Origin of the sequence: Collinsella aerofaciens, from assembly GCF_964243765.1 — a bacterium.
Classification (GTDB): domain Bacteria; phylum Actinomycetota; class Coriobacteriia; order Coriobacteriales; family Coriobacteriaceae; genus Collinsella; species Collinsella aerofaciens_BU.
Genome location: NZ_CAXTGI010000003.1, coordinates 172,272 through 221,022, shown reverse-complemented (window position 1 = coordinate 221,022; position 48,751 = coordinate 172,272). Strand labels below are relative to the sequence as shown.

The following is a 48,751-nucleotide window of genomic DNA, read 5'->3' as shown; positions in this document are numbered from 1 at the left end:
ACCGTCACCAACGACGTGCTGTACAAGGAGGGCCTGGACCTTCTCGTCGTGCCCTCCGCCGAGCTCTCCCGCGGCCGTGGCGGCCCGCGCTGCATGAGCATGCCCTTCTGGCGCGAGGACCTCTAAGGTTTTCAGTTTCCGGTGCGGTTTCCCTACAGCCGCACCGGTTTTCTCCCGTCAAACGGGCAACACTAATACTTACGTAATTCATTTCTTCGAAAGGAAACGAACCATGGGTGTTAACCTCTCCGGCCGTAGCTTCCTCAAGCTTCTCGACCTCACCACCGAGGAGATCGAGTACCTGCTCAAGCTCTCCAAGAACTTCAAGGACATGAAGCGCGCTGGCGTTCCGCACCGTTATCTCGAGGGCAAGAACATCGTTCTGCTCTTCCAGAAGACCTCCACTCGTACCCGCTGCGCCTTCGAGGTTGGCGGCATGGATCTGGGCATGGGCGTCACCTACCTCGATCCGGGTTCGTCGCAGATGGGCAAGAAGGAGTCCATCGAGGACACCGCCCGCGTTCTCGGCCGCATGTATGACGGCATCGAGTTCCGTGGCTTTGCCCAGGACGACGTCGAGGAGCTTGCCGCTAAGTCCGGCGTGCCCGTGTGGAACGGTCTGACCACCGAGTGGCACCCCACCCAGATGCTCGCCGACATCCTGACCGTCCAGGAGAACTTCAACTACGACATCAAGGGCAAGACCCTCGTCTTCATGGGCGACTGCAAGAACAACGTCGCTCGCTCCCTCATGGTCGTCTGCTCCAAGCTCGGCATGAACTTTGTGGCCTGCGGCCCCGAGGAGTGCATGCCCGCTGACGACGTCATCGAGGCCTGCAAGCCCATCGCCGAGGCCAACGGCTGCACCATCAAGCTGACCACCGACGTCAAGGACGGCGTCACCGGTGCCGACGTTCTCTACACCGACGTGTGGGTCTCCATGGGCGAGCCCGACGAGGTCTGGGCCGAGCGCATCGCTCAGCTCACTCCGTATCGCGTTACCTCCGAGGTCATGGCTATGGCCAACCCGGGTGCCATCTTCCTGCACTGCCTGCCCAGCTTCCACGACACCAACACCACGATTGGCGCCGAGAAGTGCGAGCAGTTCGGCATCACCGAGCAGGAGGTCACCGACGAGGTCTTCGAGAGCCCCGCTTCCAAGGTCTTCGACGAGGCCGAGAACCGCATGCACACCATCAAGGCTGTCATGTACGCTACGCTCAAGTAAGAGCATCTAGCATCTCGCTCGGGGTGCATTGCTGCGCACCCCGAGCGCTTTTGTCTGGTAAAAATCTCGCACTGAGCGACATGCACGGCACGGAAGAGCCGCTTAGGGCGAGATCAGTAAATGATTTATGAAGGGGGGATGAGAACTATGACTGAGACCGCTAAGAAAAAGCGCGGTATGCCTTCATCGTTCACCATTCTTCTTGCTCTGCTGGCAATCGTCGCGGTTGTTACCGTTATCGTCTCCGGTACGTCCGGTGGCGCGGTTACCGCTGCCCGCTTGAGCGATTTCTGCACCGCCCCGGTCAAGGGCTTCGCTGACGCTCTGCCCGTCTGCCTCTTCGTTATGATCCTCGGCGGCTTCCTCGGCATGATGACCGAGACCGGCGCCCTGGACAACGGCATTGCTGTTCTGGTGCAGAAGCTTAAGGGCAATGAGATCATGCTCATTCCCGTGCTGATGTTCATCTTCTCCCTCGGTGGTACCACCTATGGTATGTGCGAGGAGACCGTTCCCTTCTACGCCCTGCTCGCCGCCACCATGATGGCTGCTGGCTTCGACCCCATGGTCGGCGCTGCCACCGTCCTGCTCGGCGCTGGCTGCGGCTGCCTCGGCTCCACGGTTAACCCGTTTGCCGTCGGTGCTGCCGTTGACGCTCTGACTGGCGTTGGCATTGAGGTCAACCAGTCCATCATCATCGGCCTCGGTGCCGTCCTGTGGATTGTTACCACTGTTATGTCCATCCTCTTCGTCATGAGCTATGCCAAGAAGGTCAAGGCTGACAAGGGTTCCACCATCCTTTCGATGCAGGAGCTCAAGGACGCCGAAGAGGCTCACGGCAAGGCTGCTTCCGAGGTTCACAAGGAGGTCAAGCTCACCGGTCGTCAGAAGGGTGTTCTGATCGCCTTTGCCTTCACCTTCGTCGTCATGATCGTCGGCTTCATCCCGCTGGCCGACCTTAACGAGGGCGTCGCCAACTTCTTCGATGCTGGCGCTGTCTATGACGCCGACGGTAACGCCATCGTTCAGGGCTGGTCTGCCCTGATCACCGGCCTGCCCATTGGTCAGTGGTACTTCGACGAGGCTTCCACCTGGTTCTTCCTCATGGCTGTCCTGATCGGTATTATCGGCGGCCTGTCCGAGAAGCAGATCGTCAACACCTTCATCACCGGCGCTGCCGACATGATGTCCGTTGTCCTCGTCATCGCCCTCGCCCGTGGTATCTCCGTCCTCATGGCTAGCACCGGCCTCGACGTCTACGTCCTCGACGCTGCCGCCAATGCTCTGGCTGGCCTGTCCGGCGTGATCTTCGCTCCCATGAGCTTCCTGGTCTACTTCGGCCTGTCCTTCCTGATCCCCTCGACCTCCGGTATGGCTACTGTCTCCATGCCCATCATGGGACCGCTGGCTGTTAAGCTCGGCTTCTCGCCCGAGGTCATGGTCATGATCTTCTCCGCCGCCATCGGCGTCGTGAACCTGTTCACCCCGACCTCCGGCGCCATCATGGGCGGTCTTGCTCTGGCCAAGATCGAGTGGACGACCTGGCTCAAGTTTGCTCTTAAGCTCATCGTCGCTCTCTCCGTCGTCTGCGCCATCATCCTGACCGTCGCTTGCGTGATGCTCTAAGTACCCCTTGGGTACCCCACGGAAACCATGACGATCCTGTAAAGGATCACCTGGTCATCGTCTGTCCGGTGGGGTAACCCCACCGGTAGACTCCTACCTTTAGCCTCCTCCCGTTCCGTGCGCGGGAGGGGGCGCTCTTGTGTTCCGGCGTTTTGCCAAACGCCGGAACCCCTCGACGCTGCAAGCCCGCCAGAGCGGCAATCTGACGTTCAATCGTCGGGCATGGCCAAAAGGCCTATGCCCTCCTCTTTCACGTCACCTTGCTCGCTCTGGTGGGCTTTCGCTGACTTATGCTCAACCTGCGGCGCTGCCATTGTTGGCGCAGGGGGCGGCTTGCTCGCTCTGGTGCCTGTTCGCTGTCCGTTCTCTGCCCGCGACGTTTCTGCTGTTGGTGCAAAGGGGTCAGGTTACTTTGCGCCAAAAGGGGAAGTTGCGGTGGAATAGTTCCCGTTTGGCCGTCTTGAGGGGTTAAACAGGAGCTATTTCACCGCAACTTATCGATGGCGTGTTTGGTTGGTGCCTGTTGATGGCCTGGGCATCGGGGAGGGCAGGCTCCGTTATAATCGCGTAGGAACTTAATTTACGAAACGGGACGGGAGCCATACATGCGCCAGGGTTTCGACAACGCGAAGTATATCGAGCTGCAGGCCGCTCATATTAAGGAGCGCATCTCGCAGTTTGGTGGCAAGCTCTATTTGGAGTTTGGCGGTAAGCTGTTCGATGACTATCATGCGAGCCGAGTGCTGCCGGGTTTTGAACCGGACAGCAAGTTCCGCATGCTCAAGAGCATCGCCGACGATGTCGAGGTTATCATCGCGATCAACGCGAACCACATCGAGAAAAACAAGGCTCGTGGTGACCTTGGCATTACCTATGACGAGGATGTGCTGCGCCTGGTTGACCTGTTCCGCGGCAACGGCTTTGCCGTCGCGGCTGTGGTTATCACCCAGTACGCCGGCCAGCCTGCTGCCGATGTGTTCCGCAACCGCTTGAACGCGCTCGGTATTCCCGCCAAGCTGCACTATCCCATCGAGGGGTATCCGCACGATGTCGATCTGATCGTGTCCGACGATGGCTACGGCAAGAACGAGTTTGTCGAGACCACGCGTCCGCTCGTTGTCGTGACGGCACCCGGCCCCGGCTCGGGCAAGCTCGCCACTTGCCTCTCGCAGCTGTATCACGAGCATAAGCACGGTACCGCCGCCGGCTATGCCAAGTTTGAGACCTTCCCGGTCTGGAATCTTCCTCTGACGCATCCGGTCAATATTGCCTACGAGGCCGCCACGGCTGACCTCGACGACGCCAATATCATCGATTCGTTCCACCTTGAGGCCTACAACAAGACCACGGTCAACTACAACCGCGACGTCGAGGCCTTCCCGGTAGTCCGTGCCCTGATGGAAAAGATCCTGGGCAAGAGCCCCTACCAGAGCCCTACGGACATGGGCGTCAATATGGTCGGCTTTGCCATCACCGATGACGATGCCTGCCGCGACGCTTCCAAGATGGAGATCGTCCGCCGCTACTTTACCGCGGTCGAAAATGTGCGCCGTACCGGCGTGGGCGATGAGCAAGTCGACCGTCTCAAGATTATTATGAAGAAAGCCGGCATCGATAAGAACTACTCACCGGCGCGCTCGGCGGCCCTCACCAGGGAGCAGCTGACGGGTGGTCCCGTGGGTGCCATGGTCATGCCCGATGGCTCCGTGGTGACCGGTAAGACCTCCACGCGCCTGGGCGCCGCAAGTTCGCTCATTATGAACGCCCTCAAGCATGTCTCGGGCGTCGACCTTGAGCTCGAGGTCATTAGCGATGAGGCGATCGAGCCCATCAGCAAGCTCAAGACGCATTTCCTGGGAAGTAAAAACCCGCGCCTCCACACCGACGAGACGCTTATGGCGCTGTCGATCACCTCGGCCACGAGTGAGACGGCCGCTCGCGTCCTTTTGGGCCTGGAGCAGTTGCGCGGTTGCGATGCCTTCTTTAGCGTGATCATCTCGCCGACGGACGAGACGGTACTGCGCAAACTGGGTATCAACGTGTGCTGCGAGCCCAAGTTTGAGCGCCGCGGTTTCTTCCATCGCTAAGTTTGAAGCACCGCGGTAATTGCATTGCATTTTGGCCGTATCGGGTTAGCGCCCGGTACGGCTTTTTGATCAATAAAGCGCCTATTTCGGCGAAAAATAGCCGTTTACCTGCCTAGAAACAATTTGAGCGGTATACAATAACCATAACTGTTTCATCCTTAGCGGGATGCCGCATGATGGATATTACCTGCCATCGTGAGGTGTGTCGGTCGCGCACGGCGCGTTAGATGCTCGTGCTCGGTTTGAGGAGGCTGCTATGGCGGGCAAGGGTCGTGCGAGTGTCAACGATATGAAGCGTGTCGAGGTGCTGGTGTTGATGGAGATCGCCCAGCAAACCGAAGACAATGGCGGGCCGTATGGTTTCTCGCGCAAAACGCTTGCCGAGCGCGTGGGGGTTTCGCCGTATCGTGCCCGCGCCGCAATCGATCGCTTGGATTCCGAAGGCATGATTGATGTCGTCTCGCGTTATAGCGACGACGGCGGTCAGCTTGCAAATGGCATTTGCCTCACCGAACGTGGCGAGTGGTATCTTGAGGGCGTCCGTACCGGCATGCTCGTTCAGGAAATGCTTGAGGACGAGGTTGCTGATCGATAGCAGCATGTAACCCTTGCCATAGCGACGCCGCCTGGGAAACCGGGCGGCGTTTTGTTTCAAGATTGAGAAATGCAATCGCACGCGAGAAAAAATGCGAACGGTCCGCGGCGCGAGTATTACAATGAAGACCCGTAAGATGTGGATAAACAACTTCTACGGGAAGCGCAGGTAACTCAATATGACCAAGCATGTGTTCGTAACCGGCGGCGTGGTTTCGTCCCTGGGCAAGGGTATCACCGCGGCCTCGCTGGGCCGTCTGCTCAAGTCGCGTGGCTACAAAGTAACGATGCAGAAGGCCGACCCGTATCTGAACGTCGACCCCGGTACCATGAGCCCGTTCCAGCATGGTGAGGTCTTCGTTACCGAGGATGGTTACGAGTCCGACCTGGACTTGGGTCATTACGAGCGCTTTATTGATGAGAACCTGACCCGTGATTCCAACTTTACGACTGGTGCCATCTATAAGAGCCTGATCGCCCGTGAACGTCGCGGTGACTTTTTGGGCGGCACCGTGCAGGTGATTCCGCACGTCACGAACGCCATTAAGGATAAGTTCCGTCGTATTGAGGAGCAGACCGGCTCCGATGTGGTCATCACTGAGTTGGGTGGCACCATCGGCGACATTGAATCGCAGCCGTTTGTCGAGGCCATTCGCCAGTACCGCAAGGAGGCCGGCCCCGAGAACGTCTGCTACATCCACGTGTCGCTCGTTCCCTATATCGCCGCCGCCCACGAGGTCAAGACCAAGCCGACGCAACACTCCGTCAAGGAGCTCCGCAGCTTTGGTATCCAGCCCGATATTATCGTTCTGCGTTCCGACCACCATATCGACGATGCCATCCGCGGCAAGATCGCAAGCTTCTGCGACGTCGACACCGACTGCGTCTTTACCAATGAGGACTGCGCGAGCATCTACGACGTTCCGCAGCTACTCGCCGAGCAGGACTTTGACCTGCGCATTTGCGAGCGTCTGGGTCTCGATCCGCGTGAGCGCGACATGAGTGAGTGGAACGAGTTCCTGCGCAAGCAGAACCATGCCAACCAGCACGCCGACAAGGTGAAGATCGCCGTCGTGGGCAAGTATACGCAGCTGCCCGATGCCTACCTGTCGGTTATCGAGGCCCTGCACCACGCGGGCGTGTTCTACGATCGCCACGTTGACGTGCAGCTGGTCGATGGCGAGAGCCTCGACGAGCAGAACGTCTCCGAGGTTCTGGGCGACGCCTCGGGCATCCTGGTCCCCGGCGGCTTTGGCAAGCGCGCCCTGGAGGGCAAGATCCTCGCGGCCGAGTTCGCCCGCGAGCACAAAATTCCGTATCTGGGCATTTGCCTGGGTATGCAGGTGGCCGTGTGCGAATTTGCCCGCAACGTCGTCGGCCTTGCCGGCGCCAGCTCCTCTGAGTTCGATCCGGACGGCCCGTTTAGCGTCATCGATCTGATGAGCTCGCAGGAGGATGTGACCGAGAAGGGCGGCACCATGCGCCTGGGCGCCTATCCGTGCAAGCTCGCCGCCGATACCCTTGCTCGCGAGGCATATGGCGAGGAACTCGTCTACGAGCGTCACCGTCACCGCTTTGAGTTCAACAACGCCTTCCGCGACCAGCTTGAGGACGCCGGTTTGGTTATCTCGGGTCTGTCGCCCGACGAGCGCCTGGTCGAGATGGTCGAGCTGCCGCGCGACGTGCATCCGTGGTATGTGGCAACCCAGGCTCACCCCGAGTTCAAGAGCCGTCCGACTAATCCGCAGCCGCTGTTCCGAGAGTTCGTGCGTGCCTCGATCGGTCAGCACGAGGGTGTCGATCGCCTGCAGGTGACGCCCATGAACCTCGCTACGGACTAAGGGTGCCGGCGAATAAGGAACATACCGAAGCTACTCCCTCGTCGCTCGCCGTGGCGGCGGGGGAGTATCTCGATTACCTCGCGGTCGAGCGGGGCTTGGCGCGCAACACGATTGCGGCCTACCGTCGTGACATGACGACGTACTGCGCCTATCTGGAGCGGGCGGGTATTGTGTCTTTTGAAGAGGTGACCCGTCAGATCGTGGAGGGCTTTGTCGCCGATCGCCGCGACGGAGGCTATTCCGACGCCTCGGTGGAGCGTGCGCTTGCTGCCGTGAAGGGCCTGCATGCCTTTTTGGTGCGCGATGGGGCCGTGGCCCAAAACCCGACAGCGGCGTTGCGCCTTCCTAAAAAGGCTGAGCGTTTGCCGGACTATCTATCGGTGGAGGATGTCTCGGCACTGCTCGATCAAGACTTTCCCGAGGGCGAGATGGGACTGCGCGACCATGCCATCTTGGAAGTGCTCTACGGATGCGGTTTGCGTGTGAGTGAGCTGGTTGGGCTCGATGTGGGCGATATCCATATTGACGATGGCTTTGTGCTCGTTCGCGGTAAGGGCTCAAAGGAACGCCTGTCCCCACTGGTGGGAAGCGCGGCGCGAGCTCTGACGCTCTATGTAACTGAGGGACGTTCTCGCTTGGCGGCCCATGCCCGCGGAACCGAGACCTCGGCGGTCTTTTTAAATAAGAACGGACGTCGCCTGTCGCGCCAGGCCGTGCATGCGATATGCGAGCGGTATGGGCGTCAGGTGGGGCTGGTGGGGCTCCATCCCCATACCTTGCGCCACTCCTTTGCCACCCACATGCTCGCGGGCGGTGCCGACCTGCGTGTGCTGCAGGAGATCTTGGGACATGCCGATATATCGACCACGCAGGTCTACACGCATGTCGATCGTACGCAACTGACCGAGGTCTATCTGGCGGCGCACCCGCTGGCACATCGTTAACACATCGCTGGCCTGCATATCTATAGGTATTTGGGGACGGGCCCCAGATTGCCGCGGCGTGCTTTTGCGCGCGCATGGGCAATCTGGGGCCCGTCCCATTTTTTGCCACTTGTCGTCGCGGTGGTGGGCCGCATGTGCCTTGGGTGGGGGAGTTTGGGGGCGATGTGAACGGCATGTAAAGGGACGCAAAAATCGCCTCAAGGTCAACTTGAAGGTTGAGGTTGAAAGGCGGGGTGCCACAGGTGGCATCCCGCCGTTGCTGTAAACACAACATATTGTGTTTTCGAACATATGATTGGGGGGTGTTTTGCAATATATGGTGGGTGGAGTGGTGGGGCGGGGTGGGGGAAGGGGTGGGGAAAGGTGTTGAAAAATGGGGCGGTTCCCCATATTATTAATGACGTCGACAGGCGGGGTGGTTCCCCGCGTACGTGCCATCTGAGTAACCGAGGGGAGGGCGCACATGGGAATGACTGGTGCATACGAGCGCAATCTCGATGCAAAAGGTCGTCTGTCCCTGCCTGCACCCCTTCGCGAGGAGCTTGGAGAGCACGTTCGCGTGTTCAAAGCCCTGGATGTCGATGCTCTGTACGTGTTCTCTGCCGAGGCCTTCGATAAGTGGGTCGAAGGACTCTTCGCGGGTCGTGAGGGCCACGAGGGTTTTAACCCGCGTGACATTAATGACCAGAAGCTCATGAGGGCGATCAACAAGCGCACCACGTCGATGGACGTGGACAGCGCCGGTCGTATCGGTCTTTCCGAGTCTCTCCGCAAGCAGGCGAACCTCGACCGCGAGGTCACGGTTGTGGGCAACTACGACCACCTTGAGGTTTGGGATCGCGCCGCGGCCGATGAGGACGATGACGATGAGGCCCTGCTGGACCTCTTCTTCTCGTAAGGGCAAGGCACGGGTAACGGATGGAGCGTGGGATCTTGACACAAGAATATCGGCATGAACCTGTCATGCTCGGCGAAGTGCTTGAGTCGCTGCGGCTAAAGAGCGGCTCCGTTGTCTGCGATTGCACCCTTGGCGGTGCCGGCCATTCGGTAAAGATGGCCGCGCAGGTGGGGGAGACGGGCCTTTTGCTCGGCGTCGATCAGGACGACATGGCCCTCGAGGCCGCTGGCGCCCGTCTGGACCGCGAGGTTCCCGGCGTTCCGCACCAGCTGCTGAAGGGCAACTTCGGCGACTTGGACGAGCTGCTTTGCTCGGCCGAGGTGCCCGGGGTCGATGGCTTCCTGTTCGATTTGGGCGTTTCGTCACCGCAACTCGATATCCCTGGCAGGGGCTTTTCGTATAACGAGGACGCCCCATTGGACATGCGGATGGATCCGGGTAATAACACCTTAAACGCAGCTGAGGTCATCAACACCTATAACGAACACGACCTCGCCCGGATTCTACGCGTCTACGGCGAAGAGAAGTTCGCCTCGCAGATCGCGCGCGAGATCGTGCGCCGCCGCGAGCAAGAACCGATCGAAACCACCGGCCAATTTGTCGAGATCATCAAGGCGGGTATCCCGGCTGCCGCTCGTCGGCATGGCGGACACCCGGCCAAGAAAAGTTTCCAGGCCATTCGCATCGAGGTCAATCACGAGCTCGATGTGCTCGAACGAGGGCTTGATGCCGCCACCAGGTGGCTCAATCCGGGCGGACGTATCTGCGTCATCTCGTATCACTCGCTTGAGGATCGTATCGTAAAGAATCACTTTAAGGAGATGAGCCAGGGGTGCACGTGTCCGCCGGAGATTCCGGTGTGCGTGTGCGGCAACGTGCCGATACTCAAGGTCATCACCCGCAAACCCTTGGTTGCCCAGCCTGATGAGGTTGAGCGCAACCCTCGGGCGAGATCAGCCAAAATCCGCGTGGCGCAGCGTCTGTAGGCGCGACCGCGCGATATTGGACCTCCCGCTCGCACCATAAACGAAGCTTAAACACACTACCAACGTACTCGGGATGGGAGGCGGCATATCATGGGCTACAACACTTCAAGCGCAGCACTCGCCTATGATATGAACGCCATGCCCGCCTATCGTGAGACGCCGCAGGCCCCCGTTGCTCCCCGTGAGCAGCGCACGCCGCGCTTTGATGTCTACACGGGCGCGGGCCGTCAGGCAAACCAGGCGGTAAGCCCGGTTTTCATGAGCGTTCTTAAAACGTTTTGCATCATTGCGGCCATCTTCATGACGATCGGCGTCGCCCGCGTGGCGCTCGCCGGCGTTACGGCCCAGGTGCTCAACAGCAACGCCGAGCTTACCAACACGCTCGAAAAAGCGACCGATGAGAGCTCCGACCTGGAGGTCATGCATTCGGTCTATGGCGCCGACACGCGCATTCGCGACCTTGCGGGCGCTTATGGCATGGTGGAGCCCAGCGAGAGCGTTACACTTGACTTTTCGCAGGATGCAGCCGCGGGCGCCAACGCGACCGCGACCGCTCAGTAGCAAGACGGTAGCTGAGTATGACAAATGACTATCGCCGCGGTTCCGATGGGGGCCGCGGTTCTGGACGTCCCTCGTCGCGGGGACGTTCTGGTTATCAAGGAACGGGTCGGCAATCTTACAACGCCGGGCAGTCCCGTGGCAACGACCCGGCGTCGCGACTTCGCGGCTCGGGCGGCCCTCAAGTGCATGACACCAGGTCGCGCAAGAGTTCGTCGACCGAATGGCTCACAGGCACGCCTCTGCCTCGCCGCAAAGCCGTCATGGGCTTCATTGGGCTTGGCTTGGGCTTGGGCGTCTTTCGCCTTGCCGACTATCAAATTGTCGAAGCCGATAAACTGCGCGGGCGTGCCGATGCGCGCCGCCTGCTTGCGCAGACCCTCTATGCCAAACGTGGCACCATCTACGACCGCAACGGTAACGTGCTGGCGTCGTCGGTCGAATGTCGCAACATCGCCGTGAACCCCCAGCTTGTCGAGGATGTTGACAAGACGGTGTCGGCGCTGGTCAAGGCAACTGGAATCGATAAAAAGACCTGCCGCAAGCTCGTTGAGTCCGATGGAACCTGGGTGTATATCAAGCGCCAGGTGGACGAAGACGACGCTGCGGCGCTGGAGAAGAAGAACCTGCCCGGCGTGCTTTTTGAGCAGGCCATGAAGCGCGTATATCCATACGGCAATCTGGCATCGCAGGTGCTGGGTGTAGTGAATGTAGACAACGACGGCTTGACGGGTCTCGAAAAGCAATACAACAAGCTTCTGACCGGCACGAACGGTTCTCTCGTACGCGAGCGCGCGAGGGACGGCAGCTATATCGCGGGCGGTGCCTATAAAAAGGTGGCTGCGGTCGACGGCGTTGATATCGTGACGACGCTCGACGTCAATATCCAGCGTGCGGCCGAGGATGCCCTGGCAGAGGCTGTCGAGAAGACAAAGGCCAAGAACGGCTCGGCGCTGGTCACCGATCCTACGACAGGCGAGATCTTGGCAGCCTGCTCGTATCCGACCTACGACCAGACCAATTTGGAAAACGCCAAGACCGAGGATATGAACTTGCGCCTGGTCACCGATGCCTACGAGCCCGGCTCAGTCTTTAAGACGCTTGTGGCGGGCGCCGGCTTCGACTTGGGCGTCGTGCGATCGAGTACGTCGTTTGAGGTGCCGGCGAGCATCAAGGTGGGCGACGATACCGTCACCGATGCCGACAAGCGCGACTACGCCATGACCATGGATGTACGCGAGATGATGCGCCGTTCGTCCAACGTGGGTTTTGTCCTGGTGGGGCGCAAGATCGGTGCCGACGACTTTGCCGCCTATGTGGACAAGTGGGGCATCGGTCACAGCTCGGGTGTCGATTTTCCGGGCGAGAGCCTGGGCATCGTCAAGGAGCGTGACCAGTATGACGGCGCCACGCTGGGCTCGATGAGCTTTGGACAGGCGCTGTCTGTCTCGCCGATTGAGATCGCACGTGCCGTGGGCGGCATCGCCAACGGCGGCGTGATGATGACCCCGCACTTCTATAAGTCCAGCAAGGGCGACGAGAAGGACTGGGGCGAGGGCGAGCGCGCGATTTCGGAGGACGCCGCATCCCAGGTGACATCGTGCATGCAGACGGTCGTGTCGGAGGGAACGGGCGTTGGCGGCGCTGTTGACGGCTATGACGTGGCGGGTAAGACCGGTACGGCCGAACGTGCCGACGAGAACGGCGGCTACCTCAAGGAGAACTACATGTCGTCCTTTATGGGCTTTGCACCGGCACAATCGCCCAAGGTGCTGTGCTATATCACGCTCGACGGAACGCCGAGCGGCTCAGATGCCGCTGCGGTGCCGTTCCAGTCCATTATGGCCAACGCGCTCGACGTGCTGGGTATCCCACACACGAAGTAGGGGGTTACAATCTTTGGGGCGTGGTTTGTTGTCCCATATGAGGGGTGTTCACATGCCCTGCACCACGCATGCGCGGCGCTGGGATACAATACGCCGATAGCATTATTTAGGTTTACAGGGGAGCTGCAATGATAGAGATCGCCGTCAACAACCTCGCGGCCGCAACAGGGGCCCGAACCGTGACGGGAGAAGTCGATCGGGTATGCCGCGGGTGCGTTATCGACTCGCGCCAGGTCGAGGAAGGGACGATTTTCGTCGCCTTTCCCGGTGAAAACGTCGACGGCAATGATTTTGCTTCCCGTGCCGTCCAGTCGGGTGCCGGCGCCGTCGTGATGACGCGTGAGCCCGAGACCGAGCTGGTCTCGCTGGCGCAGGACAAGGGCTGTGCCATCTTGCTGACCGATGATCCCGAGGAGTTTCTGCTGCGTTTGGCGCACGCGTATCGCCTGGAGCTTGGCTGTCTGGTCGTTGGCATTACCGGTTCCATCGGCAAGACGACGACCAAGGACGTTCTCGCCGCTGTGCTCGCCAAGCGCTATCGTGTCTGGGCCACCAAGGGCAATTTCAATAACCTGATCGGCATGCCGCTCACGGTGCTTTCCGCTCCGGCCGATACCGAGGTCCTGGTGCTCGAGATGGGCATGAACCATTTCCACGAGATCGAGCGCCTGTCTCTGTCTGCCAATCCCAACCTTGCCATCGTGAGCAAGATCGGCACCTCTCATATCGGCATTTTGGGCAGCCGCGAGAACATCGCCCGCGCTAAGGCCGAGATTGTCCAGGGCATGTGCGCCGCCGGCGACTATTTGCCGCTGCTGGTTTTGGGCGGCGAGGACGATTTTACGCCGTTCATTCGCGATGCGTTCGCCCAGCCTGCTGGTATCGACGTGATGCTGGCCGGTGTCTCGGACGATGATGAGGTCCGCGCCCGCGACGTTCGCGTTGATGACGAGGGCCGTCCGGTCTTTACGCTCGATTTTGGCCAGGGCGAGACAATCGATACCATGCTTGCCATCCCCGGCGTGCAGTCCGTTCCTAATGCCGTTAAGGCCGCCGCGGTTGCCTATCGCCTGGGCGTGACGCCCGAGCAGATCGATGCTGCCTTTAGGGGTCTTACGATCACCGGGCACCGCCAGGAGATCAAGCGCGCCAAGAGCGGTGCACGCATCATCGACGATTCCTATAACGCCAGCGCCGAATCGATGGCAGCCGGCCTCGATCTGCTGTGCTCGCTTTCGTGCACGGGGTCTCGCATGGCGATCCTGGGCGAGATGGGCGAGATGGGCGATGAGGCTCCTCGCATGCATGAGCTCGTGGGCGCCTATGCCGCCGCCAAGAAGCTCGACATGCTGGCGTGCGTGGGTGGTGAGCTGGCCCAGCTTATGGCCGATGCCGCGCGCATGATGGGCATGGACGAGGACCGCATCCAGGTGTTCTCCGATTATCAGCAGGTGCTCGACCGCATGGGCGGCGCGCTTGAAAAACATGATGTTGTACTGGTCAAGGGTTCCCGCTTTGTTGAGCTCGACCGCTTTGTGGAAGGTGTGTGCTAGCCCATGTTCGGCAATCCCTCGTATCCAACGTATCAGGCTTTTTTGGGGCTTGGCATCGCCGCAGCCATTGCGCTGCTGCTCATGCCGTGGTGGATCAAGCTGCTCAAGGTCGAGGGTATCGGCCAGCAGGTTCGTGCCGACGGCCCCAAGCGTCATTTGGTTAAGCAGGGAACGCCCACCATGGGTGGCGTTGTCATCCTCGTCGCGATCTCGCTGACCTGCCTGCTGATGGGCAAGCTCACCACCGAGCTCGTACTCGTGCTGCTCGCCACGCTGGCGACCGGCGTGCTGGGCCTGATCGACGACCTGACCTCCGTTACGCATGGGCGCTCGCTCGGTCTGACGCCCCATGCCAAGATGATCGGCCTAACCATTATCTGTGTCACCTTTACGGTACTTGCCGTCAACTGGTGCGGCGTCGCCCCCGAGATTCGTTTTCCCGGTGGGTTGACGATTGACCTTGGCGTGCTTTCGACTACCATCTGCGGCTATTCGTTCCCGTGGCTCTATATTGTCTTTTGCTGGCTGATGATTGCCGGTCTTTCTAATGCCGTGAACTTGACCGATGGCCTTGACGGTCTTGCTGGCGGCACCTCCATGATCGCCATGCTCGCCATGGCTGCCATGGCGTTTTTGCACGGAGACGTGAACCTGTCCATCTTCTGCACCGCGTGTGCCGGTGCCTGCCTGGGCTTTCTGTGGTTCAACTGCTATCCGGCGAGCATCTTTATGGGTGATACCGGCTCGCTTGCTCTGGGTGCCGCGTTTGCCTGTACGTCCATCATGACTAACACCGAGGTCGTCTCCCTCATCATCGGTGGCCTGTTTATCGTTGAGACCCTGTCGGTCATGATTCAGGTTGTCTACTTCCACTTTACGCACAAGCGCGTCTTCCTTATGGCGCCCATCCATCATCATTTCGAAAAGAAGGGTTGGGCCGAGACCAAGGTCGTCATCCGTTTTTGGATTATCGCTGCGGCCTTTGGTGCCGTTGGCCTTGCCCTGTTCTTCCAGTTGGGATAGTGGTCTTTCATGCCTCTTGCTGATGTCTTTAGCCTGCTCGTTTTGGGTCAGGGCAAATCCGGTCTCGATGTCGCCCGCTGGGCGCTGGCACATCCAGAGCGCGTAAGCGCCGTTACCGTGTATGGCGGCGGCACCTCTGAGCCCAATGACGCCACGCGTGCGCTCGAGGCTGCCGGTGCGTCGTTTGTCTATGGGACCGAACAGGTCGAGGGCGCCTATGACGTATGCGTGACGTGCCCAGGCATCTCGGAGTTCTCGGGCTTCTTTAAGGCCGGGCGCGAGCATGCCGCCCAGATTATGGGTGAGCCCGAGTTTGCCTATCGCCTGTCGCCCGATAACTGGATTGCCATCACGGGCACCAACGGCAAGACGACCACCACGTCGCTGACCGATTATCTGCTCAAGGCTTCCGGTGAGGCCAGTGTAGCTGTCGGCAACATCGGCGAGCCGCCTATCAACGAGATTGACGGCCGAGCCCACAACGAGTGGTTTGTGGCTGAGCTCTCGAGCTATCAGATTGCTACGACCACCGAGCTCCACCCTCGCGTGGCGGTGCTGCTCAACATCACTCCCGACCACTTGGGCTGGCATAAGAGCCATAAGAACTATGCGCTTGCCAAGATCAAACTGTTTGACAATATGGTCGATGACGATCTGATGGTCGTCGACGTCGAAGACGCCGGCATTCACGAGTTCGATGAGTACATCTACACGCCGGGTCGTCGCATCTGCAAGGTCGCTTTTGACGAGCCCGAGGGTGCAGACGCCGCCTTTGTGCGCGACGGCAAAATGGTCGTGCGCCTGAAGGGCGTCGAGACTCAGCTTGTCGCCACGTCCGAACTCAAGATCTCGGGCCATCACAATGTTATCAATGCCCTGTGCGCTGCCACGGCTGCCCTGGCAGTCGGTGCCGATGTCGATGGTGTCTGCCGCGGTCTGGCCTCGTTCCAGCCGCTCGAGCACCGCGTGGAGCCGTGCGGCGAGATTGACGGAGTGCGCTACGTCAACGATTCCAAGGCGACCAACACCGACGCGGTCGAGAAGGCACTGACGGCATTTCCCGATGACAACGTGATCTTGCTGCTCGGCGGCCACGATAAGGGCACGCCGCTCACGGACTTCGCGCGCGTCGTTATGGATAACGTGCGCTCGGTCGTCTGCTTTGGCGATGCGCGCGAGCGCTTTACCGCCGCTATGGACGAGGCCGATGTCGATGGCGATGTGGATATCGCCCAAGCGGATGACCTACGCGATGCCGTGGACGTTGCCCGTTCGCTGTCGAGCCGTGGCGACGTGATCTTACTTTCTCCTGCCTGCTCTTCGTTCGATGAGTTCTCGGGCTATGAGGAGCGCGGCCGCGTGTTTAAGGACTACGTGGCTCAGCTTGCCGCTGCAGCGAAATCGCAAATGGAATAGGGGTTGCCGGTGAGAGAGGAGAGCCCCCGACAAGGTATGAGGAGGCCCGACTCGGACCGTGCTTCCTCGCGGCGCAGCACACCGCGTTCCGGTCGCGGCGGGCAGTCGTTTAGCGAACGCTATATTGCCGGCGTTCCCGCCCGCATCATGCGCCCCCGTCTGATATTTATGGCCTGCCTGTTTACTTTGGTGTGCTTTGGTCTGCTGATGGTGTACTCGGCGTCTTCGGTCGAGGCGCTGCACGAGAATGGCTCGGCGACGTTTTTCCTGGGTCGACAGGCCGCGTTTGCCGTGGTTGGTGTTCTGGCGCTGATTGCCATCGTGCGCGTTTTGCCGGACAGCTGGTTTGGGGAGGATGTGCTTAGGATCTTCCTTATCGGCATGATAGGGCTACTGTTTCTGGTGTTCTTGGTGGGCAGCGGCAGCCGTGGCGCCACGCGCTGGCTCAACATCGCCGGTATTCAGTTCCAGCCTTCCGAGTTTTTAAAGCCATTTGCCATTGCGTATTCGGCCATCATGCTTGATCGCTTCTTTTCGCCCGGTGGCAACATCAACGAATTCCTTCGCAAGATGGGCATCTACCTGGGTATTTCGCTCTTTCTGATCTTTATCCAGCCCGATTTCGGTACTGTCCTGATCATCCTGTTGACCCTCATGTGCATGGCGTTGTTTGCGGGTCTCGACCCGAGATTTATCATCGGCGTGCTAATCTTCGGCATTCTCGTGATCGTGATTGCACTTGTCGCAGAGCCGTACCGTATGGTGCGTATTCAGGTTGCCTTGAACCCTTGGGCTGATGAGTATGGTGACGGCTATCAGGCCACGCTTGCCATCATGGCCTTTGCCTCGGGCGGTCTGTTCGGCCGTGGCATCGGCAACTCAACCATGAAGTACTCGTATCTGCCCGAGGCGCACAATGACTACATCCTGGCCATCATTGGCGAGGAAGTCGGTTTTGTCGGAACCGTGCTGTTCTTCTTGGTGTTTGCGATGCTGATCTACTCGGCGTTTCGCATTGCCGAGCAGGCGACCGATCGTCGGGGCGCGCTCATGGCGTCTGGCTCCGCGGTCATTCTCGCGGTGCAGTTTTTGATCAATGCGCTGGGCATCCTCAACGTGTTTCCCATGACGGGCAAACCGCTGCCGTTTATTAGCTACGGCGGTTCGTCGATTATTGTGTCGCTTATGCTTGCCGGTCTGATCCTGCGCGTTTCGTACGAGAGCGCCCGTCGCGATGAGTACGACCGTCGCCGCGAGAGCTTTGCCGTTATGGATGAGAGTACCGCCGGCGTGCCCCACGTGCGCGGCGAGCGATCTTCGCGTAACGGCTTTACCGTTCTGGATGGCTCTGCGACCGAGCCGGCAGCCCGTCCACGCCCGCGAACGGCTCCGCAAGGTCGTCCGCAGCGCCCCAGCCCTCGCAGCGCGGGCGGCGGATATAATCGAATCGATTTGAACTCGGACCCGTCGGCGCGTTTGCGCACCGACGACCAGGGACCGCGTGTACGAAGGGACTACCATGACCGATAAGATGACCGTTGCTATTGCAGCCGGCGGCACGGCAGGGCATATCAACCCCGCGCTCGCCTTGGCCGAAGAGCTGCGTGACCGTGGCCACCACGTTGTGTTCGTGGGCCAGTCGCGCAAGCTCGAGGGTCGTCTGGTCCCCGAGGCTGGGTTTGATTTTGTGCCCATTACGGTTACGGGCTTCGACCGCTCCCGTCCTTGGACGGCGCTGACCTCGCTGTGGCGTGTCAACAAGGCCAAGCGTGCGCTCGCCAGTCATTTCTCAAAGGTCGGCAAGCCCGATGCCGCCATCGGTTTTGGTGCCTATGTCGAGGTTCCGTTGCTGGGGTGGTGCAAGGGCGCAGGCGTTCCGTATCTGCTGCATGAGCAGAACTCTGTTCCGGGCCTGGCCAACAAGATGATGAACTCCCACGCCGCCCGCGTGTGCATCTCGGTGCCGGCAGCGCGTTCGGTCTTTGAGCGCGAAGGTGACCCTGACCACGTGCTCATGACCGGCAACCCCGTACGTCGCTCGGTGATCGAGGGCGATCGCGCTCGCGGCCGCAAGGCACTTGGCGTTCCCGAGGACGCTACGCTGCTGCTCGTCTTTGGCGGTTCACTTGGCGCCCAGCACCTCAACGAGCGCGTGGCTTCGCTCAAAAACGAGCTGCTTTCGCGCAAGAACCTCTATGTGTTGCATTCGACGGGTGCCGACGGTTTTGAGGAGACCGAGCGCGCTTTGGCGCTGACGCCCGAGGAGGCGAAGCGTTACCGCGTCCAGCCTTACATCGACAACATGGGCGACATGCTGGCTGCTGCCGATTTGGTGCTATCGCGTTCGGGCGCATCGAGCGTGGCCGAGATCGCTGCGCTCGCCGTGCCTTCGGTGCTCGTGCCGTACCCGCATGCGACGGCCGACCACCAAACCACCAATGCCCGTTATCTGGTCGACGCCGGGGCCGGCGTGCTCTGCGCCGATGCCGATATCGACGGTTCTGCCTTTGCCGATGAGCTGCTGCACCTGGTCGATGACGCGGCGGCACGCGACGCCATGCGTCAGGCGGCGCGTGGTCTGGCTCAGGATAGGGCCGCCGCTCTTCTGGCGGATGCGGTAGAGGGTTTGCGTTAGTTAGACGGGATATCGTCGGTCGCCCTCGCGCTGATGCGGTAGGTGCGGTACAGTTAACGGGTTACAGGCAGTGTTTACGCAAGGAGTACACGAGCACATGGCTGATTCCCAGACTGCAACCTCCGCGCCCGAGTTTAAGAGCGCCCACTTTATCGGTATCGGCGGCGCCGGCATGAGCGGCATCGCCCTCGTTCTGCACGAGCGCGGTTATGCCGTTACCGGCTCCGACCTTAAGACGTCACGTTATATCCGCCAGCTTACCCGCGCTGGTGTGAAGGTGCATGTGGGCCATGAGGCCGCCACGATCGACGAGGTCAAGCCCGACGTGGTTGTTGTGTCCACCGCTATTCCGGAGTCCAACGCTGAACTCGTGCGCGCTCGCGAGCTGGGTATTCCCGTGTGGCCCCGTGCCAAGATGCTCTCTGCTTTGGGCCACGGCTACACCACCGTCGCTGTTGCCGGCACGCATGGCAAGACCACCACGTCTTCGATGTGCGCCACCATGCTCGACCGCATGGGTCTGGATCCGAGCTTCTTGATCGGCGGCATCGTCGAGGGCTATGACACGAACGGCAAGAACGGCTCGGGCGACTACTTTGTCGCCGAGGCCGACGAGTCCGACAGCTCCTTCCTGTTCCTGAACCCCAACGTGGTCATTGTGACCAACGTCGAGGCCGACCACCTCGACCACTACTCGGGTATCGAGGAGATCGAGGCAACTTTCGCCAAATTCATGAGCCTGGTGGGCGAGGACGGCACCGTCATCGTCTGCGGCGAGGACCCGCATCTGGTCGAGCTCGCCAAGTCGACGGGCCGTCACGTGCTTTCCTACGGCTTTGCCGAGAGCAACGACATCGTCTGCGTGCACCCGGATGTCAAGGGCATCCAGAGTGACTTTATCGTTCGCTTTGAGGACGGCACTGAGCACGCTGTGGAGATCAAGAGCAACCCCGGTCGCCACAACATGCTCAACGCCACGGCGGTGCTCACCGTCGCCCATGTCCTGGGCCTTGACATCGACGCCGCCGCCAAGGCGCTCTCGAGCTTTGAGGGCGTCCGCCGTCGCTTTACCCACGTGGGCGATATCGATGGCATCACCGTGGTCGATGATTACGGCCATCACCCCACCGAGATCAAGGCGACGCTTGCTGCCGCTTCCTCGCTGGGCTACAAGCACGTCGATGTCGTGTTCCAGCCGCACCGCTATTCGCGCCTGCAGGCCCTGTGCGACGACTTTGCCGATGCATTTGCCAATGCCGATAAACTGCTGCTGATTGATGTGTTCTCGGCTGGCGAGATGCCCATTCCGGGTGTCACCTCTAAGATGCTCGCCGATACCGTGCGCGCCAAGCATCCTGGCAAGGAGGTCGTGTACTGCTCCAGCCGTCTTGAGCTCAATCAGGAGCTCGAGCAGATGGTGGGCGAGGGCGACCTGCTGCTCACCATGGGTGCCGGCGACGTTACGACCGTCGGTCCCGAGTTCATTGAGTATCTGACTGCCAAGAAAGACGCTTAAGTCTAATGGGTCTGTTTAACGCCGTCATGGCGCTCTCGGGCATGATCGACACGGATGTGATCGAGGACGAGCGCCTTGCGCGTCATACGAGCTATCGTATCGGCGGCAAGGCCGACCTCTTTGTGACGTGCCATAGCTATCATGCCCTCCGCCGCGCCGTGGCGGTGCTCGATCGCGAGCAGGTGCCGTGGGTCATCATCGGCAAGGGCTCCAATCTGCTGGTTGCCGATGGCGGTTATCGCGGTGCCGTCATTTCGCTCGGACGTGAGTTTCAGCGCACGGTTGTTGCCGATGACGGTTGTACGCTGACGGTCGGTGCGGGCGTGATGTTTGCGCGCCTGGTCAACGATGCCCTGTCGCGTAGCCTCTCGGGCCTTGAGTTTGCCGTTGGCATTCCTGGTTCGGTCGGCGGTGCGATATCCATGAATGCCGGCACACGGACCGAGTGGATTGGCTCGCTGGTTGAGGATGTCGTAACGTTTGACCCGGCATCCGGTATCAAGCATTATGCGGGGTCCGAGATCACTTGGGACTACCGCGAATGTAGCCTTCCCCGCAATGAGATCATCCTCGAGTGCGTGTTCAAGCTTAAACCGGCGCCCAAGGCCGACATTCGCGAGCGCATGGAGCGGTACCTGACGAGGCGCAAGCGTACGCAGCCCATGGGTCGCGCATCCTGCGGGTCTGTCTTTCGCAACCCGCCCGATGCGAGTGTGGGCAAGCTTATCGAGGATTGTGGATTAAAGGGTTTTTCGATTGGCGGCGCGGAAGTTTCGCCCGTTCACGCTAATTTTATCGTTAATAACGGAACTGCCTCGGCCGATGACGTTGCCGCGGTTATTAGACATGTGCACGGAAAGGTGAGGGAGGCGTATGGCATCGAGCTCAGACCGGAAGTTAAATTCCTCGGCTTCTAGAGCATCGAAACCCACCTTCCGCCGCGCCGGAGGGCGTTCCGGCGCGCCTGCCAAACCTCAACGCAATACCGTCGCGCACTCTAAGTCTGTCGGGTATGCTCGACAGACCAGTCGTCCGGTCGTCGGCTCGCAGCTCGGTAATCGTCCGGCCGCAAAAAAGTCCTCGCGTCCCTCGATGACGTCAAAGCCTGTTATGGGCGCCAAGCCTGCCCGTCCCATGGCGGCTCCCAAGCCCTCGACGGGAACTAAAGCGGCGCGTCCAGGTCGCACGCTGGGCGCATCGAAACCGCGCTCGCTGACATCGGTGCCGGCTACCGCCAAGAAGCCTTCGAGTAAAAAAGGTTTCAACCCGTTATCTTCACTTGGAGCGATGGCAAATAAAACATCAGACGCCGCTTCTGTCGTTACAGGCAAAGGCAAAATCGTGGGCGGCGTTCTGGCCGTCTTGGCCGTGCTCGTCGTCGTTGCCATCGTGGTGATCAACTCTGGACTGTTTACTGCCACTGATATTCAGATTCAAGGCAGCGAGCATGTGACGAAGCACGATGCTATCCAGCTGATCGACTTGCCCGAGGGAACGTCGCTTTTTAACGTCGATCCCGACCAGATTACCGAGGATCTCAAGCAGAACCCGTGGGTTTCGGGCGTGGATGTCCAGCGCCAGTTTCCCCATACGCTTATCATCACGCCGACGGAGCGTAAAGTTATCGCCATTGCGTATATCAGCTCCGACGACCTTGCCTGGGCTATCGGAGACGATGACACCTGGATCGCCCCGCTGTCGACGTCGGTCGAAGTGGACGACCAGGGCAACGTCATCACGACAGGGCAGGGCTCAAATACCTTGACCGGAATCGATGCCGCGCTGGCGCTCGCCAAGCATTATGGCGCGGTGTTGTTGACTGATGTCTCGGCGGATGTCGCTCCGGTTTCCGGCCAGGCGGTGAACTCCAAGGCCGTTAAGGCCGGCCTGGATTATGTGCGTGGTTTTTCGAGCGAGTTCTTGGGACAAGTCAAGGATATTTCTACGCCTTCGGTCGAAGCCATCTCGGCAAACCTCAATAACGGCATTGAGGTGTCGCTGGGCGATTCGGACGATATCGCCAAGAAGGAACGCGTAGTCACCAAGTTGCTTTCGCAGGTAGAGGGCGTAACGTATATCAATGTGCGCTCTCCGGGCAACTACACATTTAGGAATGCTCCGACCTCGTAGCGCTGGTTGATGCTTTGTTGAGGGGCCATACCACGCCGTTTATCTGGTTTGTTTGGTTTTCACGGTCAATTATTTGACTGATACGTTCATAATGTGCAAACATAAAACGGTTTACCTTTGCATTTACTTTCAACCTGAAGGTTAATGTGCGCAGGGGTCGACCCATGCTATGGCTATAACCTTTGTTCGGAGGACCGACATGCACGAGACAGAGATCAACAACTACCTTGCCGTCATTAAGGTGGTCGGCGTCGGCGGCGGCGGTACCAACGCGGTCAATCGAATGATCGAAGAGGGCATCCGCGGCGTCGAGTTTGTTGCCATCAACACCGATGCTCAGGCACTCGCGATCTCTGATGCCGATATCAAGGTGCACATCGGCACCGACCTTACCCGCGGCTTGGGCGCCGGCGCCAACCCCGAGGTTGGCCGCAAGGCTGCCGATGAGTCCCGCGACGACATTGCCGAGGCGCTTGCTGGCGCCGACATGGTGTTTATCACCTGCGGTGAGGGCGGTGGCACCGGTACCGGCGCTGCTCCCATCGTTGCCGATATCGCGATGAACGAGGTCGGCGCACTGACCGTCGCCGTCGTGACCAAGCCCTTCACCTTCGAGGGCCGCAAGCGCAAGAAGAGCGCCGAGGAGGGCATCAAGACCCTCTCCGATTGCGTCGACACCATGATCGTCATCCCTAACGATAAGCTGCTCGACATCGCCGAGAAGAAGACCACCATGCTCGAGGCCTTCGCGATTGCCGATGGCGTCCTTTCCCAGGGCACCCAGGGCATCACCGACCTCATCACCGTCCCCGGTATCATCAACCTGGACTTCGCCGATGTTAAGACCATCATGAAGCAGGCCGGTACCGCCATGATGGGTATCGGTACCTCTTCTGGGGATACTCGTGCCGTCGACGCTGCCCAGCAGGCCATCTCCAGCCCGCTGCTCGAGAGCTCCATCGATGGTGCCACGCGCGTGCTGCTCTCCATCGCCGGTTCCAAGGACCTGGGCATCCAGGAGATCAGCGACGCCGCCGACGTTGTCGCCAACGCCGTCGACCCCGAGGCCAACATCATCTTCGGTACCGTTGTCGACGAGTCCCTGGGCGATCAGGTGCGTATCACCGTCATCGCTACGGGCTTCTCCGACTCCAACGTCAACCGTCAGGATGAACTCTTTGCTGCTCAGCAGTCTCAGAGCAAGGCCGCTGCCTCCGCTGAGCCGCAGCGCACCGCTCCGGCTGCCAGCCCGGCTCAGGCCGCTCCGACCCGCAACGTCGGTGGTACCGAGCTGCCCAACTTTGGCAACGACCAGTTCGAGCTTCCCGACTTCCTAAAGCGCGGTAGCTTCTAGTTCGTTTTTCTCAACGACCTGCACGGGGTGTGTCCATTTGGATGCGCCCCGTTTTGTTTCTCGTTTGTAAACGAAAGCCTCCAATCTCCTTACGTTCCCTTTACGTTTGGTCCCTACCGCTGCGGGTATCCTTTTAAGGAAGTATGACAGCCGTATAAACGCGGACTGCGCGGCGACGCCGCGGTACTTGTGTTATTAGGAGGCTTTAGTATGGCAGCACGTGCGGACAACGTTTCGCGTGTCGACCATGATGGAGTTACGTTGGTGGAGGGCGCGACATCCGATGTCCGCTTTGCCTTTACAGAGCGCACCGGTGGTGTTTCCGAAGATGCGTACTCCTCGCTCAACCTGGGCTCGCATGTAGGCGATGACCCCTTTGCAGTTCAAGAAAATCGTCGTCGAGCGCTCGAAGCTATGGACGCCACTGAGTGCGAGCATAATCTGCTCGTGCCCAATCAGGTACATGGTGACCATATCGTTACGGTGACTTCGAACGGCGCCGACGATCTTGAGGCTGTTCGCGAGCAGATTGCCGAGGGCTGCGATGCCATCGTCTGTACGGCGTATAACGTGCCCGTACTGCTCTGCTTTGCCGACTGCGTACCCGTGGTGCTGGTGGCCCCCGGCGGATTTGCCGTGGTGCACTCCGGTTGGAAGGGCACGATTGCACGTATTTCTGCCAAGGCGTGCCAGGCGCTTTGCGATGCTGCCGGCTGCGATGCGAGCGACGTTTCCGCCTATATCGGGCCCCATATCCTGGGTGACGAGTACGAGGTTTCCCAAGAGCTCATGGATCGCTTTGCCGCCGAGTTTTCGTGCATCGATGCGGGCGCTTCTCGCATGCTCGATCTATCTGCCGCCATTCGTGAGGCGTTGGTAGATATCGGTGTGGACGCGGATAATATCGTGGATACCCAGCTTTCGACTGTGCGTCATAACGACCGCTTTTATTCCTACCGTAACGAGGACGGCACCTGTGGGCGCCATGCCGCGATTGGCGTGATGCTATGAGAAAGATCGTATCGGTCCTGAGCGCCGCTGTGCTTACGCTTACGCTGTGCGCCTGTTCTTCGGGATCTTCTACCTCTTCCATTACTGTGGCCGGCTCCACGACCTGCCTTCCTATCGCCGAGATTGCGGCAGAGGGCTTTAAGGAGGAGACCGGCATCGACGTGCTCGTTTCCGGTTTGGGCTCTTCCGCTGGCATCGAAGCCGTCAGCGCTGGCACGGCCGATATCGCCAGCTCCTCCCGTGGACTCAATGCCGACGAACAGGATCTGGGCCTGACTCCCATCGTCATTGCCCACGACGGTATCGCGGTCATCGTGAACGACGATAACCCGGTCGATAACCTCTCGACCGAGCAGCTCCGCGATATCTATGCCGGCAAGATTACTAATTGGAAAGAGGTCGGTGGCGAGGACCTGAAGATTCAGGTCATCAACCGAGACGAGGCATCCGGCACGCGTGAAGCATTCCGCACCATCGTGATGGACGGCACCCCGTTCGATCGCCGCTCGGCCGTTCTTTCGGGCACGGGCCAGGTGCGCGACGTGGTATCTCGTTCGCACGGTGCCATTGGCTACATTTCGCTGGGCTTCGTCGATAGCCTCAACGCCAAGACCTCGGTCAAGGCCGTCTCGGTCAATCATGTTGAGGCGTCCGAGAAGACGGTCGCGAGCGGCGGCTATCCCATCTCACGCGACCTTTACTTCTTTGTGAAGGGTGCGCCTTCGCAGCAGGCGCAGGATTACATCGACTATGTGACGTCCGAAAAGATGGACAAGCAGATTCGCGAGGCGGGCTTTATCCCCGTCACCAACGACGAGAAGGGGAGTGAGTAGCATGGAAGCACAGGAAAACTCCCAGACTGAGCAGAATGGTCAGGCGCCCAAGAAGCGCGAGCTGGCGCTCGTATCGCGCAGCACCTATATCAAGGAGAAGGCGCTGCAGTGGATCTTCTTTGCCTGCGCGTTCTTGGCGGTTGTTACCGTCATCCTGATTTTTGTCTTTACCACGTACTCGGCGCTGCCCGTCTTTACCGACATCGGTCTGGCGGACTTCTTTAGCTTTACGTGGGCGCCCTCTGAGGGTCACTACGGCATCGTGTCGCTGCTTGCCGGCTCGGGTCTGGTGACCGTCGGCGCGCTCGCCATGGGTGTGCCCCTAGGCGTGGGCACGGCCGTGTATCTGGTCGAGATCGCCAGCAAGCGCGTGCGCAAGCTCATCAGCCCTGCCGTTGACCTGTTGGCCGGCATCCCTTCTATCATCTATGGCTTCTTTGGCATGATCATCATCCGCCCGTTTATCGCACAACTGACCGGCGGTCTTGGTTTTGGCGCGCTGACGGCGTGGTTCGTGCTCGCCATTATGATCGTGCCCACCATCACGACGCTTACCATCGATGCTCTCAATTCCATTCCCATGGGCATTCGCGAGGCATCGTATGCCATGGGCGCCACCAAGTGGCAGACTATCTATAAGGTCGTGTTACCTGCCGCCAAGCTGGGTATCGTGGATGCCATCGTGCTGGGTATGGGCCGTGCCATCGGCGAGACCATGGCCGTGCTCATGGTCGTGGGTAACGCCCCGGTTATTCCCGACAGCATTGCGAGCCCCATCTCGACGCTCACGAGCCAGATTGCGCTCGACATGAGCTATTCCTCGGGTCTGCATCGCTCGGCGCTGTTCGGCATGGGCGTGGTCCTGTTTATCATTTCCGCCACGCTGGTGGGCATCGTCCGCCTGGTTTCCAAGAAGAAGAGGGGGTAGGCTATGTCCGATTCCGTTGACACGACGGTCGATACGACCTCGTCGCGCGAGCGCATCAAGCGTGCCCTTTCCCACGGCAAGAAGGGCCGCATCAACAAGGACCTGTCCAACAAGATCATGCTTGGCGTGTTCCGTGCCGCGGCATACATCACCACGCTGGTGCTGGTCGCTATCATCGCCTACGTGGTCATCAACGGCCTGCCACACATCTCGCTCGACTTTATCTTCGGTTGGCCCCAGGGCGTCAACGCCGAGGGCGGTATTTGGCCTACGATCGTCTCGACCGTCTATGTGACGGCGCTCGCCATGCTTATCTGCACGCCGATCGCTGTGCTGGCAGCCGTCTATCTGGCCGAGTACGCCAAGCAGGGCAAGATCGTCGAGCTCATTCGCTACGCTGCTGACGCTTTGGCCTCGGTGCCCTCCATCGTTATGGGCCTGTTTGGCTACGCCTTGTTTGTCGAGGCCATGGGCCTGGGCCTTTCGATGGTCTCGGCCGCTCTGGCGCTCGCGCTCTTGATGCTTCCCATCGTCATGCGCACCACCGAAGAGGCCATTCGCGCCGTCCCGCGCTATATCCGTTGGGGCGCGTACGGCCTGGGCGCCACCAAGTGGCAGGTTGTCTCCAAGATCGTGCTTCCTTCTGCCTTTGGCCGTATTGCCACGGGCATTGTCCTTGCCATCGGCCGTGCCATTGGCGAGACCGCCGTGGTGCTCTACACCATGGGCCAGGCCATCAATCTACCTATCTCGCCGCTCGATTCCGGCCGCCCCATGACCGTTCACCTGTACCTGCTTGCCAACGACGGCATCAACATGAACGCAGCCTACGGCACCGCGCTCTTGCTGATGGTGATCATTCTGGCCTTCAACCTGTTTGCGCGCTTCCTGTCGCGCAAGCGTCGCTAGTTAAGGAGTCCCATGTCCGTTTATCAGTCCGCTCCCACGCCGGAGCAAGCGGCCATTACGGCCAAGGATTTCAACTTTTGGTACGGTGACTTTCATGCGCTGACGGGGCTCGACCTCAACATCGCTAAAAACGCTATCACCTCCTTCATTGGCCCTTCGGGCTGCGGTAAGTCGACGTTTTTGCGCTGCATCAACCGCATGAATGACCTGATCGAGGGCACGCGCGTCGAGGGCACCATGACGCTCGACGGCAACGATATCTATGCCGAGGGCGTCGACCCGGTCGACCTCCGTCGCCGCGTGGGCATGATTTTTCAGCAGCCCAACCCGTTTCCCAAATCCATCTACGAGAATGTCGCCTTTGGCCCTCGTCTGCAGGGCGTGACTAGCAAAAGCGACCTCGATGACATCGTGGAAGAATCGCTCAAGCGCGCCAACCTCTGGAAAGAGGTATCCAATCAGCTCAACAAGGATGGTTTGGCGCTCTCGGGCGGTCAGCAGCAGCGTCTGTGCATCGCGCGCGTGCTTGCGGTGCAACCCGATGTCCTCCTGATGGACGAGCCCTGCTCCGCCATCGACCCCACGTCCGTCTCTAAGGTCGAGGATCTGATGGCTGAGCTGGCGCCCGAGATGACGATCATCATCGTCACGCATTCAATGCAGCAGGCAGCTCGTATCAGCGACTACACCGCATTCTTCTTGCAGGAAGTTGCCGGCGAGCCCGCCACGCTCATCGAGTATGGTCAAACCGACGCGATCTTCACCAGCCCGGTGGACTCGCGGACGGAAGACTATATCACCGGCCGCTTTGGCTGATCGGTGCGACTAGTCCCAAGCCGATCGGACCTGGTCCGGTGCGTATTCACTGTGCGGGCGGCATGACCGCACCCAACTGATTGGAGTGAACCATGCGTAAACTGTTTTCCCGTCAGCTCATCGAGGCCCGCCACGAGATGCTGAGCATCTACGAGGCCGTCGATCTGGCCCTCCACGATGCCGTTAAGGCCTATGTGACCGACGACCGCAAGCTCGCCACCAAGACCAAGAAGCGCACGCTTTCGATTGACGCGCGCTGCGCCAACTTGGAGGCCGTGTGCTACAACCTGATCGCTACGCAGTCGCCGGTCGCCTCCGACTTCCGCTTGCTGCAGACGATTATCTACGTCGACTTTAACCTGCAGCGCATGACCGATAAGGTTCGCCAGATCTGCCGCGCCACGCGTCATATGATCAAGGCCGACATCTCGCTGCCCAAGGAGCTTGTCGGCACGGTCGAGGCCGAGGCTGAGGCTGTCTACCAGGTGCTGGGCTCTTCGCTTTCTGCGCTCGTCACCAATGACATGTCCATCATCTGCAACTTGGCCGTCGAGGACGAGCCGGTGCACGCCGCCTACGAGAAGTTCTTCCGCACCTTTAACCGTATGGATACGGGCGACTTTATGGACGACGACAGCAACTATGACGACCTGCGCCGCGCTATCATGGTTTCGCGCTACCTCGATCGCATCGCTTCGATTTCCATCGATGCCGCTTGCCGTCTGACCTTCCTGTTGACTGGTCAGCGTATGAACGCCGGCGATATCGCCCGTGTGGACGAGGATGAGCTCGAGAGCATGCGCGTGCCTTCGGGCGAGGGTGTTATCATGAGGCCCGCCGTCGACGCTCGCTACGTTGCCAAGGTGCCCGCTAACGAGGTCAGCGAGGGTCTTCGCTACCTGCTCGATCATCTTGAGGACGAGGACGATGGCGAGGACGACGAGGAGTAAGTGACCCCGTTCGTCGAAAGATTGTAAATACCTAAGTGAGCGCGGCCTTGCACATGCGGGGCCGCGCTCTTGCGTTAGCATGGGACTACTTGTTTGGCTGTCAGCGGAGGCGATTGGCAATGGATAACTATTTGGACTTGATGCGCGCTCGCCGCGAGCAGATTCTGGAACGTTTTTATGCGGCGCTCGATCGCGCGGGCCGCCCCCACGACGCCGCGCGCCTCATTGCCGTGTCCAAGACCGTTGGTGTCGATGAGACCGTTGCCGCCATCCAGGCGGGGTATCGCCATTTTGCCGAGAACCGCCCGCAGGAGCTGGTTCGCAAGCTCACGGGTCTGGCGGAGCATCCGGAGCTGCCCGAGGTGCGCTTCGATATGATCGGCAACCTGCAGACCAATAAGATCAATGCGGTGCTGGGCTCAGCCGAGCTGATTCACTCGGTGGGTTCGCTGCATCTGGCACAGGCGATCTCGAGCCGTGCTGTCCGCAAGATTGAGGCAGGCGAGCTCGCCGGCCCCCAGCGTGTGCTCATCGAGGTCAATGTGAGTGGTGAGGAGTCGAAGGGAGGCTTTTCGCCCGATGAGATTCGCGCCGCCGCGGGTGAGCTTGCGGAACTTGAGGGAATTTGCGTACAGGGGCTTATGACTATGGCGCCCCGGGGGAATAAGGATGTGGCACGCCGCACCTTTGCGGGGCTTCGTGAGCTGAGGGATGAGCTGGAGGCGGCGCATCCCGATTTGAACCTGCCTGAGCTTTCCTGCGGCATGAGCGAGGACTTTGAGCCTGCCCTTGAGGAGGGCTCTACGCTCGTTCGCCTGGGCAGGGTAGTATTTAGCCCGGAGTTTGCAGTAAAATAAGGCTCTGAAGTGCGCACTGATTATCGGGGCGCCTGCACTAAACCGCGAGAGGACACAACCATGGGCTTCCTTGACGAGATTAAAAATAAGATGCACCTGGGCGGCCAGCAGGGTTACGACCAGGGTTATGGCCAGGACGACGACTACGGCTACGATGACGGCTATGACGATAGTTATCAGGGCAACGGCTACAGCGGTGCTTCGGGCGAGGGCTTCTACACCCAAGACGAGCCGAGCAACGGCCTGCTTGGCCAGACGCGCCGCGGTGAAGCTGAGTCGGTTGCCGTGTATACGCGCTCCGGTCAGCTGGTCGGCGATGACTCCCGTCATGCCACGACGTATAACCCGCCTTCGCGCTCGCAGGACAGCGTTGCGAGCGGTTATCGTCCTGGTGCCTATGACACGCCGTCGAGCTACGCCGAGAACACCCGCGCCCGTGCCGCCGCTGCGCCCGCGCCTGCACCGAGCGATGCCTCGGCCTATGCGAGCAATATCATCAACGCCACGCCGCAGCTGCCGGCCTATGTCCTGCGCCCCGAGAGCTATGACGACGTGGAGACCGTAGTGCGCCGCGTTCGCACCAAGCAGCCTGTCGCACTGATTTTTGTGGGCGTACGCACCGAAGTTGCCAAGCGCGTCTTGGACTTCTCTTACGGCTTTGCCTGCGGTCTGGGCGCCACGGTCAAGGAGGTAGGCGACCGCGTGTTCATGGTGCTGCCCGCCGGTTGCGAGGTCAAAGATTCCGATCTCAAGAAGCTTCGTGCCGACGGCTACCTTAAGTAAAGACAAGACGAGGAGATTCCCATCAACATCTACACTATCGTCCAGCTGGTCAACACGCTGTTCAACTTCTATTCCACGCTCATTGTCGTCTACTGCTTTATGACGTGGATTCCCATGAAGCAGGGCGGTTTGCTTCAGGATATTGCTGCGGTGCTCGATAGCGTGTGCGGTCCGTGGCTCGGCCTGTTCCGTCGTTTCATCCCGCCGATGGGCAGTGTCGATTTTTCGCCGGTCGTTGCGATTATTGCGTTGCAGTTGGTGCAGAGGCTGGTTCTGCAGCTTCTTATAGGTATACTCGTATAGAACTGACTTAGTAACTTACGTCGGGCGTGTACGCCGAGGCGATGAAAAAGGAGACTTGTTATGGCTATTACCCCTGCAGACATCCAGGCTCAGACTTTCTCTGAGGCCAAGCGTGGCTACGATCCTGCCGAGGTCGACGTCTTCTTGGAGACGCTGTCCTCCGAGGTTGACGCTATGCTCGCTAAGATTGTCGACCTTAAGGGTCGCCTGACTGCTACCGAGCAGCAGCTTGCCGACGCACAGGCTCAGCTTGCCCAGGCTCAGGATGCCACCGCCCAGGCCGTTCCTGCCGCCCCCGTGGCTGCTCCCGCCCCTGACTTCTCCGCTCAGGAGCGCCAGATTTCCGCCGCCCTGATCGCTGCCCAGCAGACCGCTGAGACCATCGTCAACGATGCCAACGAGAACGCTGAGCGTATCCGCAACGAGGCTGACGCCAAGGCCCGCGAGGTTATCCGCCAGGCTCTGACCGAGAAGCAGGCCGAGCTCGAGGAAATCGACCGTCTGAAGGCTTCCCGCGAGGAGTTCAAGGCCGAGTACCTCAAGCTCATCCAGCACTTTATGGACGATGCCCAGAACTCCTTCCCGGCCGACCTCATGGCCTCCACGCCGGTCGGTTCCGCCGCTTCTCCTGCGGTGACTGTTCCCGCCGAGCCGCTGCCCGTCGCTGACCCGGTTGTCCCCGTGGCCGATCCTTTCGCCCCGATCGACAACTTTGCCGCCGACGACCTGGACTAGCATCAGAGCTACAATCTAGTGTCCTTAAGAGGAGCTCGCACCTGCGGGCTCCTTTTTTGTGGCTGTATACGGGTTGGGAAACAAAACGCCGAGCTCTGCATGCGATAGGACAGAACTCGGCGAAGGGCGCGTGGTAAAAGGTAGATTCTAAGGTATGTCTAAAAACTACTTGAGGAGGAAGTTGGAGAGGGGAATGGTGCGGGCCTCGCGATGCTCGGGATCGGCGATGTGGTCGGCGGGATAGCCACAGACGAGCATGTGATAGGGATAGACGCCCTTGGGCAGGTTGAACTGCTCCTGTGCCACCTCAGGCTTAAAATGGCATACCCAGCACGTTCCCAGGCCCTGCTCGGTGGCCTCCATCATCATCTGGTCGCACACGATGGACGTATCGATTTCACTGGAATTCATCTGGTCATACGGGCGCACCCAAGCATCATCGGTAACGCTGCAAATAAGGAAGACAAGCGGAGCCCCAAAGATGGACCCATCACGAGCAAACCGAGGCTGACAAGCAGCAGCCTTCTCCAGAAGCTCAGGCGTATCCAGCACCATCACACGGGCTGGATGATTATTACAAGCAGAAGGAGCAATCCGCCCCGCCTCAACAATGGCATCCACTACCGACTGCTCAACAGGACGGTCCTCAAAAGAACGACAAGAATACCGACCACGAGCCAGATCCAAATAAGACATACAAGCCCTCCTAAAATTAAAAATCAAACAAACCAAAAGTAACCCAAAGAGTACCCAAAGCAGCAATCAGCCAAACGCTCATCAAGGGCCAAAGTGTCCGAACGGATACCAAAGGTCCCTTCAGCCAAACCCCCGTCGCGCTAAATCTATCAGCCAAAGTTCCCAATGGTGGTGCATAAGGGAGCGGGCCCGGCCACTAATAACCTTTTGAACGACTCTGCTTGCAGCCGGAGTGAAAAAGGTTATTAGTGGCCGGGCCCGCGACCGGTGGGACATGTACCCCCAATTAACTGTTCTTCATGACAATCGAATCCACGACATCGGCCACATTCTCGCAGCAGTCGGCGCAGTACTCCAGGAAGGCGTACACGTCACGCCAAGCGATGACCTCGAGCGGGTCCTTGCCGTTAACGTGCAGGTTACGCATGGCGTTGATATAGAGCTCGTCGGCCTCGGACTCGATGGTGTTGATCTGGATGACGAGCTCGCGCAGCGTTTTGGACTTGCGGTAGTTAGGCAGCTCGACCATCAGGTCTTTCATGGCGCGGCAGGCGTCGGTCACCTTGTGGGCGATCACGATGGCATCGGGATGGATGCTCTGGATGTTGGTGAAGTAGACGCGCTGCACGACGCCCTCGATACGGTCGAGCACGGTGTCGAGCGAGCAGCTCATCAGGTCCAGGTCCTCGCGCTCAAGCGGGGTGATAAAGGCGGTGAGCAAGGCGTCTTCGAGCTCGTGGTGCTTCTTGTCGGCCGCATGCTCGATCGCGTGCATCTTGTCGAGCATATCGTGAATCTTTGCAGGATCGAAGTTCTCGAAAATCTTGGTGAGCAGCTCGGCGGCCTGGACGGCAAGGTCGGCGCAGGCGACGTAGTTGTCAAAGTAGAACGAATCGGGTTTCTTTGCCATGAGTGGGTCCTTTCGAGGCGAAGACGGGTGGGCGAGGTGTTACGGTCCGGATGGACGTTCGGTTTGACTAGATGAACATCATGAACAGCTTGGCCATGACAAAGCTGATGAGTCCGCAGGCGGGGAAGGTGAAGAACCAGGTGAACATCATGTCCTTGACGACGCCGAAGTTGATGGCCGAGAGGCGTTTGACGGCACCGACGCCCATGATGGCGCAGGTCTTGATGTGCGTGGAGGACACGGGGATGCCGGTAAGGGTGGCAAGCAGCAGGTTCGCGGCGCCCGCCAGGTCGGCGGAGAAGCCCTGGTACTTTTCGAGCTTGACCATGCTCTGGCCAACGGACTTGATGATGCGCTCGCCGCCCACGCTGGTGCCGATGCCCATGGTGGCCGAGCATAGCAGCATAATCCAGATGGGGATGCCGGCATCGCCGACGCTCGTCTGGCCGCTGGCAAAGGCCACGCCTAAAAAGAGCACGCCGATGAACTTCTGTCCATCCTGCGCGCCGTGCATAAAGCTCATGGCCGCAGCGCTCGCGATCTGAGCGTATTTAAAGAAGACATTGGCACGTCGCCTGTTGGCGGCGGCGAAAAGAATCGAGACGAGCTTGCACAGGACCCAGCCCATGACAAAGCCCAGACCGATGGAGAGCGCCAGGCCGTAGATGACCTTCATCCACTCGTGGACGTTGACGCTACTCGCACCGCCGAGGGCGATGGCGGCACCGGTCAGGCCGGCGATAAGGCTGTGGCTTTGCGAGGTGGGGATGCCAAAACGCGACGCTGTGGCGCCGTAGACGACGATGGAGAACAGCGCCGCGCACAGACAGGCGAGCGCCATGGTGCTGTTTCCGCCAAAGTCGACAATATGGGAGATGGTGTTGGCGACGCTCGCGTTAAAGTGCGTCATGATGAGCACGCCAAGGAAGTTGAATGCGGCACTCATGAGAATAGCGGCGCGGGCGGGCATGCAACGCGTAGTGACGCAGGTCGCGATGGCGTTGGGTGCGTCGGTCCATCCATTGACGAAGATGGCGCCGAGCGCGAGGATCACGGTGACGGCAAGGACTGGGTTCGACACAAGTTGGCCGAGGAAGGTTGAGAACGTTACGTCCATATATGGGCTTTCTCGAAGTTTGCAGGCACGTTACAGAAACATGATAAATCGTATCACCTCCTGCGGGTTTCTTTACCGAGTTCTGATGGGAGCAGTGAATTTTTTGGCACTAAAAATGAATATTAGCCCTGTTGACCGTGGGTGTTCTTTTTGCTAACACACCATGAGGACACGTGCGCGCGCCCCAACACCCCAAAACCACAGCCTGTTCGCTTTACAACATGCAAACATGCGTTCGATAATAGGAGGCATGGAATATCGACAGACAGATGGCAAAACTCGGCGCGTGCACAAGCAGTATGTGGACGTCGTGGCTCGCATCCTCGCGGGCGGACAGGTCGTGCCGGTCACCGTCTGCTGGGTCGACGGTCGTTGCTTTACGATTGACGAGATTGTCTCGACCACTGGGTTTGGCCTGACGGTTCACGGCATTCGTACGGCAACCTATAAGGTGCGTTTTGGCGGGCACGCGACCGAGTTGTATCTGGAGGACCAGACGCGCGAGCGGGCGGATGGCTCGCAGGCACACGTGATGCGTTGGTGGGTGTGGGCGTTCGACCGAACACTCGAGAGCGAGCGCCGCAGGTAAGAACGCGTGGCGTTCGGGTACAATGGCAGGAAACTTGTCAGCTACGGCGCCGTCGCGGTGCTTTTTGAAAGGACGAAATTATGAACGATATCCAGGGCTATCAGAATGGCCCCATCGAGACCGGCGCAAGCCGTGCCAAGGAGATGTCGCCGCGCGCGTACAACCTTGTCATGTCTGCTCTGATCTTTTTGGGCTTTTGCGCCATGGGCGCCGGTGTTTACTTTACGAGCACCATGTCGTTTGCGCGCATGATGATGAGCGGCGCCGCCCTACCGCTGGTCTTTGGCTCGTTTATTTTAACCATCGTCGGCATGGTCATGATGTCGGCTGCTGCGGGCAAGCAGTCCGTGGGCCTGTCCCTTGTGGGCTACGTAATCTTTGCGAGTACCTTTGGCCTGACCGCGTCGTTTGGCCTTGCCAACTACGACCTGCCTACCATCAACACTGCCTTTATCGCCACGGCCGCCATCACCTTTGTCTTTGGCGCCTTGGGCGTGACGTTCCCCAAGTTTTTCCAGCGCGTATATGGCATCGGCTTTGGCATTCTGCTCGCCACTATTCTGGTTGAGATCGTGCTGATGTTCATGGGCGTTTCGCAGTCCATCACCGACCTGATCGTGATCGTGGTGTTTGCCGGCTTCATCGGCTACGACACCTATGTGGCAACGACGGTGCCGCCCACGCTGCCCAACGCCGTGCTCATGGCATCCAGCCTGTTCGTGGACATCATCAACGTGTTCCTGCGCATCCTGAACATCCTCGGTCGTCGCGACTAGCGCGGGGGATTGCAGCGTTTCTTGTCGGACGCGGTAAAACGATGTGAAAGGCGGTCCTTCGGGGCCGTCTTTTTTGTACGCGGCGGGGTATCATGGATGGGAAAAGCCGATAGCGGCAGCGACAGGAAAGGTGGCCACGTATGGCAGACGTCGACAACAGGAACCGTAACCGCAGGTCCAACCGAGCGGGTCAGCCCAATCCCAAGCGCGAGGCCCGTGCCAAGGCCGCCGAGCGTCACGTGGCAACTGTGTCCGAAGCGTGCGCCAAGGATATCGAGCGTTCGCTCGCCGGTGTTCGCGAGTTTGACGGTATGCCTGCCGGCTTTGTCGCGGCGATGAAGGCCAAGGTTCAGAGTGCTGTGGCCGCCGAAGAGCAGGTCGCCGAGGACGTCGAGAACGCGGAGACTACCGAGGTCGAGGCGGCGCCCGAGACCAAGGCGGCGCCCGAGCCCGTCGAGGAGCCTGCCGAGGAAATCGCCGAAGCTGAGTCCGCGCCTGCTGAGGAGCCCGCTCCGGTCCTGCCCGAGGTCACTGTGCTTGATGCCTCCGCCACGCAGGCAATCCTCGATAACGGTCGCGGCTATGCGCAGTTCTGCGACATGGCCGTGCTCGCCTTTGCCTCGTTTACCAATCCGGGCGGTGGATATATTCAGGGTTATCTGGGCCAGGAGGCCACGCTGTGCGCCGATTCGTATCTGTACAACGTTCTCGATAGGCAGCGTAAGTGGTACGGCGAGAACCGTCGCCGCAACATCAACTGCGAGCTCTATCGTAACCGCGCCCTGGTGGTGCCTGCGGTGCGCTTCGACCGCAACCACGTGCATGCATACGCCGACGTGATCGTGGCCGCCGCGCCCAACGTTAGGCGCGCCCGCCAGGAGTATCGCGTGAGCGACGATGCTCTGCTGGATGCCCTGCGCGACCGCATTCGCTTTGTGCTCGCCATCTGCGATGAGCTTGGTCGCGAGAAGCTCGTGCTGGGTGCTTGGGGCTGCGACAACAACGGCTTTGATGCCGAGGCCGTGGCCGAGCTCTTCCGCAAGGAGCTCGCGTCGGGCGACTTCAAGGTCAAGCAGGTCTTCTTTGCCGTGCCCTCTACGCGCTGGGACGAGGACTTCGCCAAGTTCGAGCACGTGCTGGCAAACTTCCCCGAGCGCAACGAGGAGTCCTATGCTCAGGTTGCCGCCCGCACCGCAGCCGCCCGTGCCGCCGAGCAGGCTCAGGCCGCTGCCGAGGATGACGAGGATGACGACGACTGGCGCAAGTACCTGTAAACGGTGCGCGTGATGCGATATACCGAGCCGACGGGGGCTGCTCCCGTCGGCTTTTTATTGAGTGGGGAGCTTACGATGAAAAACGTTCTATGCTTTGGTGACAGCAACACCTATGGTTACGATCCGGCGGGCATGCGCGACGGTACCGCGGTGCGCTATGCGCAGGATGTGCGCTGGTGTGGCGTGGTCCAACGTGACTTAGGCGAGGGCTGGCATGTAATTGAAGAAGGCCTCAACGGCCGCACGACGGTACGCGACGACATGTGCCATCTGGACACTAACCTCAACGGTATTCGCGCGCTTCCGATGCTGCTCGAGGCCCATAAGCCGCTGGACGCCATTGTGATCATGCTGGGCACCAACGACTGTAAGACGGTCTTTAACGTGACAGCTTCCGATATCGCCCGTGGCGCCATGGCGCTGATTCGCGCCGTCCGCGCGTTTCCGTGGACCGACGCTGCGCCTTGCCCGCGCATCCTGCTGATGGCTCCTATCAAGATCAAGCCGCAGATCGCCGATGTGTATATGACCGACTTTGACGAGCATTCCGTTGAGGCATCTGAGCATTTTGGCGAGTACTATGCGCACGTGGCCGAGCAGTTTGGCTGCGACTTTTTGAATGCCGCCGAGTTTGCCGAGCCGGGCGATATCGACTATCTGCATATGATGCCCGAAAGCCACGAGAGCCTGGGTCACGCCGTGGCAGCCAAGCTCAAAGAGATGCTCGGTGAGTAGCACGGCCCCAAGCCACCACAAAAGTTTCCTTTGCGGTGGCTTGTTTCGTTTGTTTGTCTTGACCTGTAACAGTTCTAAGGCCGAAGACGGGCTAGATGTTACAGATTGAGATTATTTAGGTCGATATCGGTCGTTTGTCTCGATCTGTAACATCTAGGGTCGATTTTGCCGAGTTGCTGTTACAGATCGAGATTATCTTCTCAGCGGAATTTGAATGTCTCGATCTGTAACAGGTGAGCCGAAAAATGGGCTCTAACTGTTACAGATCGAGATGTTTGTGGGAACCACCGCAAAGGTGCCTGTCCCCTTTGCGGTGGTTTTGGGCTGCGAATCTTAATACTGCCACATGTGGTTGACGGGGCCGGAGCCTTTGCCCATGTCCAGGCCGGCGGCGATAGCGCCGGTTAGGTAGGCCTTGCCGGCGTTGACGGCGTCGGCAAGATCCATGCCCTGTGCCAGCGCGCAGGCGATGGCGGACGAGAGCGTGCAGCCGGTGCCATGCGTGTTGCCGGTCTCGATGCGCTTGTGGCGGAACCACGTGGTGAGCGGATCGCCCAGGTGGTTGCCCTCGTCATCGAGTGGCGCGGGTTCGGCCAATACATCGTTGGCCTCGTTGACAAGATGCCCACCCTTAACGAGGGATGCGCAACCAAAGCGGCGGGTGAGGAGCATGGCAGCATTTTGCTGTGTGCGCTCGGAGTCGACCTCGTAGTCAAGCAGGGCCATGGCCTCGGGAATATTGGGCGTGATGACGGTTGCTAGTGGGAACAGGCGGCGGGTGAGCGCCTCGGCGGCATCTTCGGTAATCAGCCGTGCGCCCGAGGTGGCTACCATGACGGGGTCGACGACCACGTTTGTCGCGTTCCAGGCGCTCAGGCGGTCGGCGATAACCTCGATAATCTCGACAGAGGAGACCATGCCGATCTTGACGGCGCTCGGGCGAATATCGTCAAAGACGGCATCAATTTGCGCAGCGACGATATCAGGGGAGATATTCTGCACGGCGGTAACGCCCAGTGTGTTTTGCGCCGTGATGGCAGTGATTGCCGTCTCGGCATACAGGCGGTGCGCCGTGATGGTCTTGATGTCTGCCTGAATGCCGGCGCCGCCGCTGGAATCGGATCCTGCGATGGATAGAACGGCTGGTACCTTACTGCGATCCATGTTCGCTCCCTTGTCCGGTCGGATTCAAATGGGTCTTTTACCCCGCATTATAAAGATGCCCGGGCCGACTCTATGTCGAACCCGGGCGGGCGATGCAATCTTTACGCAAATGTAAGCAAATGTTCACACGTCAACAATTGACGAACACCATGTTACTGATTGTGGCTCCGGTGACGAGTTAGTCCTCCATGCCGAGATCGATCGTCGTACCCTCGAACACCTTGTTGACGGTGCGGACGGCGCACATCTTGCCACACATGGTGCAGGTGCCCTCGGTGGCGGCGGGGGACTCCTCGTAGCGCTTCTTGCCGGTGACCGGGTCGAGCGCGCACTTCCACATGGAGTCCCAGTCGAGCTTGCGGCGTGCCTGGCCCATCTTGTCGTCCATGTCGCGGGCGTGCGGCACCTTCTTGGCGATATCGGCGGCGTGCGCGGCAATCTTAGTGGCCATGAGGCCATCGAGCACGTCTTGGGCGTTGGGCAGGCACAAGTGCTCGGCCGGCGTCACGTAGCACAGGAAGTCGGCGCCGGAGCTGGCGGAGATAGCGCCGCCGATGGCGGCGGTGATGTGGTCGTAACCCACGCCGATATCGGTCACCAGCGGCCCGAGCACATAGAACGGGGCGTTGTGGCACAGGCGCTTCTGCAGTTTCATGTTGGCGGCGATCTCGTCGAGCGCCATGTGACCCGGGCCCTCGACCATGACTTGGACGCCGGCGGCCCAAGCGCGCTTGCACAGCTTGCCCAGCTCGATCATCTCGGCGGTCTCGGTGGCGTCGTTGGAGTCGTAGAGGCAGCCCGGGCGGCAGGAGTCGCCGAGCGAAATCGTCACGTCGTACTCGTGGCAGATCTCGAGCAGCTCGTCAAAGTACTCGTAGAAGGGGTTTTCGTTGCCGGTGACCTCCATCCAGCCAAACAGCAGCGAGCCGCCGCGGCTCACGATGTTCATCAAGCGGCCGGTCTCCTTAAAGGTCTTGGTGACCGACTTGTTGATGCCGCAGTGGATGGTCATAAAGTCCACGCCGTCCTCGGCGTGCGCGCGCACGACCTCGAACAGGTCATCCTTGGTAAGCTTGACCAGCGGCTTTTCCATGTAGCCGATGGCGTCGTACATGGGGACGGTGCCCACCATGAGCGGCGTCTCGTCGATGAGCTGCTGGCGGAACTGGCGCGTCTTGCCCGAGTTGGAAAGGTCCATGATGGCGTCGGCGCCAAAGTCCTCGGCGATCTTGACCTTCTTCCATTCCTCGGCGGCATCGGCTTTATCGCCCGAGATGCCCAGGTTGACGTTGACCTTAGTAGACAGGCCCTCGCCGACACCAAAGGCGCGCATGCCTTTTTTGATGTGCACGATGTTGGCGGGAATGGCGATGCGGCCGTCGGCCACGCGCTCGCGGATGTACTCGGGGTCGCGATGCTCGCGCTCGGCGACTTCCTTCATCTGCGGCGTGATCTGCCCGGCGCGGGCGAAGTCGATTTGCGTGACGAGCTTGGGCTCGGTCTGTGTGCTCATTGGCACGGCTCCCTTCGTTGGCATTACCCATATCAGGTTTGCGGGTCAGGGCGGGCGCGCCCAGTCTCAGCCTGCCGTCTTGTCCTGCAAGCTCCCCGTTTATGTAATGGGCTCAAGTATAGCTCGAATGGGTACGATTGGCCTAACGAGCGTGCCTGTGGGGAGGCGAACATGGAAGACAAGCATCTATATCGAGAGACGCAATGGGATGTATCGGCCGAGGAAAGCCGTGCGCACCATGGCCTTGTCGCGATTGGTTTTGCGGTGCTTGCCGTGCTGGTGATTGCCGTTTGTATCTGGACGTTTGGTGGTCGCGGCGGCGCTGCATGGGAGTTCGAGGCTGATGATAGCCTACCGATAATGACGGTGAAGGTCGCGGGTGGCAATACCGTTGCCGCGCCGGGCGACTATTGGTATCCGCGCGATGGATTTGTCCAGCTGCAGCTGAGCGGCGGTTCCATTCCTGGTGAAGAGATCGAGCGCGTGACCTTCGATGCGTCGCTTAAGACGCTGTCGGTCGAGCTCAAAGATCAAGGGGATGTGCCCACGACGATGGATATCGCGCTGACGGAATGGCGCTTGGAGCCCCCATCGGGTGTTGCGGTGTCCGAGGTAGAGCACGTTAAGATTACCTACCAAGATGGCTCGACAAACGAAGTTGCCAAAGCCGACGGCTTGGCGGAATAGACGCCGTGCCTAGGCAGCACATTCAAAAGTAGCGGTGGTCCTACAAGGTCTGTTCGTTCAGGAAGACCAAAGTGTTCTTATTTGAAAGCTCGGGAAAGTGACGATAACCAACGTCAAACGCGGTGAGCCCGCTTACATCCTCGAGCTTGTTTTCTGCCATCCAGCGCACCATGGAACCACGTGCCTTTTTGCTGGCGGTCGAGCGCTGGATGGGCTTGCCGTTGCGGATGCCTTCGCCAAAGAGACACGTGACGACCGTGGCGTCGCCCGCGAGATGGGGCAGAACGGCTTTGGCGTACTCTACGCTGGCGAGGTTGACGATCGTGGTGTTTGAGCCTGCCGGGGCGATAGCCCGCGCGAGCTTGTCGCTCCAAAACGCATAGAGGTCTCGGGCATCGTCAACGGCGAGCTTCGCGCCCATCTCCAGCCGATATGGTTCGACGGCATGAAAGGGGCGAACGCACCCGTAGAGGCCAGAGAGGATCCACAGGTGGCTTTGCAGCCATGCGAGCTGCGCGGAATCCATCACCTCGGGCGCCATGCTCTGGTATTGAATGCCGTGGTAGGACATGACGGCAGGGGAGAGGTGACAGGCGAGTGCGGGATTGTCGAGATCGCCGTTTTTCAGGATGGGCCCGAACTCATGCAGGGTGTTGAGGCAAGGCCCCAGCAGTTTGTCACTCACGTTCCATAGCGCCTGCAGGCTGTCGCTGCCTTCATTCCGCTCGATATCTAGCAGTGCGCGGTGGAGGCGAGCCGTCTCGCGCGCAAAGGGTGGAATGCCCAGGACTTCAAAAGCATCTTGGGCCGCGCGCATCTGCTTGGCGGGCGAAATGACGACCTGCAGCATGGACTCTCCTCTGCCAAAAAGGAAGTTGCGGTGGAATACGGTCTGTTTTGGCCGTTTATGGGCCAGTTTAGTCTGTATTTCACCGCAACTGATGAAGGGTTGGTTACGCGCGCTCGATGAAGGCCTTGTAGCCGCGATAGGCCTCGTAGATATCGGCCTTGTTAGCGACCTCCCACAGGGCGTGCATGGACAGGACGGCAACGCCAGAGTCGATGACGTTCATGCCGTACTTAGCCATGATGTATGCGATGGTGCCGCCGCCGCCCGCGTTGACGCGACCGAGCTCGCAGGTCTGGAAGTCCACGCCGGCCTCGTCCATGATGTCGCGGATGAGGGCCACATACTCGGCGTCGGCGTCGTTAGAGCCGCCCTTGCCGCGGCTGCCCGTGTACTTGTTAAAGCACAGGCCGCGACCCATAAAGGCTGCGTTCTTGGTTTCGAACTTGCCGGCGTAGCCCGGGTCGAAGCCGGCGGACACGTCAGAGGAGAGCATGCGGCTGCGGGCGAGCGCGCGGCGCAGGGCCAGCGGGCTATCCTCGCCGGCGAGCGTCATGATCTCGGCGACGGTGTTCTCGAAGAAGCGGCTCGTCATGCCGGTGGCACCCACGGAACCGATCTCCTCCTTGTCGACGATGAGTGTGATGCTCGTGCGCTCCACGTTGGCGACGTTGATCTGGGCGAGCATGGACGGATAGGCGCAGACACGGTCGTCGTGGCCATAGCCCAGAATCATGGAGCGGTCGAGGCCCATGTCACGGGCGGGGCCGGCGGGCACGACCTCGATCTCGGCGGAGAGGAAGTCCTCCTCCTCGACGTCGTACTGCTCCTTGAGGATGTCCAGGAACATCTGCTTGACGGGCTCCTTGGGGGCGTCCTTGTCGTCCTCGTCAAACTTGACGGGGCGGCCGCCCACGATCACGTCGAGGATCTCGGCGTCGACGGCGTCCTTGGCAGGCTTGGACATCTGCTCGCTCGAGAGGTGGATAAGCAGGTCGGAGATGGTAAAGACCGGGTCGTCAGCCTTGTCACCGATGTTGATGTCGACGGTGGTGCCGTCCTTTTTGCAGATGACGCCTACGAGTGCGAGCGGGGAAGCGACCCAGTGGTAGCTCTTGACGCCGCCATAGTAGTGCGTGTCGAGGTAGGCCATGTCGCCGGCCTCGAAGGCGGGGTTCTGCTTGAGGTCCAGGCGCGGCGAGTCCACGTGGGCGCCCAGGATGTTAAAGCCCTGCTCGAGCGGGGCGGTGCCCAGGTTGACGAGCATAAGGTCCTTGCCGTGATTGGCGGCGTACACCTTGTCGCCGGCCTTGAGCGCGCGGCCCTCGGAGATCACGGTCTCCAGATTGACGTAGCCCGCCTCCTCGGCCATCTTGATACCGGTCTTGACGCACAGGCGCTCGGTCTTGTTCTCACTCAAAAACTGCTTGTAGCCGCGGCAAAGCTCCTCGAGCTCCTCGATCTGCTGTGGCGTGTACTTTTTCCATGCGCAGGGACGCTCCATGACGCAGGCTCCTTTCGGATCGATCGTGCTGGTTGATGTACCGTGAGCCATCGTATCACGCGCGGGCCCGCGGCGGCAGGGAAGCCTGATGTGCGGTGGCCGCGGGGCGGGGAGCGTGTAAACTGGAGTGAGCAAACCGTGCCCAGCCCAAAGCGAGGTATTCAATATGTCTGACAAGCGCCGCACTTTTGCCGTTATCGACGGCAACTCGCTCATGCACCGCGCCTTCCACGCCGTGCCGCCCACCATGAACGCGCCGGACGGTCGCCCCACCAACGCGATCTTTGGCTTTTTGAACATGTTTCTCAAGATGATCGACGCCTTTAACCCCGATGGAGTCGTTGTGGCGTTTGACAAGGGCAAGCCGCGCGTGCGTATGGAGATGCTGCCGCAGTACAAGGCGCAGCGCCCACCCATGGACCCCGATCTGCACGCGCAGTTCCCTATGATCAAGGAGCTGCTCGGTGCGCTCAATGTGCCGATTCTGCAGTCCGAGGGCTGGGAAGGCGACGATATCCTGGGAACCATGGCTCGCCTGGGCGAGAAGGCCGGCTGCGACATGCTGTTGGTGACCGGTGATCGCGATATGTATCAGCTCGTGACTGAGCACGTCAACGTGGTCTCGACTCGTAAGGGCCTGTCCGACGTGGCGATCATGACGCCCGAGAGCGTGGACGATCTGTATCACGGCATCACGCCGGCGCTCGTGCCCGACTTTTATGGTCTGAAGGGCGACACGTCCGATAACATCCCCGGCGTGCCGGGCATCGGCCCCAAAAAGGCGAGCGCGCTCATTGCACAGTACGGTAGCCTGGACGAGGTCATCGCACACGCCGATGAGGTCAAGGGCAAGATGGGCGAAAACCTGCGCGCACACATCGACGACGCGTTGCTGAGCCGTAAGGTGGCGACCATCCGCACCGATGCGCCCGTTGAGCTCGATTTTGAGGCGACGTCCTTCCCGGCGTTTTCTGCCGATGAGGTTTCCGCGGCGCTGGGTACGCTTGGTATCACCGCCATGCAGAACCGTTTCTTGGCACTGATTGGCGGCGAGGGCGGGGCTGCTGCTTCCAGTGTGTTTGAGATACCTTCGATGGTTCGCGCAGCCGCCGGCGATGCTGACGCGCTTGGTTCCGTTGCGGCTGAGGTCTCCCGCGCGATTGATGCCGGCGAGTGGGTCGCTGCCGTGGTGGACGACGACAAGGAAGAGGGCGCGCTCTTTGGACTGACGCGCACGCTGTGGTTGACGACGTCCAAGGGCCTGTTCGCGCTCGAGGAGGGCGACAACGGTGCGGCGGCTGAGGTTGAGGGCTTCAACTTCGTCCATGGCGTGATTGCCGGCGTGCTCGCGCGTCTGTTTATGGAGGGCCGCGTGGCGAGCCCGGATATGAAAGCGCTGTTGCATGAGCTTTCGCCCATCGATTCTTCCGAGCCCGAGCTCATGGATCCGCTCGCTGCCGATTCCACGCGTATCTTCGATACCGTGGTTGCCGCCTACCTGTTGGATTCCGATCGCTCCGAGTTCGATGAGGCATATCTTGCCGATACGTATCTGCAGATGGCACTGCCTGCGGCGCGCGGTGCGGAAGGTGCTGGCGAGAACGCTCCTGCTCCCGCTGCCCGTACCGCAGCGTTGACGCTGGCGCTCGTGGCACCGCTGCGTGATCGCATGACCCGCGAGAACGCCGCCAACGTGTTCGATGGCATCGAGATGCCGCTTGTGCCGGTGCTTGCCAAGATGGAGCGCGCGGGCATGCTCGTAGACCCCGACCGTCTGCATAGTCTGTCCGAGGGCCTGGCGACCCAGATCACCGAGGTCGAGCGAAGCATTCGCGACCTTGCCGGTGACGAGACCTTTAATATTGGCAGTCCCATGCAACTTTCGCATGTGCTCTTTGATGTGATGGGCCTTCCGACCAAGGGCCTCAAAAAGACCAAGCGCGGCTACTATTCGACCAATGCCAAGGTGCTGAGTGAGCTTGCCCGTGACCACGAGATTGTTCGTCTGATCTTGGACTGGCGCGAGAAGTCCAAGATTAAGTCAACCTATCTGGACACGTTGGGCCCGCTGCGCCGCGGTGACGGCCGCGTGCACACCACGTACAACCAAACCATTACCGCAACGGGACGTCTGTCCTCGAGCGACCCGAACCTGCAGAACATTCCGACGCGCTCTGAGCTGGGTCGTACCGTCAAGACGGCGTTTTCGGCAGGCGAGGGCAGCGTCTTTTTGGCGGTGGACTACTCGCAGATCGAGCTACGTCTACTCGCGCATCTCTCGGGTGACGAGCATCTGGTGCGCGCCTTTAACGAGGGCGAGGACTTCCACGCCGAGACGGCCGCGCGCGTGTTTGGCGTGCCGGTGTCCGAGGTAACGCCCGACCTGCGCAGCCGCGCCAAGGCCGTGAACTTTGGCATCGTGTACGGTCAGCAGGCCTACGGTTTGTCGCAGTCGCTGCACATCTCGATGGCCGAGGCGCGCGACATGATCGACCGCTACTACGAGGCCTACCCGGGTGTGCGTACGTTCCTCGACAACGTGGTGGCGCGCGCCAAGCAGACGGGCTATGCCGAGACCATGTATGGACGCAGACGCCATATTCCCGAGCTCAAGGCCAAAAACCCGCAACTCCGCGGCTTTGGCGAGCGCACGGCCATGAACCACCCCATGCAGGGCACCGCCGCCGACATCATCAAGATCGCCATGGCCCGCGTAAGCCGTCGCTTGGAAGAAGAGGGTTTTGCCGCCCACATGATCTTGCAGGTACACGACGAACTGGACTTTGAGTGCCCCGTCAACGAAGTCGAGCGCCTAACCACCATGGTCCAAGACGTCATGGAACACGTAGTAGACCTCCGCGTACCGTTGATCGCCGAAGCCTCAACCGGAGTAACCTGGGCCGACGCCAAATAAAGACGTATCAACAGCCCCAAAGTAACCAAAAGCAGAAGGGGGCTCCTTGCCAACAAGGAGCCCCCTTCATTCCAAAAAAGTCAGCCAAGTATCTAGACGCCAAGACGCCATCTAGGCGGCAGACAAGTAAACCTAGGACCTGGCCGGGCGACGCGGGTAGGTTTTTCGTAGATTCCGCACGAGCCGAAGGCCACTTAATGTGGCCTTCGAGCGAGCCCAGGACCTGACCGAACGAAAAACCTACCCGCGTCGCCCGGCCAGGTCCGACAAGCTACGTTAACGAGCCGCCAAGATGGCGTCGATGAGCGTCAGTACGCCCCCGTCGTTGTTGCTTGGAATACGCCACTTAGCATGCGCGTTCATGTGCTCCTCGGCATTGTTAACGATAAAGCTGTGGCCGACGCGCTCCAGCATGGGGATATCGTTGTACGTATCGCCCACGGCAGCGGCGTCGGCAATATCGATGTCCAGGTGCTCGCACAGGTGCGCGACGCCGGCTCCCTTGTCGACGCCCAGGTTCATAAAGTCGATCCACTCGCGCCCGGCGTTGGTGACGTAGAGCTTGTCCGAGAACTCGGGGCTATAGGTCTCGCGGAATGCAGGCTCGGCATCATAGGCGGGGAAGAAGATCGAGATCTTATTGGACTCGATATCAATGCCCTCAAAGCTATCGACGTAGTTGATTGTGTTGTAGTAGACGCTGATCTCGTCATGGTATTGATGGTCGCGGGCAAGCACGTAGAACTCGTCGAAGCAGCACAGGACGGGGACAGCGCGAGGATCCTCCGAGGCGCGCTTCAAGACCTGCTGGTACAGCTCCACGTCGATATTACTCTTATAGATATAGCTGCCGCGATAGATCACGCACGCTCCGTTGTCGGGACAAAAAGCGAGGCGGTTCTTAATGCCCTCGAACATTTCCTCGAGCTTGGGGGCAGGACGTCCGCTGGCGGGGCAGAATACGATGCCGGCGTCAGCGAGCTTGTCCAGACGCTCGTCGAGACCCTGGGGCAGCACGCGCTCGTCGGTCAGCAGCGTCTTGTCCATGTCGACGGCGATGAGTTTAATGTTGCCGATGTTGGCGTCTGATTCATAAGTCTGCATAAATGCGCTTTTCCGTTTCCAGATTGTTTCGGGCGTAATGACCCTCTGCTATGTAATCGAGCGTATTTTCGCAGGAATGGTGCGTATTTGCACCACGCTTCACAAAGTAATGAAAAAACTTTTCAGAAATTTGAATTTGTCGCTTGTGCTGCGGGCACTTTAGCGTAATATAGCGACCATCGAAAACGGAGACGGAAAACAACCGCTTACCGAGTAAAAGGTACCGTTTACGATATTTGAATTGCGCCCGGCGATACGTGAAAGGAGAGGCAGATGCAGTTCGTAACGATCATCACCACTGCAGACAATGCCATCCGACGCCAGCGCGCAATTTCCCGACGACGATAACAATCGTCTCTGTCCGCATGGGGCGAATTGCCTCAACAGAGTCATTTTGAGGTCGTTGGGTTTTAGCACGACATTGCTGCATGTTTCTAGGGCATGTATGTGCTGATTTTTGCTATTTAACCTGATATTGCACGGTATATGACCTTGAAATGACTTGCAACTGACCGATGTTC

Annotated in this window: 44 protein-coding genes; 36 read left to right on the top strand and 8 right to left on the bottom strand. The window is 59.8% G+C overall.

The genetic code is table 11. From position 1 onward, the window contains the following. From ACESSC_RS03790 to ACESSC_RS03645, 30 genes are all read left to right on the top strand, one after another. The coding region (locus ACESSC_RS03790) for an arginine deiminase family protein (protein WP_229770747.1) at nt 1-126 on the top strand (126 nt) is incomplete at its 5' end. Between the two features lie 106 nt (nt 127-232). Beyond that, complete coding sequence (argF, locus tag ACESSC_RS03785) at nt 233-1,228, top strand: ornithine carbamoyltransferase (protein WP_117584234.1); 996 nt, start codon at nt 233-235, stop codon at nt 1,226-1,228. A 138-nt stretch (nt 1,229-1,366) separates the two neighbouring features. Beyond that, complete coding sequence (locus ACESSC_RS03780) at nt 1,367-2,854, top strand: YfcC family protein (protein ID WP_369831459.1); 1,488 nt, start codon at nt 1,367-1,369, stop codon at nt 2,852-2,854. 605 nt (nt 2,855-3,459) lie between these two features. Then, nucleotides 3,460-4,941: a DUF1846 domain-containing protein gene (locus tag ACESSC_RS03775; protein WP_117564670.1), complete on the top strand. Its 1,482-nt coding sequence runs from the start codon at nt 3,460-3,462 to the stop codon at nt 4,939-4,941. Nucleotides 4,942-5,197: 256 nt separating this feature from the next. After that, complete coding sequence (locus tag ACESSC_RS03770; RefSeq protein ID WP_117655154.1) at nt 5,198-5,536, top strand: helix-turn-helix domain-containing protein; 339 nt, start codon at nt 5,198-5,200, stop codon at nt 5,534-5,536. Nucleotides 5,537-5,714: 178 nt separating this feature from the next. Continuing rightward, the gene (gene pyrG, locus ACESSC_RS03765) at nt 5,715-7,376 is read left to right on the top strand and encodes a CTP synthase (RefSeq protein WP_373161273.1); all 1,662 of its coding nucleotides are present in this window, start codon (nt 5,715-5,717) and stop codon (nt 7,374-7,376) included. A 2-nt stretch (nt 7,377-7,378) separates the two neighbouring features. Next, entirely contained in the window at nt 7,379-8,320 is a 942-nt protein-coding gene (gene xerD, locus ACESSC_RS03760) for a site-specific tyrosine recombinase XerD (RefSeq protein WP_187362349.1), read from the top strand. 463 nt (nt 8,321-8,783) lie between these two features. After that, nucleotides 8,784-9,218, top strand: a complete 435-nt coding sequence (locus ACESSC_RS03755; protein WP_006234269.1) for a division/cell wall cluster transcriptional repressor MraZ — start codon at nt 8,784-8,786, stop codon at nt 9,216-9,218. A 20-nt stretch (nt 9,219-9,238) separates the two neighbouring features. After that, entirely contained in the window at nt 9,239-10,204 is a 966-nt protein-coding gene (rsmH, locus tag ACESSC_RS03750; protein WP_006234266.1) for a 16S rRNA (cytosine(1402)-N(4))-methyltransferase RsmH, read from the top strand. Nucleotides 10,205-10,294: 90 nt separating this feature from the next. Then, a complete protein-coding gene (locus ACESSC_RS03745; protein ID WP_022094483.1) occupies nt 10,295-10,765 on the top strand; it encodes a hypothetical protein in 471 nt (156 codons plus the stop codon). A gap of 182 nt (nt 10,766-10,947) precedes the next feature. After that, entirely contained in the window at nt 10,948-12,648 is a 1,701-nt protein-coding gene (locus ACESSC_RS03740) for a peptidoglycan D,D-transpeptidase FtsI family protein (protein WP_373161272.1), read from the top strand. Nucleotides 12,649-12,776: 128 nt separating this feature from the next. Then, complete coding sequence (locus ACESSC_RS03735) at nt 12,777-14,201, top strand: UDP-N-acetylmuramoyl-tripeptide--D-alanyl-D-alanine ligase (protein ID WP_373161271.1); 1,425 nt, start codon at nt 12,777-12,779, stop codon at nt 14,199-14,201. A 3-nt stretch (nt 14,202-14,204) separates the two neighbouring features. Then, the gene (gene mraY / locus ACESSC_RS03730; protein WP_089571579.1) at nt 14,205-15,224 is read left to right on the top strand and encodes a phospho-N-acetylmuramoyl-pentapeptide-transferase; all 1,020 of its coding nucleotides are present in this window, start codon (nt 14,205-14,207) and stop codon (nt 15,222-15,224) included. A gap of 9 nt (nt 15,225-15,233) precedes the next feature. Further along, nucleotides 15,234-16,640, top strand: a complete 1,407-nt coding sequence (gene murD / locus ACESSC_RS03725) for a UDP-N-acetylmuramoyl-L-alanine--D-glutamate ligase (protein ID WP_373161269.1) — start codon at nt 15,234-15,236, stop codon at nt 16,638-16,640. A 36-nt stretch (nt 16,641-16,676) separates the two neighbouring features. Beyond that, a complete protein-coding gene (gene ftsW, locus ACESSC_RS03720) occupies nt 16,677-18,170 on the top strand; it encodes a putative lipid II flippase FtsW (protein ID WP_373161268.1) in 1,494 nt (497 codons plus the stop codon). Next, nucleotides 18,160-19,275 carry an undecaprenyldiphospho-muramoylpentapeptide beta-N-acetylglucosaminyltransferase gene (gene murG, locus ACESSC_RS03715; RefSeq protein ID WP_089571582.1) on the top strand — a complete coding sequence of 372 codons (1,116 nt, stop codon included), beginning with the start codon at nt 18,160-18,162 and terminating at the stop codon, nt 19,273-19,275. The genes ftsW and murG overlap by 11 nt, the downstream gene beginning before the upstream one ends. 97 nt (nt 19,276-19,372) lie before the next feature. Continuing rightward, the gene (gene murC, locus ACESSC_RS03710) at nt 19,373-20,791 is read left to right on the top strand and encodes a UDP-N-acetylmuramate--L-alanine ligase (RefSeq protein WP_117798217.1); all 1,419 of its coding nucleotides are present in this window, start codon (nt 19,373-19,375) and stop codon (nt 20,789-20,791) included. A gap of 5 nt (nt 20,792-20,796) precedes the next feature. After that, on the top strand, nt 20,797-21,708 hold the full coding sequence (murB, locus tag ACESSC_RS03705; protein WP_117640323.1) for a UDP-N-acetylmuramate dehydrogenase: 912 nt from the start codon (nt 20,797-20,799) through the stop codon (nt 21,706-21,708). 424 nt (nt 21,709-22,132) lie between these two features. Next, nucleotides 22,133-22,921, top strand: coding sequence for a cell division protein FtsQ/DivIB (locus ACESSC_RS03700; RefSeq protein ID WP_231501570.1), 789 nt, complete (start codon nt 22,133-22,135; stop codon nt 22,919-22,921). Nucleotides 22,922-23,120: 199 nt separating this feature from the next. Continuing rightward, complete coding sequence (gene ftsZ, locus ACESSC_RS03695) at nt 23,121-24,275, top strand: cell division protein FtsZ (RefSeq protein ID WP_055251674.1); 1,155 nt, start codon at nt 23,121-23,123, stop codon at nt 24,273-24,275. 210 nt (nt 24,276-24,485) lie between these two features. Beyond that, on the top strand, nt 24,486-25,286 hold the full coding sequence (locus ACESSC_RS03690) for a purine nucleoside phosphorylase YfiH/LACC1 family protein (RefSeq protein ID WP_373161266.1): 801 nt from the start codon (nt 24,486-24,488) through the stop codon (nt 25,284-25,286). Further along, nucleotides 25,283-26,119: a phosphate ABC transporter substrate-binding protein gene (locus ACESSC_RS03685; protein ID WP_117564651.1), complete on the top strand. Its 837-nt coding sequence runs from the start codon at nt 25,283-25,285 to the stop codon at nt 26,117-26,119. The genes ACESSC_RS03690 and ACESSC_RS03685 overlap by 4 nt, the downstream gene beginning before the upstream one ends. A 1-nt stretch (nt 26,120) precedes the next feature. Then, nucleotides 26,121-27,047, top strand: coding sequence for a phosphate ABC transporter permease subunit PstC (pstC, locus tag ACESSC_RS03680; protein ID WP_117564650.1), 927 nt, complete (start codon nt 26,121-26,123; stop codon nt 27,045-27,047). A gap of 3 nt (nt 27,048-27,050) precedes the next feature. Beyond that, nucleotides 27,051-27,956 carry a phosphate ABC transporter permease PstA gene (gene pstA, locus ACESSC_RS03675; RefSeq protein WP_055251684.1) on the top strand — a complete coding sequence of 302 codons (906 nt, stop codon included), beginning with the start codon at nt 27,051-27,053 and terminating at the stop codon, nt 27,954-27,956. A 12-nt stretch (nt 27,957-27,968) separates the two neighbouring features. Continuing rightward, nucleotides 27,969-28,772 carry a phosphate ABC transporter ATP-binding protein PstB gene (gene pstB / locus ACESSC_RS03670; protein WP_035137966.1) on the top strand — a complete coding sequence of 268 codons (804 nt, stop codon included), beginning with the start codon at nt 27,969-27,971 and terminating at the stop codon, nt 28,770-28,772. Nucleotides 28,773-28,864: 92 nt separating this feature from the next. Next, nucleotides 28,865-29,722, top strand: coding sequence for a phosphate signaling complex PhoU family protein (locus ACESSC_RS03665; RefSeq protein ID WP_118065205.1), 858 nt, complete (start codon nt 28,865-28,867; stop codon nt 29,720-29,722). A gap of 119 nt (nt 29,723-29,841) precedes the next feature. Continuing rightward, nucleotides 29,842-30,579 (top strand): YggS family pyridoxal phosphate-dependent enzyme, encoded by a 738-nt coding sequence (locus ACESSC_RS03660; RefSeq protein WP_089571590.1) that lies wholly within the window; start codon nt 29,842-29,844, stop codon nt 30,577-30,579. A gap of 60 nt (nt 30,580-30,639) precedes the next feature. Next, nucleotides 30,640-31,362: a cell division protein SepF gene (locus tag ACESSC_RS03655; protein ID WP_055251691.1), complete on the top strand. Its 723-nt coding sequence runs from the start codon at nt 30,640-30,642 to the stop codon at nt 31,360-31,362. 15 nt (nt 31,363-31,377) lie between these two features. Next, entirely contained in the window at nt 31,378-31,665 is a 288-nt protein-coding gene (locus ACESSC_RS03650) for a YggT family protein (RefSeq protein ID WP_373161280.1), read from the top strand. Nucleotides 31,666-31,725: 60 nt separating this feature from the next. Beyond that, the gene (locus tag ACESSC_RS03645; protein WP_006234242.1) at nt 31,726-32,400 is read left to right on the top strand and encodes a DivIVA domain-containing protein; all 675 of its coding nucleotides are present in this window, start codon (nt 31,726-31,728) and stop codon (nt 32,398-32,400) included. A gap of 165 nt (nt 32,401-32,565) precedes the next feature. On the opposite strand, the gene ACESSC_RS03640 is transcribed toward ACESSC_RS03645, so the two are convergent. From ACESSC_RS03640 to ACESSC_RS03630, 3 genes are all read right to left on the bottom strand, one after another. After that, nucleotides 32,566-33,096: a nitroreductase family protein gene (locus ACESSC_RS03640; RefSeq protein ID WP_089571592.1), complete on the bottom strand. Its 531-nt coding sequence runs from the start codon at nt 33,094-33,096 to the stop codon at nt 32,566-32,568. A 286-nt stretch (nt 33,097-33,382) separates the two neighbouring features. Continuing rightward, entirely contained in the window at nt 33,383-34,006 is a 624-nt protein-coding gene (locus ACESSC_RS03635; RefSeq protein ID WP_055251695.1) for a DUF47 domain-containing protein, read from the bottom strand. A 67-nt stretch (nt 34,007-34,073) separates the two neighbouring features. Beyond that, the gene (locus ACESSC_RS03630; RefSeq protein WP_055251696.1) at nt 34,074-35,123 is read right to left on the bottom strand and encodes an inorganic phosphate transporter; all 1,050 of its coding nucleotides are present in this window, start codon (nt 35,121-35,123) and stop codon (nt 34,074-34,076) included. 250 nt (nt 35,124-35,373) lie between these two features. On the opposite strand from ACESSC_RS03630, the gene ACESSC_RS03625 reads away from it, so the two are divergent. The 4 genes from ACESSC_RS03625 (at nt 35,374) to ACESSC_RS03610 (ending at nt 38,497) form a co-directional block, all read left to right on the top strand. Continuing rightward, nucleotides 35,374-35,712, top strand: a complete 339-nt coding sequence (locus ACESSC_RS03625; RefSeq protein ID WP_147327487.1) for a hypothetical protein — start codon at nt 35,374-35,376, stop codon at nt 35,710-35,712. A gap of 80 nt (nt 35,713-35,792) precedes the next feature. Then, nucleotides 35,793-36,488, top strand: a complete 696-nt coding sequence (locus ACESSC_RS03620; protein WP_373161263.1) for a Bax inhibitor-1 family protein — start codon at nt 35,793-35,795, stop codon at nt 36,486-36,488. A 140-nt stretch (nt 36,489-36,628) separates the two neighbouring features. Continuing rightward, a complete protein-coding gene (locus tag ACESSC_RS03615) occupies nt 36,629-37,762 on the top strand; it encodes a TIGR02452 family protein (protein ID WP_373161262.1) in 1,134 nt (377 codons plus the stop codon). Between the two features lie 75 nt (nt 37,763-37,837). Next, complete coding sequence (locus ACESSC_RS03610; protein WP_158548957.1) at nt 37,838-38,497, top strand: SGNH/GDSL hydrolase family protein; 660 nt, start codon at nt 37,838-37,840, stop codon at nt 38,495-38,497. Between the two features lie 333 nt (nt 38,498-38,830). Here the strand turns inward: ACESSC_RS03610 and thiD are convergent, their stop codons facing one another. Both thiD and thiC read right to left on the bottom strand, forming a co-directional pair. Next, nucleotides 38,831-39,661 (bottom strand): bifunctional hydroxymethylpyrimidine kinase/phosphomethylpyrimidine kinase, encoded by an 831-nt coding sequence (gene thiD / locus ACESSC_RS03605; RefSeq protein ID WP_373161261.1) that lies wholly within the window; start codon nt 39,659-39,661, stop codon nt 38,831-38,833. Nucleotides 39,662-39,839: 178 nt separating this feature from the next. Then, nucleotides 39,840-41,174, bottom strand: a complete 1,335-nt coding sequence (gene thiC / locus ACESSC_RS03600; protein WP_118094085.1) for a phosphomethylpyrimidine synthase ThiC — start codon at nt 41,172-41,174, stop codon at nt 39,840-39,842. A 171-nt stretch (nt 41,175-41,345) separates the two neighbouring features. Between thiC and ACESSC_RS03595 the strand changes: the two genes are divergently transcribed. Next, nucleotides 41,346-41,861 carry a hypothetical protein gene (locus tag ACESSC_RS03595; RefSeq protein ID WP_117736398.1) on the top strand — a complete coding sequence of 172 codons (516 nt, stop codon included), beginning with the start codon at nt 41,346-41,348 and terminating at the stop codon, nt 41,859-41,861. A 40-nt stretch (nt 41,862-41,901) separates the two neighbouring features. Here ACESSC_RS03595 and ACESSC_RS03590 read toward each other — a convergent pair whose 3' ends face one another. After that, nucleotides 41,902-42,711 carry a YaaA family protein gene (locus ACESSC_RS03590; protein WP_117647252.1) on the bottom strand — a complete coding sequence of 270 codons (810 nt, stop codon included), beginning with the start codon at nt 42,709-42,711 and terminating at the stop codon, nt 41,902-41,904. Nucleotides 42,712-42,814: 103 nt separating this feature from the next. Continuing rightward, complete coding sequence (locus tag ACESSC_RS03585; protein WP_373161259.1) at nt 42,815-44,212, bottom strand: aminopeptidase; 1,398 nt, start codon at nt 44,210-44,212, stop codon at nt 42,815-42,817. Between the two features lie 166 nt (nt 44,213-44,378). On the opposite strand from ACESSC_RS03585, the gene polA reads away from it, so the two are divergent. Then, complete coding sequence (polA, locus tag ACESSC_RS03580; RefSeq protein WP_373161257.1) at nt 44,379-47,126, top strand: DNA polymerase I; 2,748 nt, start codon at nt 44,379-44,381, stop codon at nt 47,124-47,126. Between the two features lie 276 nt (nt 47,127-47,402). On the opposite strand, the gene ACESSC_RS03575 is transcribed toward polA, so the two are convergent. Further along, nucleotides 47,403-48,230, bottom strand: coding sequence for a Cof-type HAD-IIB family hydrolase (locus ACESSC_RS03575; RefSeq protein ID WP_373161256.1), 828 nt, complete (start codon nt 48,228-48,230; stop codon nt 47,403-47,405). Between the last annotated feature and the right edge of the window lie 521 nt (nt 48,231-48,751).

Excerpts from the sequence above, each read along its gene's own strand:
- ACESSC_RS03640 (WP_089571592.1), bottom strand. The coding sequence starts at position 33,096 with ATGTCTTATTTGGATCTGGCTCGTGGTCGGTATTCTTGTCGTTCTTTT.
- mraY (WP_089571579.1), top strand. The coding sequence starts at position 14,205 with ATGTTCGGCAATCCCTCGTATCCAACGTATCAGGCTTTTTTGGGGCTT.
- ACESSC_RS03595 (WP_117736398.1), top strand. The coding sequence starts at position 41,346 with ATGGAAGACAAGCATCTATATCGAGAGACGCAATGGGATGTATCGGCC.
- ftsW (WP_373161268.1), top strand. The coding sequence starts at position 16,677 with ATGAGGAGGCCCGACTCGGACCGTGCTTCCTCGCGGCGCAGCACACCG.
- ACESSC_RS03630 (WP_055251696.1), bottom strand. The coding sequence starts at position 35,123 with ATGGACGTAACGTTCTCAACCTTCCTCGGCCAACTTGTGTCGAACCCA.
- ACESSC_RS03775 (WP_117564670.1), top strand. The coding sequence starts at position 3,460 with ATGCGCCAGGGTTTCGACAACGCGAAGTATATCGAGCTGCAGGCCGCT.
- ACESSC_RS03735 (WP_373161271.1), top strand. The coding sequence starts at position 12,777 with ATGATAGAGATCGCCGTCAACAACCTCGCGGCCGCAACAGGGGCCCGA.
- ACESSC_RS03620 (WP_373161263.1), top strand. The coding sequence starts at position 35,793 with ATGAACGATATCCAGGGCTATCAGAATGGCCCCATCGAGACCGGCGCA.
- polA (WP_373161257.1), top strand. The coding sequence starts at position 44,379 with ATGTCTGACAAGCGCCGCACTTTTGCCGTTATCGACGGCAACTCGCTC.
- thiC (WP_118094085.1), bottom strand. The coding sequence starts at position 41,174 with ATGAGCACACAGACCGAGCCCAAGCTCGTCACGCAAATCGACTTCGCC.
- ACESSC_RS03745 (WP_022094483.1), top strand. The coding sequence starts at position 10,295 with ATGGGCTACAACACTTCAAGCGCAGCACTCGCCTATGATATGAACGCC.
- pyrG (WP_373161273.1), top strand. The coding sequence starts at position 5,715 with ATGACCAAGCATGTGTTCGTAACCGGCGGCGTGGTTTCGTCCCTGGGC.
- ACESSC_RS03690 (WP_373161266.1), top strand. The coding sequence starts at position 24,486 with ATGGCAGCACGTGCGGACAACGTTTCGCGTGTCGACCATGATGGAGTT.
- ACESSC_RS03660 (WP_089571590.1), top strand. The coding sequence starts at position 29,842 with ATGGATAACTATTTGGACTTGATGCGCGCTCGCCGCGAGCAGATTCTG.
- murC (WP_117798217.1), top strand. The coding sequence starts at position 19,373 with ATGGCTGATTCCCAGACTGCAACCTCCGCGCCCGAGTTTAAGAGCGCC.
- ACESSC_RS03770 (WP_117655154.1), top strand. The coding sequence starts at position 5,198 with ATGGCGGGCAAGGGTCGTGCGAGTGTCAACGATATGAAGCGTGTCGAG.
- murB (WP_117640323.1), top strand. The coding sequence starts at position 20,797 with ATGGGTCTGTTTAACGCCGTCATGGCGCTCTCGGGCATGATCGACACG.
- ACESSC_RS03665 (WP_118065205.1), top strand. The coding sequence starts at position 28,865 with ATGCGTAAACTGTTTTCCCGTCAGCTCATCGAGGCCCGCCACGAGATG.
- thiD (WP_373161261.1), bottom strand. The coding sequence starts at position 39,661 with ATGGATCGCAGTAAGGTACCAGCCGTTCTATCCATCGCAGGATCCGAT.
- murG (WP_089571582.1), top strand. The coding sequence starts at position 18,160 with ATGACCGATAAGATGACCGTTGCTATTGCAGCCGGCGGCACGGCAGGG.
- rsmH (WP_006234266.1), top strand. The coding sequence starts at position 9,239 with ATGGAGCGTGGGATCTTGACACAAGAATATCGGCATGAACCTGTCATG.
- pstC (WP_117564650.1), top strand. The coding sequence starts at position 26,121 with ATGGAAGCACAGGAAAACTCCCAGACTGAGCAGAATGGTCAGGCGCCC.
- ACESSC_RS03575 (WP_373161256.1), bottom strand. The coding sequence starts at position 48,230 with ATGCAGACTTATGAATCAGACGCCAACATCGGCAACATTAAACTCATC.
- murD (WP_373161269.1), top strand. The coding sequence starts at position 15,234 with ATGCCTCTTGCTGATGTCTTTAGCCTGCTCGTTTTGGGTCAGGGCAAA.
- ACESSC_RS03610 (WP_158548957.1), top strand. The coding sequence starts at position 37,838 with ATGAAAAACGTTCTATGCTTTGGTGACAGCAACACCTATGGTTACGAT.
- pstA (WP_055251684.1), top strand. The coding sequence starts at position 27,051 with ATGTCCGATTCCGTTGACACGACGGTCGATACGACCTCGTCGCGCGAG.
- ACESSC_RS03780 (WP_369831459.1), top strand. The coding sequence starts at position 1,367 with ATGAGAACTATGACTGAGACCGCTAAGAAAAAGCGCGGTATGCCTTCA.
- pstB (WP_035137966.1), top strand. The coding sequence starts at position 27,969 with ATGTCCGTTTATCAGTCCGCTCCCACGCCGGAGCAAGCGGCCATTACG.
- ACESSC_RS03635 (WP_055251695.1), bottom strand. The coding sequence starts at position 34,006 with ATGGCAAAGAAACCCGATTCGTTCTACTTTGACAACTACGTCGCCTGC.
- ACESSC_RS03625 (WP_147327487.1), top strand. The coding sequence starts at position 35,374 with ATGGAATATCGACAGACAGATGGCAAAACTCGGCGCGTGCACAAGCAG.
- ACESSC_RS03655 (WP_055251691.1), top strand. The coding sequence starts at position 30,640 with ATGGGCTTCCTTGACGAGATTAAAAATAAGATGCACCTGGGCGGCCAG.
- ACESSC_RS03685 (WP_117564651.1), top strand. The coding sequence starts at position 25,283 with ATGAGAAAGATCGTATCGGTCCTGAGCGCCGCTGTGCTTACGCTTACG.
- ACESSC_RS03615 (WP_373161262.1), top strand. The coding sequence starts at position 36,629 with ATGGCAGACGTCGACAACAGGAACCGTAACCGCAGGTCCAACCGAGCG.
- ACESSC_RS03755 (WP_006234269.1), top strand. The coding sequence starts at position 8,784 with ATGGGAATGACTGGTGCATACGAGCGCAATCTCGATGCAAAAGGTCGT.
- ACESSC_RS03645 (WP_006234242.1), top strand. The coding sequence starts at position 31,726 with ATGGCTATTACCCCTGCAGACATCCAGGCTCAGACTTTCTCTGAGGCC.
- ACESSC_RS03585 (WP_373161259.1), bottom strand. The coding sequence starts at position 44,212 with ATGGAGCGTCCCTGCGCATGGAAAAAGTACACGCCACAGCAGATCGAG.
- ftsZ (WP_055251674.1), top strand. The coding sequence starts at position 23,121 with ATGCACGAGACAGAGATCAACAACTACCTTGCCGTCATTAAGGTGGTC.
- ACESSC_RS03590 (WP_117647252.1), bottom strand. The coding sequence starts at position 42,711 with ATGCTGCAGGTCGTCATTTCGCCCGCCAAGCAGATGCGCGCGGCCCAA.
- argF (WP_117584234.1), top strand. The coding sequence starts at position 233 with ATGGGTGTTAACCTCTCCGGCCGTAGCTTCCTCAAGCTTCTCGACCTC.